The sequence below is a fragment of the Thiocapsa rosea genome, from assembly GCF_003634315.1.
GTDB lineage: Bacteria > Pseudomonadota > Gammaproteobacteria > Chromatiales > Chromatiaceae > Thiocapsa > Thiocapsa rosea.
This window is the reverse complement of the sequence record NZ_RBXL01000001.1, coordinates 171,769-227,532: the sequence shown is the minus strand read 5'-3', so window position 1 is coordinate 227,532 and position 55,764 is coordinate 171,769. Positions and strand designations below refer to the sequence as shown.

Here is a 55,764-nt window from a genome sequence, read left to right as displayed (position 1 = left end):
GATTCCGGACGCGGTTTAGCGGAGTTTGACAAATCGCAATCCCGAGCCGAGTATTCCGCTTGATCTCCGTGATCGCCGCGTGTCTCGGCCCTTTCCGCACAAGTGCCTCACCGCGCCTTCCGAAAATATCCCGTCGAATGATGCCGTATTCGGGATCGGGCAATCGCTCGCACTGAATCCGAAGTCCTCCGACCGGTCGGTGGGCGAGGTCGTCTCCGCGGTCTTCAATGACGGCACAACTCCGCATTCGACCATCCGTCGATCCCGGTTTTGGCGCGCCCGTCGAACGGGGCTCGACCCTCTCAACGACAAAATTAGCCGTTCAAGCGGCATGACGACTGGAGGACTTTTCGCACATGAACAGAACAGTGAAGTGGCCGTTGACGGCCGCGGTGATTGCGTGCGCATCCATGCCGACACTGGCATTGGCCACCAACGGATATTTCTCGCACGGCTGGGGCACCAAATCCAAGGCGATGGCGGGTGTCGCCACGGCGTTGCCGCAGGACACGCTTGTCACGGCCACGAACCCTGCCGGAATGGCATTCGTCGGGACCTCGCTCGATGTGGGATTGGCGTTCTTCAGTCCATCGCCACGGGGCTACCAAGCCAACAACGACTTCTCCGTCGATGCCGCCTCTGGATTTCCGAGCGGTCCTTTTATTACGCCTGGACGATACGACAGCGAAGGGGATTGGTTCCTGATCCCGAGCTTCGGTTTCAATTACGAGCTGGATGAAAGAAGTACGATTGGCTTTGCCGTCTTCGGCAACGGCGGCATGAACACCGATTATCGGGATCGTCCGGTTTGGGAGAACTTCGCCGCGGCACCCAATCAGCTTGCGATCGGGTCTGGCATGACGCCTCCTCCCGGCACCATCGCCAGCCCGGGCGGTCTTCTGTTCACACAGACCAATCCGCCGATGCCCGTGACGGATCCGAACATGCCCCCGCCGCCGAACGGCAACAACGCCAACCCCGGTGGATTTCTGACCGCGACCGGCTCGACCGGCGTCAATCTCGAGCAATTGTTCATCGAGATCCCCTACACCTATAAATTCGCCGGCGGCAAGCAATCGCTCGGCATCGCTCCCGTTTTTGCGATGCAAAGTATCGAGGTCAAAGGGCTTCAGCCGTTCCGTGCGGCCTCCTTGTACCCGGACAAGGTCTCCAACAACGGGACCGACTGGTCATACGGCGCCGGTCTGCACCTCGGATGGTATGGCGAGATCAATGACCAGCTGGCGTTCGGGATGTCGTATCGAACCAAGATGTGGATGTCGGAGTTCGACGACTATAAGGGTCTGTTCGCCAATGCGGGCGAGTTCGATATCCCTGCAATGTTGAACATCGGCGTCGCGTTCAAGGCGCGGCCGGACCTGACGCTTGCGTTCGACTACGAACGCATCTTCTACGGCGAAGTCCCGTCGATTTCCAATTCGAACGACAACGACATCTCGCCCTGTTTCACCTCGAACCCTAAACCCGCGTTCTGTCTGGGCGGAAATGACGGACTCGGGTTTGGATGGGACAGCATGGACGTCTTCAAGGTGGGCGTGCGCTACGACCACGACGAGAAGCTGAGTCTAATGGGCGGCGTGAGTTACAACAGCGAGTTCGCCTCCGGTCGGCAGGCCCTTCTAAACGTCATGGCGCCCGCGACCATTCGTTGGCACCTGACCCTGGGAGCGTCCTATCGCTTTACGGAAAAGGATGAGTTTGCAATCGCCTTTTCCTACATGCCCGAGGAAGAGTTGAGCGGCACGAGCCCCAGCATCACTCAAGCGCAAACGGGATCCATTTACATGGAGCAGATGGATATCCAGATCGGTTGGAATCACCGTTTTTAAACCGCGCCCGGTGCGGTATGTCTCGTTTGTTGGATTGGATTGACCGCGCCGGCTCCGACAACTGTCGGAGCCGGCGCGGTTTAAAGTGAGTCGGCGAAGGGCGTCCGGCGTGCAGGGGGAGCCTCGTTTCGGGCGAGCGGGGCTCGGCTCGAAGCCGATGACCCGCAGGCCCTACGCGTCCAATCGGGGTGTGGTGCTACTGAGCCGTCATCGGCAAGCGGCCGATCGAGATATAGGTGAGTCCGGTTGCGGTCGCGAGATGTCCGTCGAGGATGTTGCGACCGTCGAAGATCACGCCGGCCTTGAGTGTGTCCTTGATCTTCCGGAAATCCGGGCTCCGAAACTGCGCCCACTCGGTCAGAACGGCAAGTGCGTCCGCACCCTCCAATGCCGATACGGCATCCTCGACCAGCGCCAAGTCGGCCCGCTCGCCGTAGATGCGCTGTGTCTCCGGCATGGAAACCGGGTCGAATGCCTGAACCTTCGCCCCTGCCTCCCAAAGCGATTCCATCAAGACGCGACTCGATGCCTCGCGCATGTCGTCGGTATTGGGCTTGAACGAAAGACCCCAAACGGCGATGGTGCGGCCCTGCAGGTCGCCGTTGAAGTGCGCATGGATCTTTTTGAACAGCAGATCCTTCTGCCGGAAGTTCACGGCCTCGACGGCATGCAGCAGCTGAGGGTCGTATCCCAAGCTGCGCGCGGTGCGCTCGAGCGCGCGCACGTCCTTCGGAAAACAGGAGCCGCCGTAGCCGCAGCCGGGGTAGATGAACTGATAGCCGATACGCGGATCCGAGCCGATGCCGACGCGGACCTTTTCGATGTCGGCGCCGACCGCTTCGGCGATGTTCGACAGCTCGTTCATGAAGCTGATCTTGGTCGCCAGCATGGCGTTGGCCGCATATTTGGTCAGCTCGGCCGAGCGCACGTCCATCAGCATGACGCGGTCGTGGCTGCGATTGAAGGGGGCGTAGAGCGCGCGCAGCAGTTCGCCGGTGCGCGGGTTGTCCGTGCCGACGATGATGCGATCCGGGCGCATGAAGTCCTCGATCGCTGCGCCTTCCTTCAGGAACTCGGGATTGGACACCACGTCGAACTCCACCGCCGCGCCGCGCGCGGCCTGTGCATCGCGAACGGCGGCAGCCACCTTGTCGGCGGTCCCGACGGGCACGGTCGACTTGTTCACCAGGATTCGGTACGCGTCCATGTGCTCGCCGATGCTGCGTGCGACCGCGAGGACGTACTGAAGATCGGCCGAGCCGTCCTCGTCCGGCGGCGTGCCGACCGCGATAAACTGAAACAGTCCATGCCGCACCCCTTCCTCGGCATCGGTCGAGAAGGTCAGTCGGCCGGCCTCGCGGTTCTGCTTGATCAGCTCGTCGAGTCCGGGCTCGTAGATGGGCACGCCGCCGCTGTTGAGGAGCGCGATCTTGGCGGGATCCACATCAATGCAGAGAACGCGATTGCCGACCTCCGCCAAGCAGACGCCAGTAACCAGTCCAACGTAACCGCTGCCAAAAATCGTAACGTCCATTCTTTGTTGTCTCCGGGCGTTTTCAGTCGGGTCTACAGGAATCGGGGTGGCCGTCCGGGTATGTGTGGCGCCGTTGCGTTCAGTGAGGCGCGCCGCTCCCGGCTCGTTCGCCGATTGTATACCGAGCGCGCGTGCGCGCGGTTCATGCCGAGCGCGGCCCGGCCGCCCTGCGCGCAATCGTCCCAGCAGTTCTAAATTTAAGACCATTATGTTATGAGGGACTCCTAAGAAGCTACTGGAGAGTCCTTTGGTCCTCAAGCCTGCCGTTGCCCAGAGTGATCCTGCGCCGGACGTGTTCTCGGTCACCGGCTTGGTGAAGCGGATTCGCGAGGCCTTGTTTGATTTGCCTGATCACCGTAAGGGCGGCAACAACCAGTCTTATGCCATCGGCGACGCTGCGCTGAGTGCCTTCTCGGCGTTTTTCCTGCAGAGTCCGTCGTTTCTGGATTACCAGCGGCGCATGCAGAAAGAGCACGGGGAGAACAACGCCAGCTCGCTGTTCGGAGTGCATCAGATCCCGAGCACGCAGCAGATCGGCAATCTGCTCGACCCGGTCTCGGCGGATCATCTCGCGCCGGTGTTCTTCGAACTCATCGAGGCGCTGCATCGGCACGGCGCCTTGGCATCGCACCGCGGCGTCGACGCACGCCTGCTGATTGCGCTCGACGGGACTCAGTACCACTGTTCCGAGTCGATCCACTGCGAGCACTGCTCTACGCGCACGCTGAGTAACGGCAAGACTCAGTATTACCATGTTGCCGTCACACCGGTGATCGTCGCCCCGGGGCAAGCGCAGGTCTTTGCCTTGCCACCGGCATTCGTGCGCCCGCAAGACGGGCAGGCCAAGCAGGACTGCGAGCTCAATGCTGCAACGCGGTGGCTGCTGCAGTGGGGTGCACGTATCGCGCCGTGGCGCACCACAATGCTGGGCGACGATCTGTACTGTCATCAGCCGTTCTGCGAGCAGGTGCTCGCGCTGGGCTGTGCGTTTTTGTTCGTCTGCCTGCCACCGTCGCACACGCTGCTGTATGAATGGGTTGCGGACTTCGAGCGCATCGGCGCGGTGCCGACCCTGGTGAACACATGCTGGACGGGCAAGCAGCGCCTCACCGAGACCTATCGCTGGCTCAATGATCTGCCGCTGCGCGACGGTGATGATGCCCTGAAGGTCGGTTGGTGCGAGCTGACGACCACCGATGCCGCGGGCAATGTGCTCTACCGCAACGCCTGGGCCAGCTCCGTGCCGGTCACCCGGGAGAACGTCGTCGAACTCGTCGCCGACGGGCGCAGCCGCTGGAAGATCGAGAACGAGAACAACAATACCCTCAAGACCAAGGGCTACAACTTCGAGCACAACTACAGCCACGGCAAACAGCACCTGTCCTCGCTGCTGGCAAGCCTGATGCTGCTGGCCTTCCTCACCCACAGCGTGCTCGATCTGCTCGACCAACGCTATCGCGCAATCCGCCGGAACCTACCCTCGCGGCGCACCTTCTTCGAACATCTGCGCGCGCTCACCTTGTACATGCCCTTTACCTCCTGGGATCACCTCTTCGACTTCATGCTGGAGGCCCTGCAGCCCGCGAGGCCGCCACCCAAGCGTCGATCGCCCGGACAACGGCGGCAAATTTAGAATTGCTGGCAATCGTCCACGCCGGCTTGACGCAGGCGTTTCAGCCCCATATACTGCGTCGCTCTTTAAGGAGGGGTTCCCGAGCGGTCAAAGGGATCAGACTGTAAATCTGACGGCTCAGCCTTCGGAGGTTCGAATCCTCCCCCCTCCACCAGATTGAAGGCCGCAGAGGCGTCTTTGCGGTACGTCTTTCCGGGCTTGGCGCGCGCAGAGAGCATGCTCCCAAGGCGCGATGGGACATCGTCCGCCGGCTCGGCTGCGATCGCCCTATAGCCCCGTGGTTCGGCGTGAAAACGCTGCGGGTGTAGTTCAATGGTAGAACCTCAGCCTTCCAAGCTGATGGTGTGGGTTCGATTCCCATCACCCGCTCCATTGATAACGTGTACTTTGCGATCGCCCATGTAGCTCAGTTGGTAGAGCACACCCTTGGTAAGGGTGAGGTCACCGGTTCGACTCCGGTCATGGGCTCCATTTTCGTTTTTCGAGATTCAGTCGTCGATCTTGGATCGTCGTAGCAGTAGCGTCCAGCGCGACTTGTCGATTTGAACCATGCGGGGAGCCGTTCATGTCCAAAGCAAAATTCGAGCGCAGCAAGCCACACGTGAACGTCGGCACGATCGGCCACGTCGACCACGGCAAGACGACCTTGACGGCGGCGATCACGACGCACCAGGCGAAGCAATTCGGCGGTGAGGCGCGCGCCTACGACCAGATCGACAATGCCCCGGAAGAGCGCGAGCGCGGGATCACGATCGCCACGGCGCACGTGGAGTACGAGACGAAGAACCGTCATTACGCCCACGTGGACTGCCCCGGCCACGCCGACTACGTGAAGAACATGATCACGGGTGCGGCGCAGATGGACGGTGCGATCCTGGTGGTGAGCGCGGCGGACGGCCCGATGCCGCAGACCCGCGAGCACATCCTGCTGTCGCGTCAAGTCGGCGTGCCCTACATCGTGGTGTACCTGAACAAGGCCGACATGGTCGACGACGCCGAGCTGCTCGAGCTGGTGGAGATGGAAGTGCGCGAGCTGCTCTCGAGCTACGACTTCCCCGGCGACGACACCCCGATCGTGACCGGTTCGGCGAAGCTCGCACTGGAAGGCGACGCCTCCGAGATCGGCACCCTGTCGATCGACCGTTTGATGGAAGCGCTCGACACCTACATTCCGCAGCCCGAGCGTGCGGTGGACGGTGCCTTCCTGATGCCGATCGAGGACGTCTTCTCGATCTCCGGGCGCGGTACCGTGGTGACCGGACGCATCGAGCGCGGCATCGTGAAGGTCGGCGAAGAGGTCGAGATCGTCGGCATCAAGGACACCGTGAAGACCACCTGCACGGGTGTGGAGATGTTCCGCAAGCTGCTCGATCAGGGTCAGGCGGGAGACAACGTCGGGGTGCTGCTGCGCGGCACCAAGCGTGAAGACGTGGAGCGCGGGCAGGTGCTGGCCAAGCCCAAGTCGATCAATCCGCACACCCATTTCGAAGCCGAAGTGTACGTGCTGAGCAAGGAAGAGGGCGGCCGTCACACCCCGTTCTTCAACGGCTACCGTCCGCAGTTCTACTTCCGCACCACCGACGTGACCGGCGCCTGCGAGCTGCCCGAGGGCATCGAGATGGTGATGCCCGGGGACAACGTGAAGATGACGATCAAGCTGATTGCGCCGATCGCCATGGAAGAAGGGTTGCGCTTTGCAGTGCGCGAAGGCGGCCGCACCGTCGGTGCCGGCGTCGTCGCGAAGATCATCGAGTAGTACGGGTCATCGCGGCTCGAAGGGCAGTGCTGATGGGCCTGCCCGACAACATCCGCGATCGGTCCTGATTGTTTTAGGCCAGTAGCTCAATTGGCAGAGCAGCGGTCTCCAAAACCGCAGGTTGGGGGTTCGAGTCCCTCCTGGCCTGCCATACAACCCATCGCTCCGTTTAATTTATCGCTCAGGCGACACCCGATCTCATGAATTCACGTGCAGAGCCCCGAGGGGCCGGCTTGGATACCGCCAAGCTGGCAATCGCCGCGTTGTTGTTGGTCGCCGGCATTTTCGCCTTCTATTTCTTCGAGGGCTACTCGGTCCTGCTCCGTGTCATCGGGCTGCTGGTGATCAGCGGTGCTGCGGCAGCGATTGCATTGCAGACCGAGCGCGGTCGGACCTTATGGCAGTTTGTGTCGGATGCGCGCATGGAGGTTCGCAAGGTCGTCTGGCCGTCACGTCAGGAGACCCTGCAGACGACGCTGATCGTCATCGTGATGGTGCTGATCGTGGGCATCATCCTGTGGCTTTTCGATATGGTGCTGATGGCGATTCTCAGATTCCTCACCGGCCAGGGGGGCTGAGTATGACCATGCGTTGGTACGTCATCCATGCCTACTCGGGCTTCGAGGGGCAGGTCAAGCGTTCGCTCGAAGACCGTGTGAAGCGCGCGGGACTCGAGGAGTTGTTCGGCCTGATTTTGGTGCCGACCGAAGAAGTGGTCGAGATGCGTGCAGGCCAGCAACGCAAGAGCGAGCGCAAATTCTTCCCTGGTTATGTCCTGGTCCAGATGGAGATGACGGACGAGACCTGGCATCTCGTCAAAAGTGTTCCCAAGGTCATGGGCTTCATCGGCGGCACGGGAGATCGTCCGGCACCGATCCCGGACTCTCAGGCCGATGCGATCCTCGTCCGTTTGCAGGAAGGCGGCGAAAAGCCGCGGCCGAAGGTGCTCTACGAGCCAGGCGAGGTTGTTCGCGTCGTCGACGGCCCCTTCACCGACTTCAACGGAGTCGTCGAGGATGTCGATTACGACAAGAGCCGCGTGAAGGTTTCGGTTCTGATCTTCGGGCGTTCGACACCGGTTGATCTTGAGTTCGCGCAGGTCGAGAAGGCCTGACACGCCCTCAGCGGATTGTTGCGGGTGTCTTGAGGCCAAGCCCCGTTCACTGCCGTCGCCGTTCGTGCGGCGACGATACCGAGTCCCCGTGAGGGACCTTTGTCGGGGGAGCCGAGACTCGATCTGCGGCGTCAGCACCCCACTGGAGAAAAACCATGGCGAAAAAGATCAACGCCTATATCAAGCTGCAGGTCAAGGCAGGCGAGGCGACTCCAAGCCCGCCCGTCGGTCCTGCGCTTGGTCAGCACGGCGTCAATATCATGGAGTTCTGCAAGACGTTCAACGCGCGTACGCAGGAACTCGAGAAGGGGATGCCGATCCCGGTTGTGATCACGGTCTATTCGGACCGCAGCTTCACCTTCATCACCAAGACCCCGCCGGCCTCCATTCTCCTGAAAAAGGTGATGGGAATCCAGAAGGGTAGCCCGAATCCGAACACCAATAAGATCGGTGTGGTGACGCGCGAGCAGCTTGAGCAGGTCGCCACCGCGAAGATGCCCGATCTGACCGCAGCGGATATGGATGCGGCCGTTCGCACCATCGCGGGCAGTGCGCGTGCGATGGGGCTTGATGTCGAGGGGGTGAACTGATGGCTCGTCCATCCAAGCGCATGCGTGCGATTCAAGAGCGCGTGGAGCGCGGAAGACTCTATCCGGCCGAAGAGGCGTTCTCGCTTCTGAAGGAGCTTTCGCAGATCAAGTTTTCCGAAAGCGTCGATGTCGCCGTCAATCTCGGCGTCGACCCGCGTAAATCCGATCAGGTCGTGCGCGGCTCGACCGTTCTGCCTCACGGCATCGGCAAGACCGTCCGGGTGGCGGTGTTCGCCCAGGGCGCGTCCGCGGATGCGGCGACCGAGGCCGGTGCCGATCGCGTGGGCTTCGATGATCTCGCAGAGGACATCAAGGCCGGCAAGCTCGATTTCGACGTCGTGATTGCCTCCCCGGATGCCATGCGTCTGGTCGGACAGCTCGGCAAGATCCTTGGCCCTCGTGGGTTGATGCCGAATCCCAAGGTCGGCACGGTCACACCCGATGTCGCCGAGGCGGTTCGCAACGCGAAGGCCGGACAGGTGCGCTATCGCACCGACAAGGCCGGCATCATCCATTGCCCGCTCGGCAAGGCCGATTTCGAGCCCGTCAAGCTGCGGGAGAATCTCGAAGCCTTGCTCGCGAACCTGATCAGATCCAAGCCGAGCAGCTCCAAGGGCGTTTACATGCGCAAGGTCACGGTCTCGACCACCATGGGCCCGGGCCTGACCGTCGATCACGCGGGATTGAATTTCTAAGTTGGACTCGAGGGGTGTCCGCCCCTCGATTCCAGGTCTTCTTTGGGGCCCCGGCCGGTGCCGGGGACCGTCAAAGACCGCAGGTGTCGGTCGCCCGATAAGGATTCGGCGCGGTCGACTTAATGGCTTGCCTGCCTGCGCAGACGGTGCCCCCGAATCAGTCGTTTTGCTGGTGACGGTGCACATGACCGCCCGAGAGTACGTGCCGGATGCACGCATTCGAACGGCACCGGCTCAGGCCGGGTTTACCGACAAGAGGTGACGAACATGGCGCTCAGTTTTGCGCAAAAAGAAATCATCGTCGCCGAAGTCGCGGAAGTCGCCAAAGGTGCCCATTCGGCCGTCGGGGCCGAGTATCGGGGCTTGACCGTGGAACAGATGACACGGCTTCGCGTGGAAGCGCGCAAGGCCGGGGTCTATGTCCGCGTCGTCAAGAACACCTTGGCACGACGTGCGTTGCAGGATACGGATTTCGCGTGCATGAGCGAGGGGCTGAAAGGCCCGTTGGTTCTCGCCTTCTCGCAGGAAGATCCCGGTTCGGCCGCGCGCGTCATGGAAGCCTTTGCAAAGGACCACAACAAGGTCGAGGTGCGCCTTGTCGCCCTCGGAGGCAAGCTGCTTGATCCGTCGGAACTCGGCAATCTCGCCAAGATGCCGACCCGCGATCAGGCGATCAGCTTGCTCATGGCCGTGATGAAGGCGCCCGTGCAAAAGCTTGCAGCGACGATCAACGAGGTGCCGGGCAAGTTGGTCCGCACCATCGCCGCGATTCGCGATGCGAAAGAGGCCGCTTAGGCGGCTTCGTCCACCAGCAATTCTATTTTAGAGACATCTCAGGAGCTCACCATGGCCGTCTCCAAAGACGAGATCCTTGAAGCAATCGGCAACATGACCGTGCTGGAGGTCGTCGACCTCATCAGCGCGATGGAAGAGAAGTTCGGCGTGACTGCGGCTGCCGCCGTAGCCGCCCCGGCGGCCGGCGCCGGCGTGGAAGCCGCACCGGTCGAGGAGCAGACCGAGTTCGACGTCATCCTGGCGTCGTTCGGTGCCAACAAGGTTGCGGTCATCAAGGCCGTTCGGTCCCTGACCGGGCTCGGCCTGAAGGAAGCGAAGGACGCCGTCGAAGGCGCACCGACGACCCTGAAGGAAGCCGTTTCCAAGGGCGAGGCCGACGAGGCCAAGAAGCTCCTCGAAGAGGCTGGTGCCACGGTCGAAGTGAAGTAACGGCGCATTGCGTCGAATCTTCTTTCGGTGGGACCTTCGGGCTGGCGGCGAGTAGCCGCCGGCCTTTCGCCGTTGGGTTTTGACGACCCGTTTGGACGACACCGGCATGCCGGACGCTTCGTAAACGGGGCGACGTCGTCGATGAGGACCTGACCGCAGAGGTCCGACCCCGACGCCCGCGATTCGCCGCGGCGTCGGCCCCCGTCCTGGACACAAGCACGTATTTCGAGGGAAAGGCATCATGGCCTATTCGTTCACCGAAAAAAAGCGCATTCGTAAAGACTTCGGCAAGCGTCCGAGCATCCTGGACGTGCCTTTCTTGTTGGCGACGCAGATCGATTCCTATCGCGAGTTCCTGCAGGCCGATCGGCCGATCGGGGACCGGCGCGACGTGGGTCTTCATGCGGCCTTCAAGACCGTCTTTCCGATCGAGAGCTACTCGGGCAACGCTGTTCTCGAATACGTGAAATATCGGCTGGGCGATCCGGTGTTCGACGAGCGCGAGTGCCATTTGCGCGGTGCGACCTTCGCCGCGCCCTTGCGCGTGCTGCTGCGCCTGGTGATCTACGACCGTGATGCCCCGGCGGGCTCGAAGGTCATCAAGGACGTGCGCGAGCAAGAGGTCTACATGGGCGAGTTGCCGCTCATGACCGGCACCGGCACCTTCATCATCAACGGCACCGAGCGCGTCATCGTCTCGCAGCTGCACCGCTCGCCCGGTGTCTTCTTCGATCACGACAAGGGCAAGACCCACTCCTCGGGCAAGCTGCTCTTCTCGGCGCGGGTCATCCCGTACCGCGGATCCTGGCTCGATTTCGAGTTCGATCCCAAGGACAACGTCTTCGTGCGCATCGACCGTCGCCGCAAGCTGCCGGCGACCATCCTGCTGCGCGCGCTGGGCTACGGCGTGGAGGATATCCTCGAGCGCTTCTTCGTGACCGATACCTTCCGGATTCGCGATCGCTCGGTCACGCTCGACCTGGTTCCCGAGCGCCTGCGCGGCGAGACGGTCGGATTCGACGTCATGCTCGGAGAGGAGCTGCTCGTGGAATCGGGGCGTCGCGTCACCGCGCGGCATATCCGCGAGCTGCAGAAGGCCGGCATCGAGCGCCTCGATGTCCCGTCCGACTTCCTGGTCGGCCGCGTCCTGGCCCATCCGCAGATCGATACCGAGACCGGCGAGGTGATCGCCGAGGCAAACGCCGAGATCACGCCTGAACTCCTCGACACCATCTTCGAGAAGGGCATCGAGACGCTCGAGACGCTCTTCGTCAACGACCTGGATCACGGCCCCTACATCTCCGAAACCCTGCGGATCGATCCCACCACGAGCGATCTCGAGGCGCAGGTCGAGATCTATCGCATGATGCGTCCGGGCGAGCCGCCGACCAAAGAGGCGGCTCAGAACCTGTTCCACAACCTCTTCTTCACGCCGGATCGGTACGATCTCTCCGCCGTGGGTCGGATGAAGTTCAATCGGCGTCTCGGGCGTACCTCGGAGGAAGGTCCGGGCGTCATCTACGACGGGCGCTACTTCAGCAATCGCAACGACGAGCTCTCCAAGCGGCTCTACCAAGAGCAGGGCGAGACCTCCGACATCATCGAGGCACTCAAGGTCTTGGTGGAGCTGCGCAACGGCCGCGGCAGCGTCGACGACATCGATCACCTCGGCAATCGCCGCATCCGTTGTGTCGGCGAGATGGCGGAGAACCAGTTCCGCGTCGGTCTGGTGCGGGTGGAGCGCGCGGTCAAGGAGCGTCTGTCGCTCGCCGAGTCCGAGGGGCTCATGCCGCAGGAGCTGATCAACGCCAAGCCCGTCTCGGCCGCGATCAAGGAGTTCTTCGGCTCCAGCCAGCTCTCCCAGTTCATGGACCAGAACAACCCGCTCTCCGAGGTCACCCACAAGCGCCGTGTGTCGGCACTCGGCCCGGGCGGTCTGGCCCGCGAGCGCGCCGGATTCGAGGTGCGCGACGTGCACCCGACGCATTACGGTCGCGTCTGTCCGATCGAGACCCCTGAAGGTCCGAACATCGGCCTGATCAACTCCTTGGCCGTCTATGCCCGTACCAACTCCTACGGCTTCCTGGAAACCCCCTACCGCAAGGTGGAAGGTGGCCTGGTGACCATGGATATCCAGTATCTGTCGGCGATCGAGGAAGGCAACTTCGTGATCGCGCAGGCCAACGCCACGCTCGACGACGAAGGTCACCTGACCGACGCGCTGGTGTCCTGCCGCCATGCCAACGAGTTCACGATGCGTGCGCCCGAGGAGGTCCAGTTCATGGACGTCTCGCCGCGCCAGATCGTCTCGGTGGCCGCGTCCCTGATTCCCTTCCTGGAGCACGACGACGCCAACCGCGCACTCATGGGCTCGAACATGCAGCGCCAGGCGGTGCCGACCCTGCGGGCCGAGAAGCCGCTGATCGGCACCGGCATGGAGCGCGTAGTTGCCAAGGACTCGGGTGTCTGCGTAGTGGCGCGTCGCGGCGGTGTCATCGAATCGGTCGATGCCGCGCGCATCGTGGTGCGGGTCAACGACGACGAGGCCGTCCCCGGCATCCCCGGCGTGGACATCTACAACCTCACCAAGTACACGCGCTCCAACCAGAATACCTGCATCAATCAGCGTCCTCTGGTCAAGCCGGGCGATGTCGTTGCAGTGGACGACGTCATGGCCGACGGGCCTTCCACGGACATGGGCGAGTTGGCCCTTGGGCAGAACCTGCGGGTCGCCTTCATGCCCTGGAACGGCTACAACTTCGAGGACTCGATCCTGCTCTCCGAGCGCCTGGTGCAGGAAGATCGTTTCACCAGCATCCACATCGAGGAGCTCGCCTGTCTGGCGCGCGATACCAAGCTGGGGCCGGAGGAGATCACGAGCGATATCCCCAACGTCGGCGAGTCGGCCTTGGCCAAGCTCGACGAGTCGGGCGTCGTCTATGTCGGCGCGGAGGTGCGCGACGGCGACATCCTCGTCGGCAAGGTCACGCCCAAGGGCGAAACCCAGTTGACGCCCGAGGAGAAGCTGCTGCGGGCCATCTTCGGCGAGAAGGCGTCCGACGTGAAGGATACCTCGCTGCGCCTGCCCTCCGGGATGAGTGGAACGGTGGTCGACGTGCAGGTCTTTACCCGCGACGGCGTGGACAAGGACAAGCGTGCGCTTCAGATCGAGGAGATGGAGCTCGACCGCGTTCGCAAGGACTTCGCCGACCAGCAACGGATCATGGAGAACGACACCTTCCAGCGTGTCGAGCGACTGCTGGTGGGCAAGGTCGCCGACGGCGGTCCGCGCAATCTGGCCCCGGGTGCGAAGATCACCAAAGCCTATCTGCAGGAGCTTGCCGCCAACGGCTCGCGCGATCAGTGGCTCGAGATCCGGATGCGTGCCGAAGACGTCGCGACCCAGCTCGAGGCCGTTGCCGCACAGATCAAGCAGCAGCGCGAGGAATTCCGCGATCGTTACGAGGTCAAGAAACGCAAGATCTCGAGCGGCGACGATCTGGCCCCGGGCGTGCTCAAGATGGTCAAGGTGTACGTGGCCGTCAAACGCCGCGTCCAACCCGGCGACAAGATGGCCGGGCGCCACGGCAACAAGGGCGTCATTTCCAAGGTGGTGCCGATCGAGGACATGCCCTTCTCGGCGGATGGCGAACCTGTGGATATCGTCCTGAACCCGCTCGGCGTGCCCTCGCGCATGAACGTCGGACAGGTGCTCGAGACCCATCTGGGCTGGGCGGCCAACGGGCTCGGCGTGAAGATCGAGAAGATGCTGCGGGCGCACACCGCGGTTGCCGAGCTGCGTGGCTTCCTCGAGAAGATCTACAACACGAGCGGCAAGCGCGAGGATCTCGACAGCTTCACCGACGAGGAAATCCTGGAGCTGGCGCGTCACCTGACGCGAGGCGTGCCTCTGGCGACGCCGGTGTTCGACGGCGCGACCGAGGAGGAGATCCGGGCGATGCTCAAGCTCGCGGATCGGGACAACTCGGAGTTCGGTATCCCGAGCGGCCAGACCCAGCTCTACGACGGGCGCACCGGCGATCCGTTCGAGCGCCCGGTCACGGTCGGCTACATGTACATCATCAAGCTGAACCACTTGGTCGACGACAAGATGCATGCCCGCTCCACCGGGCCTTACAGCTTGGTCACCCAGCAGCCTTTGGGCGGCAAGGCGCAGTTCGGCGGGCAGCGGTTCGGCGAGATGGAGGTCTGGGCGCTGGAGGCGTACGGCGCCGCCTACACTCTGCAGGAGATGCTCACCGTGAAGTCCGACGACGTGAACGGCCGTACCAAGATGTACAAGAACATCGTGGACGGCGACCATCGGATGGAAGCCGGTATGCCCGAGTCGTTCAACGTGCTCGTGAAGGAGATTCGGTCGTTGGCGATCAACATCGAGCTGCAGCAGGACTGAACCGCGTTCGGAGGGGTTCGTGAGGATTGAACCCCTGCGTGGTCGAATCGCAATCAACGCGCGTTGGCGCGACGCGGTTCAGGAGCTTTTTTTTATTGTTCTGAACCGCGTCGACTGCGTCGTTTGTGGAGACTCTCGAGGCCGAGTCACGACGACGATCTTGCATGTCGTACCGGACGCGGTTCAGTTTTTAGCCCTTGGCCTCGAGCGCCGGGTTCCGTTCTCGAACGAACCCTCGGCGGTCGGCCGATTGCTGATCATCGTCATTGTAGGCAGGAGATAAGATCTTGAAAGATCTACTGAAAATCATCAAGCAGCAGGGTCAGGCACTGGAATTCGACGCGATCAAGATCGGACTCGCCTCTCCCGAGATGATCCGTTCCTGGTCCTACGGCGAGGTCAAGAAGCCGGAAACGATCAACTACCGCACTTTCAAGCCGGAGCGCGACGGGCTGTTTTGCGCCAAGATCTTCGGCCCGATCACGGACTACGAGTGCATCTGCGGCAAATACAAGCGCCTGAAGCATCGTGGCGTCGTCTGCGAGAAGTGCGGTGTGGAGGTCACGCTGGCCAAGGTTCGGCGCGAGCGCATGGGTCATATCGATCTGGCGAGCCCGGTGGCGCACATCTGGTTCTTGAAGTCCCTGCCGTCGCGAATCGGTCTGCTGCTCGATATGACCCTGCGCGACATCGAGCGCATCCTCTATTTCGAGTCCTTCGTGGTGGTGGACCCGGGCCTCGTGGTCGATCTGGAGCGTGGCCAGCTGCTCAACGACGAGCAGTATCTCGAAGCCCTGGAGGCGAACGGCGACGAGTTCGACGCGCGCATGGGTGCGGAGGCCGTCTACGAGCTACTGCGCACCATCAAGATGGAGGACGAGGTCCGGCGCATGCGCGAGGAGATCGAGACCACCAACTCCGAGACCAAGATCAAGAAGCTCTCCAAGCGCTTGAAGCTCATGGAATCGCTGATGGCCTCGGGCAATCGCCCGGAGTGGATGATCCTCACCGTCCTGCCGGTCCTGCCCCCGGAGCTGCGCCCCTTGGTGCCGCTGGACGGCGGTCGTTTCGCGACCTCGGATCTGAACGATCTCTATCGTCGGGTCATCAACCGCAACAACCGTCTCAAGCGCCTCCTCGATCTGGTCGCGCCCGACATCATCGTGCGCAACGAAAAGCGCATGCTGCAGGAGTCGGTCGACGCCTTGCTCGACAACGGCCGGCGCGGTCGTGCGATTACGGGCACCAACAAGCGCCCGCTCAAGTCGCTCGCCGACATGATCAAGGGCAAGCAGGGCCGGTTCCGCCAGAACCTGCTCGGCAAGCGTGTCGACTACTCGGGCCGCTCGGTCATCGTGGTCGGTCCGACCCTGATGCTGCATCAGTGCGGTTTGCCCAAGCGCATGGCGCTCGAGCTCTTCAAGCCCTTCATCTTCAGCAAGCTGCAACTGCGCGGCCTGGCGGCGACCATCAAGGCCGCCAAGAAGATGGTCGAGCGCGGCACGCCCGAGGTGTGGGACATCCTCGACGAGGTCATCCGCGAGCATCCGGTGATGTTGAACCGTGCGCCGACCTTGCATCGACTCGGCATCCAGGCGTTCGAGCCGGTGCTGATCGAGGGCAAGGCGATCCAACTCCATCCGCTGGTCTGTACCGCCTTCAACGCGGACTTCGACGGCGACCAGATGGCGGTGCACGTGCCGCTGTCGCTCGAGGCGCAGCTCGAAGCGCGTGCGCTCATGATGGCCTCCAACAACATCCTCTCTCCGGCCAACGGCGAGCCCATCATCGTGCCCTCGCAGGACGTGGTGCTCGGGCTCTATTACATGACCCGCGAGCGCGTGAACGCGAAGGGCGAGGGCAGCGTCTTCTCCGATATCGACGAGGCGCGCCGCGCCTACGAGACCGGTCATGCCGATCTGCATGCGCGCTGCAAGGTGCGTATCCGCGAGGTGATCAAGCACAAGGACGGCTCGCTGCACGAGAACACGGCGATCCGGGAGACCACCCTGGGTCGTGCCTTGGTGTTCGCCATCGTTCCCGACGGACTGCCGTTCGATCTGGTCGACCGTGCGCTCGGCAAGAAGCAGATCTCGCGCTTGATCAATATCTGCTATCGCCAGCTCGGTCTGAAGGAGACCGTGGTCTTCGCCGACCAGGTCATGTACATGGGCTTCCGCATGGCGACGCGTTCCGGCGTCTCGATCGGTCTGGAAGACATGGCCGTCCCGGAAGAGAAAGCGGGGATCCTCGCCGCCGCCGAGAAGGAGGTCAAGGAGATCCAGGACCAATACGCGTCCGGTCTCGTGACCAACGGCGAGCGCTACAACAAGGTCGTCGACATCTGGTCGCACACCAACGATCGCGTCGCCAAGTCCATGATGAGCAAGCTCGGCAAGGACAGCGTCATCGATCGCGACGGCAACGAGGTGACTCAGGATTCGTTCAATTCCATCTACATGATGGCCGACTCCGGCGCGCGTGGCTCGGCGGCACAGATCCGGCAGCTCGCCGGTATGCGCGGTCTCATGGCCAAGCCGGACGGCTCCATCATCGAGACGCCGATCACCGCGAACTTCCGCGAGGGTCTGAACGTTATCCAGTACTTCATCTCGACGCACGGTGCACGTAAGGGTCTGGCCGACACGGCGCTCAAGACCGCCAACTCGGGTTATCTGACTCGTCGTCTGGTCGACGTCGCGCAGGACATGGTGGTGCTCGAGGTGGATTGCGGCACCGAGGGTGGGTTGATCATGACCCCCATCATCGAGGGCGGCGACGTGGTCGAGCCCTTGCGCGAGCGCATCCTCGGACGCGTGGCGGCCGTCGATGTCTATCAGCCCGGCACCGAGGAGCTGGTCTGCGAGGCAGGTACTCTGCTCGACGAGTCCTGGGTTGAGCGCTTCGAGACCTTCGGCATCGATCAAGTCCGCGTGCGCTCGCCGATCACCTGCGAGTCGCGTCTCGGTGTCTGCGCCCAGTGCTACGGACGCGATCTGGCGCGGGGCCATCGCGTCAACCTCGGCGAGGCGGTCGGTGTCATCGCGGCACAGTCGATCGGCGAGCCTGGCACGCAGTTGACCATGCGGACCTTCCACATCGGCGGTGCGGCATCGCGGGCCGCGGCGGTCAACAGCATCGACATCAAGAACGCCGGCTCGGTACGTCTTCACAACATCAAGGTGGTCGAGCATCACTCGGGCAAGAACCTGGTTGCGGTCTCGCGCTCCGGCGAGCTGACGGTCGTCGACGATCGCGGGCTCGAGAAGGAGCGCTACAAGGTGCCCTACGGTGCCAGCCTGCGTGCCGCAGACGGCGACCCCGTAAAACCCGGCGACGTCGTGGCCAACTGGGATCCGCATACCCATCCGGTCGTCACCGAGGTGGCCGGTAAGCTCGCCTTCGAGGACTTCATCGAGGGCGTGACGGTCCAGGGCCAGGTCGACGACGTGACGGGTCTGACCTCGCGCGTGGTGATCGATCCCAAGCAGCGGCCTTCCTCGGGCAAGGATCTGCGCCCGATGGTCAAGCTGCTTGACGAGGACGGCAACGAGCTCAAGATCGCGGGCACCGACCTCCCGGCGCGTTACTTCCTGCCCGCGGGTGCGATTGTCGGCGTCGAGGACGGGGCCAACGTGGGCGTGGGCGATATCCTGGCGCGTATCCCGCAGGAGTCGAGTAAGACACGCGACATCACCGGCGGTCTGCCGCGTGTTGCCGACCTGTTCGAGGCCCGCAAGCCCAAAGAAGCGGCCTTGCTCGCGGAGGCCAGCGGTACGATCGGCTTCGGCAAGGACACCAAGGGCAAGCAGCGCCTCGTCATCACCATGGACGACGGCGAGACGGTCGAAGAGCTGATTCCGAAGTGGCGCAACGTCAACGTCTTCGAAGGAGAGCGCGTGGAGCGCGGCGAGATCATCGCCGACGGCGAGCTGGCCTCCCACGACATCCTGCGCTTGAAGGGTGTCACCGCCTTGGCCGAATACCTCGTCAAGGAGATCCAGGACGTCTATCGGCTGCAGGGCGTGAAGATCAACGACAAGCACATCGAGGTCATCGTTCGCCAGATGCTGCGCAAGGTCGAGGTCACCTCCGCGGGCGACACCCGCTTGCTGCGCGGCGAGCAGGTCGAGCATGCGCACCTGATGGACGAGAACAAGCGGGTCATGGCCGAAGGTAAGCAGCCGGCGCTCTACGAGCCTCTGCTGCTCGGGATCACCAAGGCGTCGCTGGCGACCGAGTCGTTTATCTCGGCTGCGTCCTTCCAGGAGACGACTCGCGTCTTGACCGAGGCCGCGGTGCGCGGCTCCACGGACCGCTTGGCCGGTCTGAAAGAGAACGTCATCGTCGGTCGTCTGATCCCCGCGGGATCCGGTCTTGCGCATCACCAGGAGCGGCGCCGGCAGCGGCAAATGGAGATGCCGGCCTCCGGTAAGGTCGAGATGGCGACCGAGGAGCTTGAAGAGGCATTGAAGAAGGCGCTCAATACCTCCGACGCAGGGTGACTTCGGTTCACGCGTTGCTGCGGGGCGCCGCCTCGGCGTACCCGCATCTTTCGCGTCGCACGCGACCGGAGCGACACACCGCTTCGGAGCGCAGGGTATGGCTAACCGGTTGACACCACCGGTCCTCCTCCCTATACTGCTCGGTCTCAGCTAGACGGCTCCGCGCCGTCTAGCCTCTTTTTTTCTAGGTCTGGTTCCTTGGTCTGGGCATCCATCCGCCCGGTCCCCGAGTCGATCGATCGCATACGTGCGGCTGTGCCGTCTTATTCAGTCGGCCCGCGGTCGCGCAAGAGTGATTTTTACGCTTGTGTTTTCGGCGCCGTTGCGCCTTTGGAGACTGATTGCATGGCAACGATCAACCAACTCGTGCGCAAGCCCCGCAAGCGTGTCGTGGCGAAGAGCACCGTTCCTGCGCTCGAAGCCTGTCCTCAGCGGCGTGGCGTCTGTACGCGGGTTTATACCACGACCCCGAAGAAGCCGAACTCCGCTTTGCGTAAGGTTGCTCGCGTTCGGTTGACCAATGGCTACGAGGTTGCCTCCTACATTGGTGGCGAAGGTCACAACCTCCAAGAGCATTCGGTGGTGCTGATTCGCGGCGGACGTGTCAAGGATCTTCCCGGTGTGCGCTATCACACGGTGCGCGGCACGCTGGACACCTCGGGTGTCGAGAAGCGGCGTCAGGGCCGTTCCAAGTACGGCGCCAAGCGTCCCAAGAAGTGATCCGGTCGCCGGATCGGTCAGCCCAATTGAGTGAAATCGGAGTCTAAAACAACATGCCGAGAAGACGCGTTGCCGCCCGTCGCCAGATCCTTCCCGATCCGAAGCACGGAAGCGAGCTCCTGACCAAGTTCATCAACATGATGATGGAAGACGGTAAGAAGTCCGTCGCCGAGCGCATTATCTACACGGCGCTGGATCAGGTCACCGAGAAGAAAGGTGGGCGTCCGGTCGAGCTGCTCGAGCAGGCGATGGACAACGTGCGTCCGGCGGTCGAGGTGAAATCCCGGCGTGTCGGCGGCGCGACCTATCAGGTTCCGGTCGAAGTCCGTTCGACGCGGCGCAACTCGCTGGCGATGCGCTGGATCATCGACGCGGCGCGCAAGCGCTCCGAGAAGTCGATGGCGTTGCGTTTGGCCGGCGAGCTGATGGATGCCGCGGATTCGCGCGGCTCCGCCGTGAAGAAAAAAGAAGACACGCATCGGATGGCCGAAGCTAACAAGGCCTTCTCGCATTACCGCTGGTAGTCAGCAGCGTAGACCGAGTTTCATTCAATCAGGGCGGATACAGTCGTGGCACGTAGCACCCCAATCGAGCGGTATCGCAATCTCGGCATCATGGCGCACATCGATGCCGGGAAGACAACGACCACCGAGCGCGTTCTCTTCTATACGGGTGTCTCGCACAAGCTCGGCGAGGTGCACGACGGCGCCGCCACCATGGACTGGATGGAGCAGGAGCAGGAGCGCGGAATCACCATTACCTCCGCTGCGACAACCTGTTTCTGGAAGGGAATGAGCCGGGAGCGTCCCGAGCATCGGATCAACATCATCGATACGCCCGGCCACGTCGATTTCACGATCGAGGTCGAGCGCTCGCTGCGGGTGCTCGACGGTGCCTGTGCGGTGTTCTGCGCCGTGGGTGGTGTTGAGCCGCAGTCGGAGACCGTCTGGCGCCAAGCCGATAAGTACGGTGTGCCGCGAATCGCGTTTGTGAACAAGATGGACCGCATGGGCGCGAATTTCTTTCGTGTCGTGCAGCAGGTCAAGGACCGGCTCGGCGGCAATGCCGTGCCGATCCAGGTGCCGATCGGTGCCGAAGAGGACTTCAAGGGCGTCGTCGATCTCGTGCAGATGAAGGCGGTCTACTGGGACGAAGCGTCCCGCGGCATGGAATACGAGCTGCGCGACATCCCCGAGGATCTTCAGGATCTTTGCGAGGAATGGCGCGAGCACATGGTCGAGGCGGCAGCCGAGGCCAACGAAGAACTGATGGAGAAGTATCTCGAAGGTCAACCGCTGACCGAAGCCGAGATCATGTTTGGTCTGCGTGCGCGCACTCTAAGGAGCGAAGTCGTTCCGATGATGTGCGGCTCGGCCTTTAAGAACAAGGGCGTGCAGGCCATGCTGGATGCCGTCATCGACTACATGCCGTCGCCGGTCGACGTGCCGGCCATCAAGGGCATTCTCGACGACAAGGACGAATCCGAAGGCGAGCGCCCGGCATCCGACGATGCGCCCTTTGCCGCACTGGCGTTCAAGATCGCGACCGACCCCTTTGTCGGTACGCTGACCTTCTTCCGTGCCTATTCGGGAGTGCTCAAGTCCGGGGATACCATCTACAACCCGGTCAAGCACAAGAAGGAGCGCATCGGCCGCATCCTGCAGATGCACGCCAACGAGCGTCAGGAGATCAAGGAGGTCCACGCCGGCGATATCGCTGCAGCGGTCGGGCTGAAGGATGTCACCACGGGTGACACCCTGTGCGATCTCAACAAGGTGATTACGCTCGAGCGTATGGAGTTCCCGGAGCCGGTCATCTCGGTTGCGGTGGAGCCCAAGACGAAGAGCGACCAGGAGAAGATGGGCGTCGCCCTCTCGAAGCTGGCGCAGGAGGATCCGTCCTTCCGCGTGCACACCGACGAGGAATCTGGCCAGACCATCATCTCCGGGATGGGCGAGCTGCATCTGGAGATCATCGTCGATCGGATGCGTCGCGAGTTCAAGGTCGAGGCCAACGTCGGTGCGCCGCAGGTCAGCTACCGCGAGACGATCCGCAAGAGCGTCGAGCAGGAAACCAAGTTTGCGCGTCAGTCCGGTGGACGCGGTCAGTACGGTCATGTCTATCTGAGGATCGAGCCGCAAGAGGCGGGTGTCGGATACGAGTTCGTCAACGCGATCGTCGGCGGTACCGTTCCGAAGGAATACATTCCGGCTGTCGACAAAGGCATCCAGGAGGCCATGAAGAACGGTATTTTGGCCGGCTTTCCGATGGTGGATATCAAGGTCACGCTCTACGACGGCTCCTACCATGAGGTCGACTCGAGCGAAATGGCCTTCAAGATCGCCGGCTCGATGGGCATCAAGGAAGGGGCGGCCAAGGCCAAGCCGGTCTTGCTCGAGCCCATCATGAAGGTCGAGGTCGTGACGCCCGAAGAGAACATGGGCGATGTCATGGGCGATCTGAATAGTCGTCGCGGCATGATCCAGGGGATGGACGATGCGCCATCCGGGAAGATCATCCGTGCAGAGGTCCCCTTGTCCGAGATGTTCGGCTATGCGACGGACCTCCGGTCGGCCACCCAAGGGCGGGCGACCTACAGCATGGAGTTCTGTAAGTACAACGAAGTGCCCGCCAGCATTGCCGAAGCGGTCTCCAAGAAACAGTAACGAGCGACAGGGGTAGAGTGGGATGTCCAAAGCAAAATTCGAGCGCAGCAAGCCACACGTGAACGTCGGCACGATCGGCCACGTCGACCACGGCAAGACGACCTTGACGGCGGCGATCACGACGCACCAGGCGAAGCAATTCGGCGGTGAGGCGCGCGCCTACGACCAGATCGACAATGCCCCGGAAGAGCGCGAGCGCGGGATCACGATCGCCACGGCGCACGTGGAGTACGAGACGAAGAACCGTCACTACGCCCATGTGGACTGCCCCGGCCACGCCGACTACGTGAAGAACATGATCACGGGTGCGGCGCAGATGGACGGTGCGATCCTGGTGGTGAGCGCGGCGGACGGCCCGATGCCGCAGACCCGCGAGCACATCCTGCTGTCGCGTCAGGTCGGCGTGCCCTACATCGTGGTGTACCTGAACAAGGCCGACATGGTCGACGACGCCGAGCTGCTCGAGCTGGTGGAGATGGAAGTGCGCGAGCTGCTCTCGAGCTACGACTTCCCCGGCGACGACACCCCGATCGTGACCGGTTCGGCGAAGCTCGCACTGGAAGGCGACGCCTCCGAGATCGGCACCCTGTCGATCGACCGTTTGATGGAAGCGCTCGACACCTACATTCCGCAGCCCGAGCGTGCGGTGGACGGTGCCTTCCTGATGCCGATCGAGGACGTCTTCTCGATCTCCGGGCGTGGCACCGTGGTGACCGGACGCATCGAGCGCGGCATCGTGAAGGTCGGTGAAGAGGTCGAGATCGTCGGCATCAAGGACACCGTGAAGACCACCTGCACGGGTGTGGAGATGTTCCGCAAGCTGCTTGACCAGGGGCAGGCCGGAGACAACGTCGGCGTGCTGCTGCGCGGCACCAAGCGTGAAGACGTGGAGCGCGGCCAGGTGTTGGCCAAGCCCAAGTCGATCAATCCGCACACCCATTTCGAAGCCGAAGTGTACGTGCTGAGCAAGGAAGAGGGCGGCCGTCACACCCCGTTCTTCAACGGCTACCGTCCGCAGTTCTACTTCCGCACCACCGACGTGACCGGCGCCTGCGAGCTGCCCGAGGGCATCGAGATGGTGATGCCCGGGGACAACGTGAAGATGACGATCAAGCTGATTGCGCCGATCGCCATGGAAGAAGGGTTGCGCTTTGCAGTGCGCGAAGGCGGCCGCACCGTCGGTGCCGGCGTCGTCGCGAAGATCATCGAGTAAAGGCATGAACAACCAGAGAATTCGTATTCGCCTGAAGGCGTTCGACCATCGCTTGATCGATCAATCAGCTCGCGAGATCGTCGATACGGCCAAGCGTACAGGCGCACAGGTGCGTGGTCCGGTTCCGCTTCCTTCCAAGAAGGAACGCTTCACCATCCTCGTCTCGCCGCACGTCAACAAGGACGCGCGCGACCAATACGAGCTGCGGACACACAAGCGCCTGATGGATATCGTCGACCCGACCGACAAGACGGTCGACGCACTGATGAAATTGGATCTGGCCGCGGGCGTCGACGTCCAGATTAAGTTGAGCTGAGGACGAACCCATGGCGATCGGATTGATTGGGCGTAAGGCCGGCATGACCCGGCTGTTCAGCGAAGACGGCGACAGCATTCCTGTCACTGTCATCGAGGTGCAGCCGAACCGGGTCAGCCAGGTCAAGTCTGCCGAGACTGACGGCTATAGCGCGATTCAGGTCGCCTTCGGGAATCGGAGGGCCTCGCGCGTCACCAAGCCGATGGCCGGCCACTATGCCAAGGCGGGTGTCGAGGCGGGCGAGTGCCTGCGCGAATTCCGTCTGGAGAGCGGCGAGGGTGCCGATCTCGCCGTCGGCTCCGAGATTTCGGTCGACATCTTTGCGCCCGGCCAAAAGGTCGACGTGCGGGGAGTGACCAAGGGCCGCGGTTTCGCAGGTGCAATCAAGCGGCATCATTTTGCCGGTCAGGATGCAACCCACGGCAACTCGCTGTCGCATCGTGCCCCGGGCTCGATCGGTCAGAACCAGTCGCCGGGTCGCGTCTTCAAAGGCAAAAAGATGGCGGGTCACCTCGGCGCGGCCAATCGCTGCACGCAGAACCTCGAGGTCGTGCGTGTCGACGCCGATCGGCAGCTTCTGTTGGTGCGCGGCGGCGTTCCCGGTCCGACCGGCGGCCGGCTGGTCGTGTTGCCGTCCGTGAAGCACAAGAACAAGGGTTAAGCACTCATGGAGCTCACGATACGAAACGATGCCGGCGGGTCCAGTCTGCAGGTTGCAGACGCCGTCTTCGGGGTCGACTACAAGCCGGGTCTGATTCACCAGGTCGTCAACGCCTACATGGCCGGCGCGCGCGCCGGAACCCGGGCGCAAAAGACGCGTGCCGAGGTCTCGGGCGGCGGCGCGAAGCCGTGGCGGCAGAAAGGCACCGGTCGGGCACGTGCGGGTAGCTCGCGCAGTCCGATCTGGCGCTCGGGCGGCGTGACCTTCGCCGCGAAGCCGCAGGATTACAGCCAAAAAGTCAACCGCAAGATGTATCGCGGCGCAGTGCGCTCGATTCTGTCCGAGCTGGTCCGCCAAGGGCGTCTGGTCGTCGTCGACGATCTGCATGTCGAGGCACCCAAGACCAAGGAGCTGCTGGCGCTTCTGAAGCGCCACGAGCTGACGGACGTGCTCATGTTGACCGACGGCTTCAACGACAACCTTTACTTGGCCTCGCGCAACATCCCGAAGGTCGATGTGATGGCGGTTCAAGACGTCGACCCGGTCAGTATGGTTGCCTTCGACACCGTGCTCGTCACCGAGGCGGCAGTGAAGTACCTGGAGGAGCGGCTGGCATGAACAACGAGCGTCTCATGAACGTCCTGTTGGCGCCGCTCGTCTCCGAGAAGACGACTCGGGCCGGCGACCTTGCCGGTCAATACGGTTTCCGTGTTGCGACCGATGCAACCAAGCGAGAGATCGCACGCGCTGTCGAGCTGATGTTCAACGTCAAGGTCGATGGGGTACAGGTGCTGAACGTCAAGGGTAAAAACAAGCGGCACGGCCAACGCCTCGGCAAGCGCAACGACTGGCGCAAAGCGTATGTGCGTCTCGAAGCCGGCCAAGACATCGACTTCGGCGGCGGCGCCTGAACGGGCCGGCCCACAGCAGCGGATAGACCAAGATGGCAATCGTAAAGACCAAACCGACTTCGGCCGGGCGGCGTTTCGTCGTCAAGGTGCAGTCGCCCGAGCTGCATAAAGGCGCGCCCTACGGGCCGCTCGTCGAGAAGAAGGCGAAGCATGGCGGGCGCAACAACCTCGGACGCATCACCGTGCGTCATCAGGGTGGCGGACATAAGCAGCACTATCGTCTTGTTGACTTCAAGCGCAACAAGGAAGGTGTTCCGGCGGTTGTCGAGCGGCTCGAGTACGACCCGAACCGTACGGCCCATTTGGCCCTTTTGAAATATGCCGACGGTGAGCGAGCGTACATCATCGCGCCCAAAGGTTTGGCTGTCGGTGGCCGTGTCGAGGCCGGCGAGGCCGCGCCCATCAGCGCGGGCAATTGCATGCCGTTGCGCAACGTTCCCGTGGGCACCCAGGTGCATTGTATCGAGATGCGCCCCGGTAAGGGTGCACAGATCGCGCGGGCCGCGGGCAGCTCGGCGCAGCTCGTTGCACGCGACGGCAAGAGTGCGACTCTGCGGTTGCGTTCCGGGGAGATGCGCAAGATTCATGTCGACTGCCGTGCCGTGATCGGCGAGGTCGGCAACAGCGAAAACTCTCTGCGCAAGCTCGGCAAAGCCGGTGCATCGCGCTGGCGGGGTGTACGGCCGACCGTCCGCGGTGTGGTCATGAACCCGGTTGATCATCCGCATGGCGGCGGCGAAGGCCGGACCTCCGGCGGGCGTCACCCGGTGACACCTTGGGGCGTGCCGACCAAGGGTCACAAGACACGCAAGAATAAGCGGACCGACGCGATGATCGTCCGACGTCGCGGACGCAAGTAAACAAGGCGAGGTTGAGCAAGTGCCACGTTCGATTCGAAAAGGACCCTTTGTCGACCACCATCTGATCAAGAAGGTCGAAGAGGCGGTCGCGCAAAACAGCAAGCGCCCCATCAAGACTTGGTCACGCCGTTCCATGGTGCTGCCCGAGATGGTTGGGTTGACCATTGCGGTCCACAACGGGCGTCTGCACGTGCCGGTGCTCGTCAACGAAAACATGATCGGCCACAAGCTCGGTGAGTTTGCATTGACCCGGACCTACCGGGGACATGCCGCCGACCGCAAGGCGAAGAAGCGCTAGCCGGAGATGGGGATGCGAGCCGAAGCAACACTGAAATATGCACGGGTCTCGGCCCAAAAGGCCCGGCTGATCGCGGACATGATCCGCGGGCGCGACGTCGAAGAGGCCCTGAACACCTTGACCTTCAGCACGCAAAAGAGCGCGCTGATCATCAAGAAGGTTCTGGAGTCGGCGGTCGCCAATGCCGAGCACAACGAAGGCGCCGACATCGACGAACTGAAGGTCGCGTCGATCCAGGTCGACGAGGGCCCGACTATGAAGCGGATCCGCCCGCGTGCTAAAGGTCGTGCGAATCGGATCATGAAACGCACCAGCCACATCCGGCTGACCGTGGCGGAAGGCTAAGGGGACCAGCATGGGACAGAAAGTTCATCCAACCGGCATCCGCCTTGGCATCGTCAAGGACTGGACCTCGAAGTGGTACGCAACGTCGAAGGACTATGCGAATTTCCTCAATACCGACATCGAGGTGAGGTCCTTCCTGCGCAAGGAATTGGCCAAGGCGTCGGTGAGTCGAATTCAGATCGATCGCCCGGCCAAGAATGCCCACATCACCATCCACACGGCACGTCCGGGTGTGGTGATCGGCAAGAAGGGCGAGGATATCGATAAGCTGCGTGCCAAGGTCTCCAAGATGATGGGGATCCCGGTTCACATCAGCATCGAGGAGATCCGTAAGCCCGAGCTGGATGCGCAGCTCGTCGCCGAAGGGATCGCGCAGCAGCTCGAGCGCCGCATCATGTTCCGACGCGCAATGAAGCGCGCGATTCAGAACACCATGCGGCTCGGCGCCGAAGGCGTTCGGGTCAACGTTGCCGGTCGTCTGAACGGTGCCGAGATTGCACGGACCGAGTGGGCGCGCGAGGGCCGAGTCCCGCTGCATACGCTGCGTGCCGACATCGATTACGGCTTCGCCGAGGCGCGGACCACCTACGGTGTGATCGGCGTGAAGGTCTGGATCTTCAAAGGCGAGGTATTCGGTGATCAGATCCCCGAGGAACCGGCGCCGAAGGCGTCCGCAAGAAGGGGTTAAGTCATGCTGCAACCAAAACGCACAAAATTTCGCAAGCAACACAAAGGCCGCAACCGTGGTCTTGCGCAGAGCGGCAACAAGGTCAGCTTCGGCGATTTCGGGTTGAAGGCGGTCGGCCGCGGTCGACTCACGGCGCGCCAGATCGAGGCCGCGCGACGTGCCATCACGAGAAAGGTCAAGCGTGGCGGAAAGCTCTGGATCCGCGTATTTCCGGACAAGCCGGTGTCCAAGAAGCCACTCGAAGTCCGTATGGGTAAGGGCAAGGGTAACGTGGAGTATTGGGTGGCTCTGATTCAGCCGGGCCGCGTGCTCTACGAGATCGAGGGCGTGACCGAAGAGCTGGCCCGCGAGGCGTTCGAGCTGGCTGCGGCCAAGCTCCCGGTGCAGACCACCTTTGAGAGACGGATGATCCTGTGATGAAGGCGAACGAGCTTAGAACGCGCAGCCCCGAGGACCTCCAGAAGGAGCTGATGAACCTGTTGCGCGAGCAATTCAACCTGCGGATGCAGAGGGGCACCGGACAATTGTCCAAGCCCTCGCAAATGAAGGCCGTGCGTCGGGAGATCGCTCGTGTGAAAACGATTATGGGCGAGCAGAAGGCGGGTACGACATCATGAGCGAAGAGACGACCAGCAATCCGAGCAGCAACCGGACACTCGACGGACGGGTGACCAGCAGCGCGATGGACAAGACCGTCACGGTGCTCATCGAGCGCAAGGTCAAGCATCCCTTGTACGGCAAGTTCATGCGTCGCTCGACCAAGATCCATGCTCACGACGAAGAGAACGCCTGCTCCGAAGGCGATCTGGTTCGGGTCGAGCAGTGCCGTCCGTTGTCCAAGACCAAGACGTGGCGCTTGATCGAGATCATCGAAAAGGCTCGTTGAGACCGGTCGTGGAGGCCCCGCTTCCGAGAGGATCGCGGTGGACGCCGAGAAAACAGGTCATCCGAGCAGCACAACAGGTTTTAGGTAAACAACAATGATTCAGATGCAGACCGATCTCAGCGTCGCCGACAACAGCGGCGCACGGCGGGTGCAGTGCATCAAGGTGCTCGGCGGATCGCATCGGCGTTACGCGGGCATCGGCGATGTCATCAAGGTCACCGTCAAGGACGCCATTCCGCGTGGCAAGGTCAAGAAGGGCGATGTCTACAACGCGGTCGTGGTGCGTACGCGCAAAGGCGTGCGCCGTCCGGATGGCTCGACCGTGCGTTTCGACGGCAACGCTGCCGTCCTCTTGAACAACCAGCTTCAGCCGATCGGGACCCGTATCTTCGGGCCGGTGACGCGCGAGCTCCGCGGCGAGCGGTTCATGAAGATCATCTCGCTCGCGCCTGAAGTTTTGTAGGGGGCCGGGAGAGATGCAGAAGATCAAGAAGGGTGACGACGTCATGGTCATCACCGGCAAAGACAAAGGCAAGCGAGGCACGGTGTTGAAGGTGCTCGACAAGGATCATGTGGTTGTCGAGAACATCAACATTGCCCGGAAGCATCAGAAGGCGAATCCGCAGGCCGGCGAGCCGGGCGGGATCGTCGACAAGGTGATGCCGATCCAGGTGTCCAACGTCGCGCTCTACAACCCGCAGAAAGGCGGCCCGGATCGAGTCGGTTTCAAGATTCTCGAAGACGGCCGAAAGGTGCGCGTATTCAAGTCGGACGGCGAAGTCGTCGACGTCTGACCGAAGGAAACGAGATGACCAGACTACAGAAAGATTACCAGGATCGTATCGTCGGCCAGTTGCGCGAGCGGTTCGGCTTCAAGAGCGTCATGCAGGTTCCGCGCATCGAGAAGATCACCCTCAATATGGGTGTCGGCGAGGCGATCGCGGACAAGAAGGTCATGGATAACGCCGTGGCCGATCTGCGTCTCATCGCCGGGCAGCAGCCCATCGTGACCTTCGCACGCAAATCCGTCGCGGGCTTCAAGATCCGCGAAGGTTGGCCGATCGGCTGTAAGGTGACGCTGCGCCGCGAGCGGATGTACGAGTTCCTGGACCGTCTGGTCAGCGTCGCCATCCCGCGTATCCGCGACTTTCGCGGCCTGAGCGCGAAGGCGTTCGACGGACGCGGCAACTACTCGATGGGCGTGCGCGAGCAGATCATTTTCCCCGAGATCGATTACGACAAGATCGATACCTTGCGGGGTCTGGATATCACCATCACGACGACGGCGCGGACGGACGAAGAAGGGCGTGCGCTGCTCGAGGCGTTCCACTTCCCATTCCGCACCTGAGGTCGAGACGATGGCGAAAAAGAGTATGATCGCGCGCGATCACAAGCGCACCCTGATTGCAGCCCGTTTTGCCGGGAAGCGTGCGGCCTTGAAGGCCGTGATCAACGACCGCGGCGCAAGCGGCGAGCAGGTCGAAGAGGCGCTGGCGAAGCTGCAGCAGCTTCCGCGCGATGCCGGTCCGACGCGTCAGCAACGGCGCTGCCGGGTCAGCGGGCGTCCGCATGCGGTCTACCGCAAGTTCGGACTCTCGCGCAACAAGATCCGCGAGGCGGTGATGCGCGGCGATGCGCCCGGCGTCGTCAAGGCGAGTTGGTAAGATAGACATCTAGACCCCTACCGATGCGGTCAACCAGGCCGTGTCGGTTCATTGAAACCTGACGGGTATCGCACCGATGAGGTGGCCTGACCCCCGGAGAAGCTCATGAGTATGTCGGATCCGATTGCGGATATGCTGACGCGTATCCGCAACGGCCAGCAGCGCGGCAAGATCACGATCGCGATGCCTTCGTCCAAGCAAAAGGTCGCGATCGCGAACCTGCTGAAGGCCGAGGGTTACATCGCCGACGCGACCGTCGAGGCGAATGGCAACAAACCCGAGTTGGTGGTCAAGCTCAAGTATTTCCGGGGCAAACCCGTGATTGAGCAGCTTACCCGTGTCTCGCGTCCCGGCCTGCGGATCTACCGCGGCAAGGACGACCTGCCCAAGGTCTGGGCGGGACTCGGGATCGCGATCGTCTCCACGTCCCAAGGCTTGATGACCGACCGTGCTGCCCGCCAAGCGGGCCACGGTGGCGAGATCATCGCCTACGTCGCTTAAGAGGATCCGATCATGTCACGAGTCGCAAAGGCGCCGATTGTCCTGCCGAAAGGTGTGACGGTCGAGATCTCGGGCCAGGACGTCAAGGTCAAGGGCTCGAAGGGAACCCTGGAGTGGTCCGTCCACCCCGCGGTGAATCTGTCGCAGGTCGACGGAGAGCTCCGGTTCGCTCCTGCCGAAGGGCACGAGAATGCCTGGGCCATGGCGGGGACCACACGCGCTCTGCTGAACAACATGGTGGTGGGTTGCAGCACGGGTTTCGTGCGCAAGCTTTCGCTGGTTGGTGTCGGCTACCGCGCGCAGTCGAAGGGCGATGTGCTCAACCTGAGCCTGGGTTTCTCCCATCCGATCGATTATCCGGTTCCCGCGGGCATCACGATCGAGACCCCGAGCCAGACGGAGATCGTCGTCACGGGTGCCGACAAACAGCGCGTCGGTCAGGTTGCCTCGGAGATCCGAGGATTCCGGCCGCCGGAGCCCTACAAGGGTAAAGGCGTGCGTTACGCGGACGAAGACGTCCTGCGTAAGGAAGCCAAGAAGAAATAGGGGTCTCAGATACAATGGACAAGAAACAAGCTCGCTTGCGTCGCGCGACGCGGGCACGGGCGAAGATTCGCGAATTGGGTGTGTTTCGGTTGTGCGTTCATCGCACCCCGCGCCACATCTACGCCCAAGTCATCGCGCCCGAAGGCAACCGCGTCGTGGCCAGCGCCTCGACGGTGGAGCCGACGCTTCGCGAAGCCATTCCGGGTCACAAGGGCAACATCGGCGCAGCGGCGACCATCGGCAAGGCGATTGCCGAGCGCGCTCTTTCCGCCGGCGTCGAGACCGTAGCCTTCGACCGCTCCGGGTTTCGCTATCATGGCCGTCTCAAGGCGCTGGCGGATGCCGCGCGTGAGAGCGGGCTGAAATTCTAGGGGTAAGAGTATGGCGAACTTCAATCCGAAGAACGAGGGAGACGATCTCCTCGAGAAGCTGGTCGCGGTCAACCGCGTTGCCAAGGTCGTCAAGGGCGGGCGCCAATTCGGTTTCGCCGCCTTGACGGTGGTGGGCGACGGCAAGGGTCGCGTCGGTTTCGGTCGCGGCAAGGCCCGCGAGGTGCCGGTGGCGATCCAGAAGGCGATGGAAAACGCACGCAAGAACATGATCGAGGTGAAGCTCAACGGCAGCACCCTGCAGTACCCGCTCAACGGGCGGCACGGTGCGGCGAAGGTCTTCATGCAGCCGGCATCCGAAGGTACCGGGATCATCGCCGGCGGCGCCATGCGCGCTGTCTTCGAGGTTCTGGGCGTCCAGAACGTGCTGGCCAAGTGCATCGGGACGAACAACCCGATCAACGTGGTTCGCGCGACGGTTCAGGGGCTACGGACCATGAACGATCCCGAGACCATTGCCGCAAAGCGCGGTAAGACGGTCGCCGAGATCCTGGGGTAGACGATGGCCGACAAAAAGATGATGAAGGTGAAGCTCGTGCGCAGCGTTCACGGACGCCTCGCCAACCACAAGGCATGCGTGCGCGGTCTCGGCCTGCGTCGCATGAACCATGTGGTCGAGGTCGAGGACACCCCCTGCACGCGCGGCATGGTGAACACCGTGTCTTACATGGTTTCGATCGTGGAGGAGTCTCGCGATGCGGCTCAATGATCTCAAGCCCGATCCGGGCAGTCGCCCCGGCGCCAAGCGCGTCGGTCGCGGCATCGGCAGCGGCCTGGGCAAGACCTGCGGTCGCGGCCATAAGGGGCAGAAGTCCCGCAAAGGCGGCTTCCACAAGGTCGGCTTCGAAGGCGGTCAGATGCCGTTGCAGCGTCGTCTGCCGAAGGTCGGCTTCCGGTCCCGCACGGCGGCGACACGTGCCGAGGTTCGCCTGAGCGAGCTTGCACGCGTGGAAGGCGACACGATCGACCTGCTCGCCCTGGTCCAGGCCCGCGTTGTGAGCCAGTCGATCAAGAGCGCGAAGATCATTGCTTCGGGTGAGGTCGGACGGGCCTTCACGGTTCGCGGCGTGGGTGTCACCAAGGGTGCCCGTGCCGCGATCGAAGCAGCCGGCGGCACGATCGAAGACTAGCTTAAAGGCGCGAATCGGATGGCTAAGAATGTCGGATCGATGGGGCAGACGCTCGGCGGTATGGGGCGTCTGACCGAGCTGCGGGCGCGACTGCTGTTCGTGGTCGGTGCCCTCCTGGTCTATCGCATCGGGACCTTCATTCCGGTTCCGGGCGTGAATCCCGAGGCGCTGGCCATCCTGTTCGACCAAAACCAAGGCTCCATCCTGGACATGTTCAACATGTTCTCGGGCGGCGCCTTGGAGCGTGCGAGTCTGTTTGCGCTCGGGATCATGCCCTACATCTCGGCCTCGATCATCATGCAGTTGATGACGGCCGTGGTCCCGAAGCTTGAGCAGCTGAAAAAGGAAGGCGAATCGGGGCGTCGCAAGATTACCCAATATACGCGCTACGGCACCGTGGTCTTGGCGACCTTCCAGGCCGTGGGGATCTCGATGGCGCTGCAGGGACAGACCGCCGGGGGCTCGGCTCTGGTCAGCCATGCGGGCATGGGCTTCGTCTTTACGGCGACGGTCTCGTTGGTCACCGGAACGATGTTCCTCATGTGGCTCGGCGAGCAGATCACCGAGCGGGGCATCGGCAACGGCATCTCGCTGATCATCTTCGCAGGCATCGTCGCCGGACTGCCGTCCGCGCTGGGCGGGACCTTGGAGTTGGCTCGGACCGGTGAGATGAACTCTCTGGCGGTGTTGGCGCTGTTCGCCATGGCGCTTGCGGTGACGGCCTTCGTCGTGTTCGTCGAGCGAGGTCAACGTCGGATTACCGTGAACTATGCGCGGCGCCAGCAGGGGCGGAAGATGATGCAGGCCCAGAGTACGCATCTGCCTCTGAAGCTGAACATGGCCGGTGTGATTCCGCCGATCTTCGCCTCGAGCATCATCCTGTTCCCCGGCACATTGGGCCAGTGGTTCGGGAGCAGCGAGGACATGCGTTGGTTGGCCGACCTCACCTCGAAGCTGTCGCCCGGCGAGCCCGTCTATGTCCTTTTGTACGCGGCCGCGATCATCTTCTTTTGCTTTTTTTATACCGCCTTGGTCTTCAACGCCAAGGATACGGCCGACAATCTGAAACGCTCCGGGGCCTTCATTCCGGGGATCAGACCCGGCGAGCAGACGGCACGCTACATCGACACCGTGATGACGCGGTTGACCGCGGCAGGTGCGATCTACATCACCGCCGTTTGCCTACTGCCCGAGTTTCTGATCGTCGGTTACAACGTGCCTTTCTACTTCGGCGGCACCTCTTTGCTGATCGTCGTCGTCGTGGTGATGGATTTCATGGCCCAGGTTCAAGCTCACTTGATGTCACATCAATACGAAGGCTTGATGCGGAAGGCAAACCTAAAGTCGCCGGGCGCCGGCATGCTGCGCTGAGTGGCGCTCGAGTCTGAAGGAGAGAACAAATGAAAGTGCGAGCATCCGTTAAGAAGTTGTGCCGGAACTGCAAGATCATCCGTCGCAACGGCACCGTTCGGGTCATCTGCAAGGACCCGCGCCACAAACAACGCCAGGGATAGGATCTCGGGCTTGATTGAAGGCTAAGGTTTGATATACTACGCGGTTTACCCGCTTGGCAATTTGGATTTCAGGGGTTTCTAAGCTATGGCCCGTATCGCCGGCGTCAACATCCCGGACAAGAAGCACGCGGTCATCGCGCTGACTTCGATTTATGGCATCGGCCGCGTGCGTGCCGCTGTGATCTGCGACGCCGCCGGTGTACCGCGCGATGCCAAGGTTCAGAGCCTCACGGAAGAAGAGGTCGACAAGCTCCGCAACGAGGTCGGCAAGTTCTCCGTGGAAGGTGACCTGCGGCGTGAAGTGTCGATGAACATCAAGCGCTTGATGGACCTCGGCTGCAACCGCGGTATTCGCCACCGTCGCGGCTTGCCGTTGCGTGGTCAGCGGACCCGCACGAACGCACGTACCCGTAAGGGTCCGCGTCGTCCCATCAAACGATAAGGGCGCTTGGGCGCAGCGAAAGGGCTGGATAACCTCGAATGGCTAAACCGACTCGTACTGTCAAGAAAAAGATCAAGAAACAGGTGGCGGATGGGATTGCTCACGTCCACGCCTCGTTCAACAATACCATCATCACCATCACGGACCGCCAAGGCAACGTGTTGTCGTGGGCGACCGCAGGCGGCTCCGGGTTCCGGGGATCGCGCAAGAGCACGCCCTTCGCTGCGCAGGTCGCGGCTGATAAGGCCGGCCAAGCGGTCAAGGACTACGGTCTGCGCAACCTCGACGTCAACGTGAAGGGGCCCGGTCCGGGTCGCGAATCCGCGGTGCGTGCACTCAACAACGCCGGATTCAAGATCACGAGCATTACCGACGTGACGCCGATCCCGCACAACGGCTGCCGCCCGCCCAAAAAGCGGCGCGTCTGATACAGGAACAGGTAGAGACATGGCACGTTATACAGGCCCAACCTGCAAACTCGCACGGCGCGAGGGGACCGATCTCGCCCTGAAGAGTCGCGCGCGTTCGCTGGACACCAAGTGCAACCTCGAGAAGCAGCCTGGTCAAACCACGGACCGTCGGCGTCGGCTTTCCGATTACGGTGTGCAGCTTCGCGAGAAGCAGAAGGTTCGCCGGATCTACGGACTGATGGAGCGTCAGTTCCGTAACTACTACAAGAAGGCGGCTCAAGCCAAGGGCGCGACCGGTGAAAACCTGTTGCAGCTCCTTGAGCGGCGCCTCGACAACGTCGTCTACCGGATGGGTTTCGGCGCCACGCGTTCCGAGGCTCGACAGCTGGTCAGCCACAAGGCCATTTTGGTCAACGGCCGGGTCGTCAATATCGCCTCCTACCAAGTCGGCGCCGATGACCATGTCGAGGTCCGAGAGGACGCGAAGAAGCAGGTGCGTGTCCAAAACGCGGTGGCGCTCGCCGAGCAGTATGGCTTCCCCGATTGGGTCGACGTCGATACCAAAGGTTTCAAGGGCGTCTTCAAGCGTATTCCGGATCGCTCGGACCTGCCGGCCGACATCAACGAATCGCTGATCGTCGAGTTGTACTCCAAGTAAGGAGCTTCGTGAGGGGCACTGAATGACTGACGCTATTGGCGAATTTCTCAAACCGCGCATCGTACGTGTCGAGGCGGTCGACGGCAGCTCGACGCATGCGCGGGTTTCCCTGGAGCCGCTCGAACGCGGCTTCGGGCATACCCTCGGCAACGCGTTGCGCCGTATTCTCTTATCCTCGATGGACGGCTGGGCGGTGACGGAGGTCGAGATCCAGGGCGTCTTGCATGAGTACACCACGATTCCGGGCGTTCAGGAGGATGTCCTCGAGATTCTGTTGAATCTCAAGCAGCTCGCCATCTCGCTCAAAGGCAAGGACGAGGCGACCTTTACGGTGAGCAAGACCGGCCCGGGTGTCGTGACCGCCGCGGACATCGCGATCGATCACACCGCCGAGATCGCCAACCCCCATCTGGTCATTGCGAATATGACCGAGGGCGAGTTGAGCATGTCGATGACGATTCGGCGCGGGCGCGGTTACGAGCCGGCGACGCAGCGCGAGCTCGACGAGGGTGAGGATCGCCCGATCGGCAAGCTTCCGCTCGATGCGTCCTACAGCCCGGTTCGGCGGGTCGCGATCGAGGTGCAATCCGCGCGCGTCGAGCAGCGTACCGATTTGGATCGGCTGGTGATCGACTTGGAGACCAACGGAACGATCGACCCGCGCGAAGCGATTCAGCGGGCGGCGACGATTCTCCGGGATCAGTTGTCCAGCTTCGTGGCGTTGGAAGGGTCGGGTCCGTCGGACACGCAAGTCCTCGAGGCGCGCGACGAGTCTCCATACGATCCGATTCTGCTGCGTCCGGTCGACGATCTCGAGCTCACCGTTCGCTCTGCGAATTGTTTGAAGGCCGAGAATATCTATCTGATCGGCGATTTGATCCAGCGGACCGAGGTCGAGCTTCTCAAGACCCCGAATCTCGGCAAGAAGTCGTTGACCGAGATCAAGGACGTGCTCGCCACGCGCGGACTCTCGCTCGGGATGCGTCTCGAGAACTGGCCGCCGGACAATATCGCCGAGCTCGGCATTCGTTAACGCTATACGATTCAAGAACTATTCGGGATTAGGACCATGCGTCATCGCAATGCCGGAAGGCACCTCAATCGCACCGGCTCGCACCGCGAGGCCATGTTTCGCAACATGGCGTCGTCGTTGTTTCGCCATGAGCTGATCAAAACCACGCTGCCGAAGGCCAAGGAGCTGCGTCGGGTTGCCGAGCCTCTGATCACCCTGGCGAAGAACGATTCCGTTCACACCCGTCGCCTTGCCTTCGCGCGCCTGCGCGACAAGGAAGCGGTCGGCAAGCTCTTCGTCGAGCTGGGGCCTCGCTATCAGGAACGTCCGGGCGGCTACCTGCGTATCCTCAAGTGCGGCTATCGAGCCGGTGATGCCGCGCCGATGGCTTACGTCGAGCTGGTCGACCGTCCCGCGAGCGCAGTGGCCGTTGAAGACGACGAGGATTGAGTTGCGCTTTGATGCACTCGTTTCGGAAAGCCGGGCTCATGCCCGGCTTTTTTGTTGAGTGATGGCGTCGATCCGGCGTCTTGTGCTGGTCACCGATTTCGGTGACGGCATCTATGTCGGCCAGATGCGCGCTCGGCTCGGTGATCTCCTGCCTGCGGTGCCGGTCCTGGATCTCGTTCACGATCTCCCGCCATTTCGCGTCGATTTGGCCGCCTATCTCTTGCCGGCACTCGTGCGCGACATGCCTCCCGGCGCGATCTATGTCTGTGTTGTGGATCCGGGTGTCGGGGGCGCGCGTGACGGGCTTCTGGTCCAAATCCGTGACTCCTGGTTCATCGGCCCCGACAATGGTCTACTGGCTCCGCTCGTGCATCGCGCCGAAGGCGCCACCGTGGATCGGATCGGCTGGTGTCCGTCCGTGCTCTCGGCGAGCTTCCACGGACGCGACTGGTTCGCTCCCGCTGCAGCACGCTTGGCGGTCGGCGCGGATCTTCAGCTGTGTCCGATGGATCCGGCCGACATGATCGGGTCGGACTGGCCAAGGGAGCGCGCAGCGGTCGTTTACGTCGATCGTTTCGGGAATCTGATGACCGGGCTTCAGGCGACGGGTCGACCGAGGACGCACGCCCTGCGCGTCGGGGAACATCGACTCCGCCATGCCCGGACCTTCTGCGAGGTCGCATCCGGCGAGGCGTTTTGGTACGAGAACGCATTTGGTCTCGTCGAGATCGCGGTCAATCTCGGTCGAGCGGACCGCGACTTGGGCCTGTGTTGCGGCGATCCCATCGGTCCATTCCTGCCCCTCGGATGAAGTCATTCACGCACACCCAGATACGGCCCTCGGGGCCGCCGTCTCGGCCCCGATTGCCCCGAAATTTGTCGCGTTTCCCGTGGTTTCGATGACGTATAGTATGGCGTCGGCATGGAGTTCGAGTGTCCGTCGGACACCTGATGCCGTCGTTATGTTGCGTGCTTCGAGCGTTGAATAGACCCCTGCACCGTTCGCCGCACTCTGATTCCGGGCTCTCCCGGAATTCAGGGAAAGCGCTAAAATATTTAAAAACATGACGTTGTAGTCATTTTGACCGAACACGTTGGTTGAAAATATCGCTGGACGCACCCCGTCCAAGCCATTTTTAAGCGGTTGTTTTTCATTGATCAGCGCGCGAAAACCCGATAACCGCACAGATCGAGGTACACCCTCTGGTAGAGCCGGCGCAGGTTGCTCAAGCCATAGCACCGCCGTTTTAATACTTTGATCTTGTTGTTGAGACCTTCGACGAAACCGCTCGTGTGTCGTTCGGTAAAATAATTGGTGATCTCGTCCCAATGACGGCGCAACGTTTTCAGGAAGGATTGAAAACACGTCATCTCGGCGTTCTTGACCCGTCGCATCCAGCCACTGAGTTTGCGCTTGGCCTGACCTTTGGACAGGGGCATGTCGTAGACCTCGGTGAGGGCTTGGCTGAGGGCATGAGCTTGCGCGAGTTGCGGGGAATAGGCGAACAACCGGGCGCGGATCCGCCGTTCCTCGGCGCTCAAGTCGGATTCGCGCTTGCGCAGGATCCAATGGACGTTCTTGAGCCCGCCGTACTCGGTTTTCGACAGGTCGCGCTTGAGCCGGCGCAGTTCTGTCTTGCGCAACGTCTCCACGGCGTCGCGATACAAACGCGCGACATGGAAGCGATCGGCGCAGATGGCGACGTGCGTGCCGAAGACGGCCTTGGCCGCACCGATGAAGCCGCTGTACAGGTCGGTGCACACGACGCGAACGGTGCGCCGCAAGGATTTTGGGATCGTGCGCAAAAACGCCTCGATGGTCGCGCGCTTACGGTCCTTGAGCACGGCGAGGATGCTCAGGGTGTCCTCGACCCTGGCGCTGACGATCACCACGAAATTGCCGTGGCCTTTGGTCAAGGCGATCTCGTCGAGCCCGAGCACGGGCAGCGCCGTGAGCGTCGTCCAGTCGATCTGGCTCGGGACGCACCGATCGAGAATACCGTCGAGGTGCTCCGGGGTGACGGCCTCCTTGTGCGCGACGTCTTCCAGGGTGCTGTTGATCAGGGCGCGCATCAGGCTGTGTTCGAACGCACGGGTGAAGCCGCTGCGCGGGTCGTACCAGTCCACCCGTTGGGTGGTGGTGGGATGATCCCGGCAATCGGGGCAGCGATACCGTTTGGGACGAATGAGAATTTCGGTGCGATGCTCGAAGATCGACAGATGGCGCAACCGCCGTTCTTCACCGAGTCCATGCGGCTCAGTGATGCGTCGGCCGCAGCTCCGGCACTGCGTGCCCTCCTCGGTGCTGTGCACATGAATTTCCAGCACAGCGGCGTCCGTGATCTCGACGCGGTCGATGGCGATCTGCGGCAGTCCGAGCAGGCGCAGGAGTTGGCTCTGGTCAATCATCGGTTTTCCATTGAGTTAAAAGCGTTCGAATGGAAGTTTACCAAGATTGGCTGCGTAGAACACTGATTTTACTAAACTTGGCGTTCCCTGAGATCCGGGAGAGCCTGATTCCGGCCCGCGTGGATTCGCGGGAGAGAAATCCGTGCGAGCGATGACCGATCGATCCATCCCTATCGGAGAACGACATGGCCAACTTCGGCGATCTACTCGGCAGCTTCATTCAGAGCAACATGGCGCAGTCCGGCTCAGGCCGGATGGGGAACGCGCTGCAGGACCTTCAGGCAAATCTCGGCCGGATGGTCGGCGGCCAAGGTGGCCAAGGTGGCCAAGGCGGCCAGGGCGGTCAAGGCGATATGCTCGGAAGCCTCCTCGAGATGGCCAAGGGCACTCTGGGGAACGCCTCGCAGAGTCCCATGCAGGCCGGCGGGCTCGGTGCCGTACTCGGCTCGGTCTTGGGCGGCGGCGGCAAGTCCGTGAAAGGCGCGATGACGGGGGGTGCGCTGGCGATGTTGGCCGGGATCGCCTACAAGGCATTCACCGAAGCGGGTCAAGCGCCTCATGCCTCCGGGGCACCCACCGCGAGCGGAGCGTCGGAGTTGCCGTTGGGCCTCAGAGCCCCGCAAACCGCGGCGGAGGAGCAGGCCATGGAGAACACCGCGCAGTTGGTCATCAAGGGTATGATCAACATTGCCAAGTCGGATGGTCAGGTGAGCGTGGAGGAGATCCAGCGAATCGTCGGAAAGATCGAGGCCGCCGGCATGGGCGCGGACGCACAGGAGTGGTTGATGACGGAGTTGCGTCAGCCGCTGAATCTCGACGCCTTCGTGGCCGAGATCCCGAGCCAGGAGGTGGCCGCCGAGGTCTACGCGGCATCACTGCTTGCGGTCGAGGTCGACACCCCGCAGGAGCAGGACTACCTGCGCCGGTTTGCCGAGAAGGCCGGACTGCATCCGCTGGTCGTGCAGCACATCCACCAGTCGTTGGGCGTCGCGGTCTGAGAACGCCGAATCGGACCTTGCCGCGGACGTGCGGGACACGGCGCGAAACCTCGGATCTCCTGCCGTGTCGTTCCCGACCTTCGTGGCTAAGAGTGCTCGCTACCCGCGCCCGAGACCGACTCGGATGCGCACGGGTCAGGCGGTTTCTCGAGAGTTGTCATCCCGTCCGCCCATGCCAGGAAGACCTGTAGTAGTCACTGTAGGGGCGAATGAATTCGCCCTGACACGCCGGTAGATCCTTTCCTGGAAATTAGATCCTTTCCTGGAAATCACCTCAGTCCTTCGCGCCGTCGCCTTGTTCGGGTTTGGGTTGCGATTGAGCGGTCCGTCTCTTCCCGAGCGGTGCATGACCGGCCTCGACCCCGATCTCGCTTGCTGCAGGTGACTTGGGCAGGCGCCGTTTGCCGATGTTCTTGCGATCGCGCAGACGGTCTTTCGGTTTGGGCGCGACGGCCTTCGCGGTGACTGCCTTCGCACCGGTCTTTTTCGCCCCCTTCTTCGCTCCCGAGCGTTTGGTCGTCCCCCCCTTGTACGACGCCTTGAGTCCTTCGATGCTGCGACGCTCAATGCCGAGGTTCAGATACCGCTCGATGCTCTCCAGCCGATTCCATTCGGCAGCTGCGACCAGCGAGATGGCCACGCCTTGCTCCCCGGCCCGGCCGGTCCGCCCGGTGCGGTGTAGATAATCGTCCCCGCTGCGCGGCAGATCGAAGTTGATCACCCGATCAACGCCCGGGATGTCGAGCCCACGTGCGGCGACGTCGGTGGCGATCAAGACGTTGACACGACCGCTGTGCAGGAGTCCGACGACGCGGTTGCGCTCGCGCTGCTCCAGTTCGCCATGGAGCACGGCGACGCGTTGCCCTTCGCCCATCAGGACGTTGCCGAGCGCCGTTGCGCCGTCGCGGGTATTGGTGAAGACCAGCGCCTTGTCGTAGGTCTCGTTGCGGAGCAGCCAAAGGATCTGCTGCTGCTTGTGCTCCGGGCCGTCGCTCAAGATGACCTGATTCGTGATGTCGGGGTGCTGCTCGCGCACCGGATTGATGGTCAGTACGCGCGGCTCGCGCAGCAAAGGCTCGGTGATGCGGCTCAGACCCCGATGGTGCAGGGTCGCGGAGAACAACATGGACTGACGCGCCGGGTTGGTCCGAGCGATGATCGTCAGGACATCGTCGACGAAGCCCATGTCGAGCATGCGGTCGGCCTCGTCGAGAACCAGGATCTCAAGGTCGCTCAGGTCGGCCTCGCCCTTTTCCAGAAGCTCGAGCATGCGACCGGGCGTCGCCACCAGGATCTCCGGGTTCTTGCGCAAGGTCGCGATCTGGTGCGCCTTTGAATCGCCGCCCGTAATGACGCCGTTGTTCAGACGCGTATAGCTGCCCAGGCGCGTGAAATGCACATGGATCTGGCGGGCCAGCTCGCGGGTCGGTACCAATACAAGGGCGCGTGTCCCGCTGTCGGAGCGCGGCGCGCCGACCAGGCGCTCCATGATCGGCAGCAGAAAGGCGGCGGTCTTCCCCGAGCCCGTCGCGGCCGAGACCAAGAGATCCAGACCTTCCATCGCAGCCGGGATCACCTGCGCCTGGACCTCGGTCGGGGTCTCGAAACCTTCTTTTTCCAGTCCGCGCATGAGTGCGTCCGGAAGCAAAAATTCAGCAAAGTTCCTGTTCATGGGCGCAACGATACACCAAATAGTGGCCTTCGCGGCGGCGAAAAACCCAGGTGCGCTCGGTCTATACTGGATTGAACGCGTTCCGGAGACATCCATGCTTCACCTTGACCCAGGGCTTCCATCGGTTCCACGTCGCGCCGCCGACAGCTTCGATGCCAACACGGCGGCCATGGCCGGTCGCGTCTCGCAGTTGATGGCCGGCCATTCGAGATTGGACGCCTTTCTCAACGGGCTTCCCTTTCGGCTGATCGAGTCAAACCATCGCAATCACGCCGCCTTCATGTCCGAGGTCTTGAGGACCAACAACCTCAAGCTTCTCGCCGACACGCTACCCTGGGCCTATTTCGCTTATACGAATCAAGGCGTCTCGGTCGACTACTTTGCCGCCGAGCTGGAGATCTGGAGCCAGGTGATCACCGAACTCCTGCCCGGCGAGGATGCCGAGGCGATCCTGCCGATCTATCGCTGGATGTTGCGGGTGCATCCCGAGACCGTCGACGCGGCCGCGCACTACGCATCCGAAGCGGCGCCGGTGCCCGCCGATCACGCGGCGATCTATGTCGAGATCCTGGAGCGCCTGATCGCGGGCGATCATCCGGCCGTTATCGAGCGTTGTCGCGCCCTCCTGCGTGAGGGGATGTCCTTTTCCCGCCTGCTCCAATCGATCTTCTACCCGGCGATGGTGGAGATCGGCGTCCGTTGGGAGCAAGGCCGTCTTTCGGTCCTGATGGAGCACCAAGCGACCGCGATGGTGTACCGCATCCTGTCCGCCCTCTATTACGAGCAGCCCTTTCCGTCCGAAAGGCGAGGACGGGTCCTCGTGGCCTCGGTGACGGACGAATTCCATGAGCTCGGCGCATGGATGGTGACGACCTGTCTGGATCTGGACGGCTGGAATGTGACCTATCTACCGCGTGACTGTCCGCTTGAGCAGGTGGTCACGGCGGCCGTAGAGCGCACCCCGGCCTTCGTCGCACTGTCCGTCGGTATGCCCGGTCACGTGCAATCTGCACGCGAGACGGTCAGCGCCCTGCGGGAGGCCCTCGGTCCCGGATCTCCAACCAAGATCCTGGTCGGCGGGCGTGCCTTTAACAAGGCGCCTTCACTGGTCGAATCCGTCGGCGCCGACCTTTTTCTGACCGATTGCGAGGCGGCCGTGGCTTGGGCCAGAACGCTGGAGGCCACATGACAGAGCAAGCAACAACGCCATCGACGACGCTCGATCGCACGCCCGACCCGGAGTTCCTTTGGGCTTTGCAAAGCTACGTCATGGAATCGGGTCGGTTGCTCGTCGTCGAGGTCGACCGAGACGGCCGCATCATCGATTCGAACCTGACCTTTCGCTCGCGCTTCGCCGGGTTCGCAAGCGTTCGCGGCGAGCCGCTGTCACGATTTCTCAGCAGCGGGAGCGGGGAGCTGTTGGACATCGAGCCGGGTCTGCCCCGTCGCACGCCCGTTGCACGGGTCTTCCAGACCCCGCTTGGCGGCGAAACCTATCTCTTTCATGCCTACCCGAGCGGTCGGGGCATCGTGCTGATCGGCGAGCTGGCGAACGTCGCAGAAAGCGATATCGTCGAGCGGATGGGCAACCTTGCGATGGAGATGTCGCGCTTGGTTCGCGACCTGCGCAACACCAACCGCGAGCTCGTCCTCGCCAACGAAACCAATCAAGCCTTGGCGCGCACCGATCCCCTGACGAGTCTCGCCAATCGGCGTTACTTCATGGATCGTTTGGAGAACGGGATTGCGCGGGCGCGCATCGGGGGTGCGCCGCTGTCGCTGATCATGGTGGATCTGGATCACTTCAAGCAGGTCAACGACCGTTTCGGTCACGCCGGCGGCGATCTCGTCCTGGTCGCCTTCGCGGGTCTTCTGGAATCTCAGGTCAGAGGTGTGGACCTGGCCGCACGGCTCGGAGGAGAGGAGTTTGCCGTCGTCATGGCGGAAGCGGATCTGCGCGTCGCCGGGGACGTCGCCGACCGTCTGCGCATGCGTCTGGCCGACCTACGTCCGCTCGACGCGAGCTATCGGGTCACGGCGAGCTTCGGTGTTGCGGAGCGTCGTCCCGAGGAAGATGCGGATGCGCTCTTGGGGCGGGCCGACGATCTGCTGTATCTGGCGAAGCGCAGCGGACGCAATCAGGTCGTCCTCGAACCGGCCGCCGCGGTCTCCGATCGCCCCTGAAATAGGGCGCATCGGCGACAAAGTGACCGTTATGGATGGGGAAGGGTTGCCCCGCGTGGTAAACTTCACAGGCTAACCATCAGTACAATCGCGGCCCGTTACGGTGCTCCGCGCGGCACGCCTCAACGTCGGTTCACCACGCCCATGGCAGATTTCGCGAGAGAAGTTATACCCATCAATCTCGAGGACGAGATGCGTCAGTCCTACCTCGATTACGCCATGAGCGTGATCGTGGGACGCGCGCTTCCCGATGTTCGCGACGGACTCAAGCCGGTCCACCGGCGCGTCCTCTTCTCGATGAGCGAGCAGGGCAACGTCTGGAACCGTGCCTATCGTAAATCCGCCCGTGTGGTCGGCGATGTCATGGGTAAGTACCACCCTCACGGCGACTCGGCCATCTACGACACCATGGTCCGCATGGCGCAGCGCTTCTCGATGCGCTACCTGCTGGTGGATGGGCAAGGCAACTTCGGCTGTTTCACCGGCGACACCCTCATCAAGCTGGCCGACGGCACCGAAAAAACCTTCGCCGAGTTGGCGCAGCGACCGTCCGACGAGATCTTTTACGTCTACGCGGTGGACGAGACCGGCAAGATCGTGATCGCCGAGGGGCGCCATGCGCGGATGACCCGCCCCAACGCCGAGCTGCTGGCGCTCACCCTGGACACCGGCGATGTCGTCCGCTGTACGCCCGATCATCGCTTCATGCTGCGTGATGGTTCCTACAAGGAAGCTCGGGACTTGACGCCGGACGATAGTCTCATGCCGGGGGTCTTCGACACCGCGCCGGTCAAGCCTGGACTGAATGACTATCTGCGCATCCTCCAGCCGAATCTCGGACGCTATCAATTCGTTCATCACCTGGCCGACGAGTTTAATGTCGAATCGCTGCACGTCAGCTGGAGCAAGCCCGAGTATCGGCAGAAGGTGATGCAGCGCAAGATCGCAGGCTATGTCTACGATCTGACGAGACGATTCCCTGATTGTGACATCACCCCTGAATTATATGAGTCGAATCGTTACCGGAACTGGATTCCGCGACTCAATAAGGCTGTCGAGTATTTTGGCGACTTCGAGGCGCTCGTCACGGCAGGAAGGCATTACAACCATCGCGTCGTCAGCATGCGTCGACTCACCGTGCGGGCGGATACCTACGACATCACTGTCGATCACCATCACAATTTTCTACTCGCGTGCGGCGTCTTCGTTCACAACTCTGTAGACGGCGACCCGCCCGCGGCCATGCGCTACACCGAGGTGCGGATGACCCGCATCGCCGATGCGCTGCTCGATGATCTGGACAAGGACACGGTCGACTTCATCCCCAACTACGACAACACCGAGCACGAGCCGGTCGTCCTCCCGGCGCGCTTCCCGAATCTGCTGGTCAACGGCTCCTCGGGCATCGCGGTCGGCATGGCCACCAACATCCCGCCGCACAACCTACGCGAGGTCATCGACGCCTGTCTGGCACTCATCGACAATCCGGCGATCACGATCGAAGAGCTGATGGTGCTGGTGCCCGGCCCGGACTTCCCGACCGCGGCGCTCATCAACGGCGTACGCGGCATCCGGGAAGCCTACCGGACCGGACGCGGCCGCGCGGTCATCCGTGCCCGCACGATGGTCGAGGTCCAGAAGCGTAGCGGACGCGAGGCGATCGTCGTCACCGAGCTGCCCTACCAGGTCAACAAGGCGCGGTTGCTCGAGCGCATCGCCGAGCTGGTGAAGGAAAAGAAGATCGAAGGGATCGCCCCGGACGGGCTGCGCGACGAGTCCGACAAAGACGGCATGCGCGTCGTCATCGAGCTCAAGCGCGACGCCTATGCCGAGGTGCTGCTGGCCAACCTCTACCAGCACACCCAGATGCAGCAGGTCTTCGGCATCAACATGGTCGCCCTGGTCGACGGTCAGCCGCGGACGCTCAACCTCAAGCAGATCCTCGAATACTTCATCCGTCATCGCCGCGATGTGGTGACACGCCGCACCCTCTTCGAGCTGCGCAAGGCCCGCGACCGCGCCCACGTCTTGGAAGGCTATGCGATTGCGCTGGCGAATATCGACGAGATCATCGCCCTGATCAAGGCGTCGGCCAACCCGGCCGAGGCACGCGAACGCCTGATGGAGCGCACCTGGACGCCCGGCTCGGTCACCGGCATGCTCGAGCGCGCGGGTGCGGAGCACACCCGTCCCGAGGAGCTCGAAGCCGCCTTCGGTCTGGTCGACGGGGGCTATCGATTGAGCGAGCGTCAGGCCAAGGCCATCCTGGACCTGCAGCTCCAGCGCCTGACCGGTCTGGAGCAGGACAAGATCCTTGATGAGTTCAAGGAGATCCTCGACAAGATCGCCGCCCTGTTGATGATCCTCTCCGACTCGGATCGTCTGATGGACGTCATCCGCGAAGAGCTCGCGGCGATCCGCGATCAGTTCGGCGATGAGCGCCGCACCGAGATCCAAGTCGACCACACCGACCTCACCCTGGAGGACATGATCGCGCCCGAAGAGGTCGTGGTGACCATGTCCCATCAGGGCTACGTGAAGGCCCAGCCGATCAGCGATTATCAGGCGCAGCGGCGCGGCGGCAAGGGCAAGAGCGCGACCTCCTTTAAGGAAGAAGACTTCATCGACCGCATCTTCGTCGCCAATTCGCGCGACACCGTGCTCTGCTTCTCCAGTCGCGGCCGGGTCTACTGGCTCAAGGTCTACGAGCTGCCGCAGGCCGGACGCGGTGCGCGCGGTCGGCCGATGGTCAACCTGCTGCCGCTCGAGCCGGGCGAGCGCATCAATGCCGTACTGCCGGTGCGCGACTACGAGACCGGCTATTTCGTCTTCATGGCGACCAGCGCCGGCACCGTCAAGAAGACCCCGCTCGACGACTTCTCGCGGCCCCTCTCGCGCGGCATCATCGCGATCGACCTGCGCGAGGACGAGGTCCTGATCGGCGTGGCCATTACCGACGGCAAGCAGGATCTCATGCTCTTCACCTCCGCCGGCAAGGCGGTGCGTTTCAGCGAGGGAGCGGTGCGCGCGATGGGCCGGACAGCGCATGGTGTGCGCGGCGTCCAGCTCGCGCCCGGCCAAAAGGTGATCTCGCTCCTGGTCGCCGAGCCCGGTACCGTACTCAGCGTCACCGAGAACGGTTACGGCAAACGCACGCGCGTCGAGGATTTCCCCACCAAGGGGCGCGGCACCAAGGGCGTGATCGGCATCAGCACCTCCGAGCGCAACGGCGCCCAGGTCGGTGCCGTGCTGGTGCGCCCCGACGACGAGATCATGCTGATCACCGAAGGCGGTACCCTGATCCGCACCCCGATCGATCAGATTCCGGTCGTGGGTCGCAGCGCTCAGGGCGTGAAACTGATCAATCTCGGCGAGGGCGAGCGCCTTGTCTATCTCGAGCGGATCGTTGCGCTGGATGGCGAGAAGGAGGGCAACGGAGACCTCGCCGAGGACCGAGATCCGGACGAGCCGACCGGTGACCCGATCGATGATGAGCAGGCTCCCGAGGCCGATCCCGACAGCGATCCGGAGGCATAACACGCGTTGTCGACGGTTTTTGGCGTGCGCAAGGCAACGGACGCGCGTCTTCTAAACCGCGCCGGCTCCGACAGTCGTCGGAGCCGGCGCGGCCAAGCCATCCCAACACATGACGCATGACGCATACCGCACCGGGCACGGTTTAAGGTGCTCACGCACGACTCCGGAAAATCGACAACCGCGCCATCCATCGGCATGATGACGCAACAGATCGGAACCTGGATCGCGTCGCACCCATTGAGCCTTCGCGGTTTGAAGCTCGAATGTGTTATCAAGACCAAACCGCGTCCGGAGCGAGATGCAGATTTTCGAGTGAGTTTGCCGTTTGGTGCATCCACGGCCCTAAGCGGGGGCGCGATTTAAAATGATCTGTCTTTTCGAATCTTAAACCGCGCCGGCTCCAACGGTCGTCAAGGCTGCCGGGGCCGATCCCATCCAAAAACATCGCATACCGCGCCGGGCGCGGATTAACGGAGATCACAGAATGGCTCGGGTTTACAACTTCAGCGCAGGCCCTGCAATGCTTCCTGAGCCTGTCCTGAGCAGGGCGCGCGACGAGATGCTCGAGTGGCGCGGCAGCGGCATGTGTGTCGCCGAGATGAGTCATCGCGGCAAGGAGTTCATGTCGATCGCGGCCCAAGCCGAGGCCGATCTGCGCGAACTCCTGGCGGTCCCGACCAACTACAAGGTCCTGTTCCTGCAGGGCGGCGCATCCACCCAGTTTGCCGCCATCCCGATGAATCTGCTGCGCGGCGCGGCCAGTGCGGACTATCTCAACACCGGCTCCTGGTCGAAGAAGGCGATCGCCGAGGCACGCCGCTACGGTCAGGTCCATGTCGCCGCCAGTACCGAGGCCGAACGCTTTACCCGCGCGCCGCGTCAGGATGAGCTGACCCTGAGTGCCGATGCCGCCTACGTCCACTACACCCCGAACGAGACCATCGAGGGCGTCGAATTTCCTTATGTCCCGGATGTCGGCGACAAGCCCCTCGTTGCCGACTTGTCCTCGACCATCCTGTCGCGCCCGATCGATGTCTCGCGCTTCGGACTCATCTACGCCGGTGCTCAGAAGAATATCGGCCCGGCCGGCCTCGTCATCGTGATCGTCCGTGAAGACCTGCTCGGCCAGACCCTGCCCGGGACGCCGACCATGCTGGACTACAAGGTCCAGGCCGAGAACGACTCCATGTACAACACCCCGCCGACCTACGCATGGTATCTCGCCGGACTGGTGTTCGAGTGGTTGAAGGGCATCGGCGGGCTGCAGGCAATGGGCGAGATCAACGCGCGCAAGGCCGAGCTCCTCTACAAAACGATCGATGACTCGGGCTTCTTCAAGAACCCGGTCGAGCCGGCGTCGCGCTCCTGGATGAACGTGCCCTTCACGCTCGCCAACCCGGAGCTGGACGACACCTTCATCAAGGAGGCCAAGGCCGCCAATCTGACCACGCTCAAGGGCCATCGCTCGGTCGGCGGCATGCGCGCCAGCATCTACAATGCAATGCCGCAGGAAGGCGTCGAGGCGCTGGTCGGCTTCATGCAGGAGTTCGAGCGCAAACACGGCTGAACCGCGTCTGCGGTGTGACATGCGCGGTTCGAGTTTTGGATTGGCCTCGCATGTCACCTCGGGCCACGGCGCGGACGCGGTTCAGGATTGAATCTTTTTTTCTGTTTTCTGAATCGCGTCGACTCAAAGGCCAGTTGACGCGCGCGACGCTCGATCCTCCAATTAACATCCGTTTATCACTCAGGACGCGATTCAGTGTTCAAGATTCTAACGCTCAACAACATCGCGGTTGCCGGGCTCGATCGGTTGCCGCGTGACCGCTACGAGGTCGCCTCGGAGATCGCACATCCGGATGCCATTCTGGTGCGCTCGGCCAAGATGCAGGCGGCGGATATCCCGCCGAGTGTGCAGGCGATCGGGCGGGCCGGCGCGGGGACCAACAATGTCCCCGTCGAGGCTATGACGGCGCGCGGCGTGGCGGTCTTCAACGCGCCCGGCGCGAATGCCAATGCCGTCAAGGAGCTGGTGATCGCAGGCATGTTGATCGCGGCACGCAACATCGGCCAGGCGTGGCGCTTCGCGCGTGAGCTCGAGGGCGACGATCTGTCCATCCATCAGGCGGTCGAGGCGGGCAAGAAGCAATTCGTGGGCTTCGAGCTGCCGGGCCGTACCCTGGGTGTCATCGGTCTCGGTGCGATCGGCGTGAAGGTCGCCAATGCGGCACGCTCGCTCGGGATGCATGTCGTCGGCTACGACCCGACCATCACGGTCCAGCGCGCCTGGCAGCTCGCGAGCGACGTGCAGCCGGCACTCAGTATCGACGATCTGCTTTCGCGCTCGGACTTCGTCACCTTCCATGTCCCGCTCACCGACGACACCCGGCGCATGATCAACGCCGAGCGGCTGCGCACCCTGCGCAAAGGCGCCGTCCTGCTGAACTTCTCGCGCGACGGGATCATCGACGACGACGCCGTCGTCACCGCACTGGACCAAGGGCACCTCTACGCCTATTGTTGCGATTTTCCGAGCAACCTGTTGAAGGACCATCCGCGGGTGATCACCCTGCCGCATCTCGGCGCCTCGACCAAGGAGGCGGAGGAGAACTGTGCCGTCATGGTCGCGGAGCAGGTTCGGGATTATCTGGAGAACGGCAACGTGACCAACTCGGTGAACTTCCCCGAGATCAATCTCCCGCGCAACGGCGGCTATCGCATGGCGATCGTCAACAGCAACGTGCCCAATATGGTCGGCCAGATCTCGACCGACTTGGCCGCTGCCGGACTGAATATCCTGGATATGCTCAACCGCTCGCGCGGCAATTTCGCGGTCACGCTGATCGATATCGATCAGCGCTGTCCGGAAGACACGGTGAAAGAGTTGCGCTCCATCGACGGCGTCCTCTCGGTGCGTTGTCTCGGGACGCGGGAACGGATCGACTGATGGAGCAAAACAGCGCCAAGGGCGACGCCCTGGAGGACGTGCGCAGCCGGATCGATGCCATCGATTCGGAGCTGCTCGGTCTGATCAGCGAGCGTGCCCGTTGCGCCCAACAGGTCGCTCATATCAAGACGGCCGCCGACGGCAGTCAGGTGCAATTCTACCGGCCCGAGCGCGAGGTCGCCGTCCTGCGTCGCATCAAGGCCGCCAACCCCGGTCCGCTCGACGGCGAAGAGGTTGCCCGACTGTTCCGCGAGATCATGTCCGCCTGTCTTGCGCTCGAACGTCCCCTTAATGTCGCCTATCTCGGCCCGGCCGGAACCTTCACGCAGGCCGCGGCCATCAAGCACTTCGGGCATTCGGTCAACACCTTCGCCTTAGCCACGATCGGCGAGATCTTCAGAGAGGTCGAGGCCGGCTCCTGCGACTTCGGCGTGGTCCCGGTCGAGAACTCGACCGAGGGCGTGGTGAGCCACACCCTGGACATGTTCATGACCTCGCCGCTCATGATCACGGGCGAGGTGAGTCTGCGGATCCATCATCACCTGATGAGTGTCACGGATGATCTTTGCGCCATCCGCACCCTCTATTCGCATCAACAATCGCTGGCGCAGTGCCGCGGCTGGCTCGACCGCCATCTCCCGAACGCCGAGCGCGTCGCTGTCGGCAGCAACGCCGAGGCCGCTCGCACCGCTGCAACCGAAGAGGATGCCGCCGCTGTCGCCGGTCTCCAGGCCGCCGAGATCTACGGGCTCAAGGTGCTCGCCGAGCGCATCGAGGACGAGCCCGGCAACACCACCCGCTTCCTCGTCATCGGCCAACAGGACGCCCGACCCAGCGGTCAAGGGCAGGACAAGAGCAGCCTGCTGCTGTCCTGCCGCAACCAGGCCGGCGGTCTCCACAACCTGCTGACCCCTCTGGCTGCTCACGGCATCAGTATGACCCGCATCGAGTCGCGCCCTTCGCGTCGCGGCATCTGGGACTATGTCTTCTTCATCGACATCATGGGCCACCGAGACGACCCGAAGGTCGCGCTCGCGCTGGAGAACCTGAGACAGTCGTCTCTGCTGTTCAAGGTGCTTGGGTCTTATCCGCTGGCGGTGCTCTGAGCCTTCGGGGCTGCGTCCGGTATGACAGGATTCTCCATGTTGGACGGGTTCGATTCGATGTGCGGCCTGGATCTGCGCGAGATCCTGTCTGCTACAGGTACCCGGAAGTCAGTTCAAGCCACTCTGCTATACTTCAGATACCCCTATTACGGAGTATCCGGTTGATGGAAACCATCGGTATCAAAGCGCTCCAAACCAATCCGAGCGTGCTCGGACAGGCCCTCGACCGCGGCGAATATCTGCTCATTACGCGGCGCGGCAAGCCGATCGGAATTGCCGCGGCCTTTGATGACGAGCTGCTCGATCTGGGTTTCCGAAAGTGGATTGCCATCCGATCGTTCCAGTCGGGTGATCTGAGCTTGGGCCAAGTGGCGCGCGTGTTCGAAAAATCGCGCGAAGAGATGATGGGATTGCTCGGCGAGCTTGGTGTCCCGATCGCCGATTACGATCTTGCGGAAGAGCTTGAGACCCTGGGTCGGCTTGGTCTTGAATGACGACCGTTGTCAGCGATACGACCGCGCTGATCGTGCTCGAGGCTCAACAGCGACTCGATCTCTTCGCCGGCTGTTTCGAGCGGGTGTTGCTTCCGGATGCCGTCTACCGAGAATGGCTCGCCGGCGATCCCGATGTCGAGGGGATCGTACAACAGCGGTCATGGCTTGAGGTGGTGTCGGTGGATGAGGTGCCGCTGCTCGCCGAGCTTCGGACCCTGCTCGATCCCGGAGAAGCCGAAGCCCTCGCGTTGGCGCGTCAACGACATCTGCCGCTGATCGTGGACGAGAAGAAAGGGCGGCGGGTCGCGCGGATGATGGGCATCCCGGTGCTCGGATTGGTCGGCGTCCTGTTGCTTGCGCTCCAGCGCGAGATCTTGGATTCGGACTCCGCGAAGCAGATTCTCGTGAACGCGAAAGAACGGGGATTTCACCTGTCCAACGGCCTCTACGAGGCGTTTATCATGAGATTGGAAACTCAATGACTGTCCACGACAATCCCTTCCTGCCCCTGACCGCCCCCGGAATCGCCGGGCTCACCCCTTACGTCCCCGGCAAGCCGGTCTCGGAGCTGGAGCGCGAGCTCGGTATTCGCGACTCGGTGAAGCTGGCCTCGAACGAGAATCCCTTGGGTCCCGGCCCCCGGGCGCGCGAGGCGATCGCCGGCCTGATGGGCGAGATCGGTCGCTATCCCGATGGCGGCGGCTTCGAGCTGCGACGCGTGCTTGCCGCGTTCCACGGCGTCTCGCAGAGTGCGGTCACCATCGGGAACGGATCGAACGACGTGCTCGATCTGATCGCCCGGACCTTCCTGCACCCGGGTGCGGAGTCGGTCTTCTCCGAACATGCCTTCGCGGTCTACCCGATCTCGACCCAGGCCGTCGGTGCGACCGCGCGTGTCGCCAAGGCACGCGACTACGGTAACGATCTCGACGCCATGGCCCGTCTCGTCACGGACAAGACCCGCGTGGTCTGGATCGCCAACCCGAACAATCCGACCGGGACCTGGTTGGCGGCCGCGCCGCTGAAATCATTCATCGAGTCCATACCCAGGACCTGCATCGTCGTGATCGACGAGGCCTATACGGAGTACGTCGGCGAGCCGGACTTCCCGGATGCCACGCACTGGCTCGATCACTTTCCGAATCTTATCGTGACCCGGACCTTCGCCAAGGCCCACGGGTTGGCGGCCCTGCGGGTCGGTTACGGACTGAGCGATCCGCAGGTGGCGGATCTGCTCAATCGGGTGCGTCAGCCCTTCAACGTCAACGCGTTCGCTCAGGCCGCCGCGGCTGCGGCCATCGGCGATCGCGAGCATGTGCGCGCCTCGGTTGAGCTCAACCGCGCCGGGATGCGGCAGTATCTCGATGCCTTCAAACGGATGGGGCTCGCGTCCATCCCGTCGGTCGGCAACTTCATCACGGTCGATGTCGGCCGCCCCGCAGGTCCGGTGAATCATGACCTGTTGAAACGCGGCGTCATCGTGCGACCGGTCGGCAACTATGGTCTACCCAATCACCTGCGGATCAGCATCGGTCTCGAGGTCGAGAACGCCCGCTGCATTGCTGCGCTCGAGGACGTGCTTACGTCATGATCGAGCGGCTGGCGATCATCGGGGTTGGACTCATCGGCGGATCCCTCGCCCGGGCCCTGCGCGAGGCCGGGGCCGTGCGACAGGTCATCGGCTGCGGGCGCGGGCTCGCCAACCTCGAGCGGGCACGTGAGCTGGGTGTCGTGGACCTGTTGACGCAGGATCCCGCCGAGGCGGTCGCGGGCGCGGACATGGTCTTCGTCTCCGTACCGCTCGGTGCCATGCGTGGGATCTTCGAGGCGATTCGCGATCGGCTCGACCCTGCGGCGGTGGTCACCGACGGGGGCAGTGTCAAAGGGAGCGTGGTGGCGGACGCGCTCGGCGTCTTCGGCCATGTTCCGCCGTACTTGGTCCCGGGTCATCCGATCGCCGGCACGGAGCACAGCGGCGTGGAGGCATCCCTGGCCGATTTGTACCGTGGGCGCCGCGTCATCTTGACCCCGTTGCCCGAGACCGACGCCGATGCACTCGCACGCGTCACCGCGATGTGGGAGGCCTGCGGGGCCGAGGTCACCTGTATGTCGGTCGCCCATCACGACGAGGTGCTCGCCGCCACCAGCCATCTGCCCCATATGCTCGCTTTCGGGCTGGTCGATGCGCTGGCGCGCATGCGCGAGAACGACGAGATCTTCCGCTATGCCGCCGGTGGGTTCCGGGACTTCACGCGCATTGCATCGAGTCATCCGGTCATGTGGCGCGACATCTGTCTCGCCAATCGCGAGGCACTGAGCGCGATGCTGGCCCGCTTCGGCATCGAGATGACCGATCTCGCCGAGAGTATCCGCAGCGCCGACGGCGACCGCCTGCTGGCCATCTTCGAACGGGCCAAGGCGGCGCGCGATCGCTATGTGGACGCGCCACGGGTTGATTGATCGCACGTCCGCGTGCGCCCGAGCATCTGGAAGGAGTCGGCGTCCCAAGGCACTGCAGTCGTGCGGCAACCGAGGGTTGGCGCGCCGCGCGGCTACATTCACACTGAATTCCGTGCGTTTTCACACTGGATTCAAAGGTGTCCGTCGGTCGCCGGATCTCGACCTCGTCACGCCGGCGCGCTATTCTTCCGGTGTCGTCGGCCAGTGTGGGCTCTCCGAGTTGCGCACGCGAGCCTTCATGCCTGGAGCGATTCTTTCCGGTCGGTCGGTCGGTCGGGCGGGCGATCCCAACCCGCACGAGACGTCTCCGTTCGTTTTGATGCTTCGGATGCGGGGCCGATTCCGAAGGCCATATCATTGCG

57 protein-coding genes, 4 tRNA genes and 1 pseudogene are annotated in these 55,764 nt (G+C 62.6%); 59 read left to right on the top strand and 3 right to left on the bottom strand.

The annotated features are described in order from the left end of the window. Window positions 1-356 precede the first annotated feature (356 nt). Window positions 357-1,850, top strand: coding sequence for an OmpP1/FadL family transporter (locus BDD21_RS01035; protein WP_120795565.1), 1,494 nt, complete (start codon window positions 357-359; stop codon window positions 1,848-1,850). Between the two features lie 196 nt (window positions 1,851-2,046). On the opposite strand, the gene BDD21_RS01030 is transcribed toward BDD21_RS01035, so the two are convergent. After that, window positions 2,047-3,384, bottom strand: a complete 1,338-nt coding sequence (locus tag BDD21_RS01030) for a UDP-glucose dehydrogenase family protein (protein WP_120795564.1) — start codon at window positions 3,382-3,384, stop codon at window positions 2,047-2,049. A gap of 310 nt (window positions 3,385-3,694) precedes the next feature. Here BDD21_RS01030 and BDD21_RS01025 point away from each other — a divergent pair. The 47 genes and pseudogenes from BDD21_RS01025 to BDD21_RS00790 form a co-directional block, all read left to right on the top strand. After that, a pseudogene (locus BDD21_RS01025) lies at window positions 3,695-4,903 on the top strand (ISNCY family transposase); the annotation flags it as partial. A 183-nt stretch (window positions 4,904-5,086) separates the two neighbouring features. Continuing rightward, window positions 5,087-5,171, top strand: a tRNA-Tyr gene (locus BDD21_RS01020). A 144-nt stretch (window positions 5,172-5,315) separates the two neighbouring features. Beyond that, a tRNA-Gly gene (locus BDD21_RS01015) sits at window positions 5,316-5,389 on the top strand. A 23-nt stretch (window positions 5,390-5,412) separates the two neighbouring features. Further along, window positions 5,413-5,488: transfer RNA gene (locus BDD21_RS01010), tRNA-Thr, on the top strand. 94 nt (window positions 5,489-5,582) lie between these two features. Then, window positions 5,583-6,773: an elongation factor Tu gene (gene tuf / locus BDD21_RS01005; protein WP_120795555.1), complete on the top strand. Its 1,191-nt coding sequence runs from the start codon at window positions 5,583-5,585 to the stop codon at window positions 6,771-6,773. Between the two features lie 75 nt (window positions 6,774-6,848). Further along, a tRNA-Trp gene (locus tag BDD21_RS01000) sits at window positions 6,849-6,924 on the top strand. A 49-nt stretch (window positions 6,925-6,973) separates the two neighbouring features. Then, window positions 6,974-7,351, top strand: coding sequence for a preprotein translocase subunit SecE (secE, locus tag BDD21_RS00995; protein ID WP_120795563.1), 378 nt, complete (start codon window positions 6,974-6,976; stop codon window positions 7,349-7,351). A gap of 2 nt (window positions 7,352-7,353) precedes the next feature. Continuing rightward, window positions 7,354-7,887, top strand: coding sequence for a transcription termination/antitermination protein NusG (nusG, locus tag BDD21_RS00990; protein ID WP_120795562.1), 534 nt, complete (start codon window positions 7,354-7,356; stop codon window positions 7,885-7,887). A 155-nt stretch (window positions 7,888-8,042) separates the two neighbouring features. Further along, complete coding sequence (gene rplK / locus BDD21_RS00985) at window positions 8,043-8,477, top strand: 50S ribosomal protein L11 (RefSeq protein ID WP_007195676.1); 435 nt, start codon at window positions 8,043-8,045, stop codon at window positions 8,475-8,477. Further along, window positions 8,477-9,172: a 50S ribosomal protein L1 gene (rplA, locus tag BDD21_RS00980; RefSeq protein ID WP_120795561.1), complete on the top strand. Its 696-nt coding sequence runs from the start codon at window positions 8,477-8,479 to the stop codon at window positions 9,170-9,172. The genes rplK and rplA overlap by 1 nt, the downstream gene beginning before the upstream one ends. A gap of 267 nt (window positions 9,173-9,439) precedes the next feature. Continuing rightward, the gene (rplJ, locus tag BDD21_RS00975; protein ID WP_007195678.1) at window positions 9,440-9,967 is read left to right on the top strand and encodes a 50S ribosomal protein L10; all 528 of its coding nucleotides are present in this window, start codon (window positions 9,440-9,442) and stop codon (window positions 9,965-9,967) included. A gap of 51 nt (window positions 9,968-10,018) precedes the next feature. Beyond that, window positions 10,019-10,396: a 50S ribosomal protein L7/L12 gene (gene rplL, locus BDD21_RS00970; RefSeq protein WP_120795560.1), complete on the top strand. Its 378-nt coding sequence runs from the start codon at window positions 10,019-10,021 to the stop codon at window positions 10,394-10,396. 241 nt (window positions 10,397-10,637) lie between these two features. Continuing rightward, a complete protein-coding gene (gene rpoB / locus BDD21_RS00965; RefSeq protein WP_120795559.1) occupies window positions 10,638-14,810 on the top strand; it encodes a DNA-directed RNA polymerase subunit beta in 4,173 nt (1,390 codons plus the stop codon). A 287-nt stretch (window positions 14,811-15,097) separates the two neighbouring features. Next, window positions 15,098-19,315, top strand: coding sequence for a DNA-directed RNA polymerase subunit beta' (rpoC, locus tag BDD21_RS00955; protein ID WP_120795557.1), 4,218 nt, complete (start codon window positions 15,098-15,100; stop codon window positions 19,313-19,315). Between the two features lie 345 nt (window positions 19,316-19,660). Next, a complete protein-coding gene (rpsL, locus tag BDD21_RS00950) occupies window positions 19,661-20,035 on the top strand; it encodes a 30S ribosomal protein S12 (protein WP_007195682.1) in 375 nt (124 codons plus the stop codon). Between the two features lie 53 nt (window positions 20,036-20,088). Further along, on the top strand, window positions 20,089-20,559 hold the full coding sequence (gene rpsG, locus BDD21_RS00945; RefSeq protein ID WP_007195683.1) for a 30S ribosomal protein S7: 471 nt from the start codon (window positions 20,089-20,091) through the stop codon (window positions 20,557-20,559). A gap of 45 nt (window positions 20,560-20,604) precedes the next feature. Next, the gene (gene fusA / locus BDD21_RS00940) at window positions 20,605-22,701 is read left to right on the top strand and encodes an elongation factor G (RefSeq protein ID WP_120795556.1); all 2,097 of its coding nucleotides are present in this window, start codon (window positions 20,605-20,607) and stop codon (window positions 22,699-22,701) included. 22 nt (window positions 22,702-22,723) lie between these two features. Further along, a complete protein-coding gene (gene tuf / locus BDD21_RS00935) occupies window positions 22,724-23,914 on the top strand; it encodes an elongation factor Tu (RefSeq protein WP_120795555.1) in 1,191 nt (396 codons plus the stop codon). Window positions 23,915-23,918: 4 nt separating this feature from the next. Next, the gene (rpsJ, locus tag BDD21_RS00930) at window positions 23,919-24,230 is read left to right on the top strand and encodes a 30S ribosomal protein S10 (protein ID WP_007191159.1); all 312 of its coding nucleotides are present in this window, start codon (window positions 23,919-23,921) and stop codon (window positions 24,228-24,230) included. Between the two features lie 10 nt (window positions 24,231-24,240). Beyond that, window positions 24,241-24,891 (top strand): 50S ribosomal protein L3, encoded by a 651-nt coding sequence (rplC, locus tag BDD21_RS00925; RefSeq protein ID WP_093027478.1) that lies wholly within the window; start codon window positions 24,241-24,243, stop codon window positions 24,889-24,891. A 6-nt stretch (window positions 24,892-24,897) separates the two neighbouring features. Continuing rightward, window positions 24,898-25,509, top strand: a complete 612-nt coding sequence (gene rplD, locus BDD21_RS00920) for a 50S ribosomal protein L4 (RefSeq protein WP_120795554.1) — start codon at window positions 24,898-24,900, stop codon at window positions 25,507-25,509. After that, window positions 25,506-25,802, top strand: coding sequence for a 50S ribosomal protein L23 (rplW, locus tag BDD21_RS00915; protein ID WP_120795553.1), 297 nt, complete (start codon window positions 25,506-25,508; stop codon window positions 25,800-25,802). The genes rplD and rplW overlap by 4 nt, the downstream gene beginning before the upstream one ends. 32 nt (window positions 25,803-25,834) lie before the next feature. Next, window positions 25,835-26,662 carry a 50S ribosomal protein L2 gene (gene rplB, locus BDD21_RS00910; RefSeq protein WP_120795552.1) on the top strand — a complete coding sequence of 276 codons (828 nt, stop codon included), beginning with the start codon at window positions 25,835-25,837 and terminating at the stop codon, window positions 26,660-26,662. Window positions 26,663-26,681: 19 nt separating this feature from the next. Further along, window positions 26,682-26,960 carry a 30S ribosomal protein S19 gene (rpsS, locus tag BDD21_RS00905; RefSeq protein ID WP_007191154.1) on the top strand — a complete coding sequence of 93 codons (279 nt, stop codon included), beginning with the start codon at window positions 26,682-26,684 and terminating at the stop codon, window positions 26,958-26,960. A gap of 12 nt (window positions 26,961-26,972) precedes the next feature. After that, the gene (gene rplV, locus BDD21_RS00900; protein ID WP_093027486.1) at window positions 26,973-27,305 is read left to right on the top strand and encodes a 50S ribosomal protein L22; all 333 of its coding nucleotides are present in this window, start codon (window positions 26,973-26,975) and stop codon (window positions 27,303-27,305) included. A gap of 10 nt (window positions 27,306-27,315) precedes the next feature. Beyond that, a complete protein-coding gene (rpsC, locus tag BDD21_RS00895; RefSeq protein ID WP_120795551.1) occupies window positions 27,316-27,993 on the top strand; it encodes a 30S ribosomal protein S3 in 678 nt (225 codons plus the stop codon). Between the two features lie 3 nt (window positions 27,994-27,996). After that, the gene (gene rplP, locus BDD21_RS00890; protein ID WP_007191151.1) at window positions 27,997-28,410 is read left to right on the top strand and encodes a 50S ribosomal protein L16; all 414 of its coding nucleotides are present in this window, start codon (window positions 27,997-27,999) and stop codon (window positions 28,408-28,410) included. Next, window positions 28,410-28,610: a 50S ribosomal protein L29 gene (gene rpmC / locus BDD21_RS00885; RefSeq protein WP_120795550.1), complete on the top strand. Its 201-nt coding sequence runs from the start codon at window positions 28,410-28,412 to the stop codon at window positions 28,608-28,610. The genes rplP and rpmC overlap by 1 nt, the downstream gene beginning before the upstream one ends. Continuing rightward, entirely contained in the window at window positions 28,607-28,879 is a 273-nt protein-coding gene (gene rpsQ / locus BDD21_RS00880) for a 30S ribosomal protein S17 (protein ID WP_120795549.1), read from the top strand. Before rpmC ends, rpsQ begins: the two co-directional genes overlap by 4 nt. Window positions 28,880-28,973: 94 nt before the next feature. Then, the gene (gene rplN / locus BDD21_RS00875; RefSeq protein WP_007191148.1) at window positions 28,974-29,342 is read left to right on the top strand and encodes a 50S ribosomal protein L14; all 369 of its coding nucleotides are present in this window, start codon (window positions 28,974-28,976) and stop codon (window positions 29,340-29,342) included. Between the two features lie 13 nt (window positions 29,343-29,355). Beyond that, a complete protein-coding gene (gene rplX / locus BDD21_RS00870) occupies window positions 29,356-29,673 on the top strand; it encodes a 50S ribosomal protein L24 (RefSeq protein WP_120795548.1) in 318 nt (105 codons plus the stop codon). Window positions 29,674-29,687: 14 nt separating this feature from the next. Continuing rightward, complete coding sequence (gene rplE / locus BDD21_RS00865) at window positions 29,688-30,227, top strand: 50S ribosomal protein L5 (RefSeq protein WP_120795547.1); 540 nt, start codon at window positions 29,688-29,690, stop codon at window positions 30,225-30,227. Window positions 30,228-30,237: 10 nt separating this feature from the next. Next, window positions 30,238-30,543, top strand: a complete 306-nt coding sequence (gene rpsN / locus BDD21_RS00860) for a 30S ribosomal protein S14 (RefSeq protein WP_093027500.1) — start codon at window positions 30,238-30,240, stop codon at window positions 30,541-30,543. Window positions 30,544-30,648: 105 nt separating this feature from the next. Continuing rightward, the gene (gene rpsH, locus BDD21_RS00855) at window positions 30,649-31,044 is read left to right on the top strand and encodes a 30S ribosomal protein S8 (protein WP_120795546.1); all 396 of its coding nucleotides are present in this window, start codon (window positions 30,649-30,651) and stop codon (window positions 31,042-31,044) included. A gap of 12 nt (window positions 31,045-31,056) precedes the next feature. Continuing rightward, complete coding sequence (gene rplF / locus BDD21_RS00850) at window positions 31,057-31,590, top strand: 50S ribosomal protein L6 (RefSeq protein ID WP_120795545.1); 534 nt, start codon at window positions 31,057-31,059, stop codon at window positions 31,588-31,590. A 14-nt stretch (window positions 31,591-31,604) separates the two neighbouring features. Further along, window positions 31,605-31,961 carry a 50S ribosomal protein L18 gene (gene rplR / locus BDD21_RS00845; protein ID WP_120795544.1) on the top strand — a complete coding sequence of 119 codons (357 nt, stop codon included), beginning with the start codon at window positions 31,605-31,607 and terminating at the stop codon, window positions 31,959-31,961. A 10-nt stretch (window positions 31,962-31,971) separates the two neighbouring features. Continuing rightward, on the top strand, window positions 31,972-32,478 hold the full coding sequence (gene rpsE, locus BDD21_RS00840; protein ID WP_093027509.1) for a 30S ribosomal protein S5: 507 nt from the start codon (window positions 31,972-31,974) through the stop codon (window positions 32,476-32,478). Between the two features lie 3 nt (window positions 32,479-32,481). Further along, window positions 32,482-32,688 carry a 50S ribosomal protein L30 gene (gene rpmD, locus BDD21_RS00835; RefSeq protein WP_007191140.1) on the top strand — a complete coding sequence of 69 codons (207 nt, stop codon included), beginning with the start codon at window positions 32,482-32,484 and terminating at the stop codon, window positions 32,686-32,688. After that, entirely contained in the window at window positions 32,675-33,109 is a 435-nt protein-coding gene (gene rplO / locus BDD21_RS00830) for a 50S ribosomal protein L15 (RefSeq protein ID WP_120795543.1), read from the top strand. Before rpmD ends, rplO begins: the two co-directional genes overlap by 14 nt. Before the next feature lie 18 nt (window positions 33,110-33,127). Continuing rightward, a complete protein-coding gene (gene secY, locus BDD21_RS00825) occupies window positions 33,128-34,480 on the top strand; it encodes a preprotein translocase subunit SecY (RefSeq protein WP_120795542.1) in 1,353 nt (450 codons plus the stop codon). A gap of 29 nt (window positions 34,481-34,509) precedes the next feature. Beyond that, window positions 34,510-34,623, top strand: a complete 114-nt coding sequence (gene rpmJ, locus BDD21_RS00820; RefSeq protein WP_083829165.1) for a 50S ribosomal protein L36 — start codon at window positions 34,510-34,512, stop codon at window positions 34,621-34,623. A gap of 85 nt (window positions 34,624-34,708) precedes the next feature. Then, entirely contained in the window at window positions 34,709-35,065 is a 357-nt protein-coding gene (rpsM, locus tag BDD21_RS00815) for a 30S ribosomal protein S13 (RefSeq protein ID WP_093027517.1), read from the top strand. Window positions 35,066-35,103: 38 nt separating this feature from the next. Further along, the gene (rpsK, locus tag BDD21_RS00810) at window positions 35,104-35,493 is read left to right on the top strand and encodes a 30S ribosomal protein S11 (protein WP_120795541.1); all 390 of its coding nucleotides are present in this window, start codon (window positions 35,104-35,106) and stop codon (window positions 35,491-35,493) included. A 19-nt stretch (window positions 35,494-35,512) separates the two neighbouring features. After that, complete coding sequence (gene rpsD / locus BDD21_RS00805) at window positions 35,513-36,133, top strand: 30S ribosomal protein S4 (protein WP_120795540.1); 621 nt, start codon at window positions 35,513-35,515, stop codon at window positions 36,131-36,133. A gap of 22 nt (window positions 36,134-36,155) precedes the next feature. After that, entirely contained in the window at window positions 36,156-37,166 is a 1,011-nt protein-coding gene (locus BDD21_RS00800; protein WP_120795539.1) for a DNA-directed RNA polymerase subunit alpha, read from the top strand. Between the two features lie 36 nt (window positions 37,167-37,202). Beyond that, window positions 37,203-37,595, top strand: coding sequence for a 50S ribosomal protein L17 (gene rplQ / locus BDD21_RS00795; protein ID WP_120795538.1), 393 nt, complete (start codon window positions 37,203-37,205; stop codon window positions 37,593-37,595). Between the two features lie 61 nt (window positions 37,596-37,656). Continuing rightward, complete coding sequence (locus BDD21_RS00790) at window positions 37,657-38,406, top strand: SAM hydrolase/SAM-dependent halogenase family protein (protein ID WP_120795537.1); 750 nt, start codon at window positions 37,657-37,659, stop codon at window positions 38,404-38,406. Window positions 38,407-38,753: 347 nt separating this feature from the next. Here BDD21_RS00790 and BDD21_RS00785 read toward each other — a convergent pair whose 3' ends face one another. Then, on the bottom strand, window positions 38,754-40,004 hold the full coding sequence (locus BDD21_RS00785; RefSeq protein WP_120795416.1) for an ISL3 family transposase: 1,251 nt from the start codon (window positions 40,002-40,004) through the stop codon (window positions 38,754-38,756). Window positions 40,005-40,189: 185 nt separating this feature from the next. On the opposite strand from BDD21_RS00785, the gene BDD21_RS00780 reads away from it, so the two are divergent. Then, a complete protein-coding gene (locus BDD21_RS00780; protein WP_120795536.1) occupies window positions 40,190-41,002 on the top strand; it encodes a tellurite resistance TerB family protein in 813 nt (270 codons plus the stop codon). A gap of 274 nt (window positions 41,003-41,276) precedes the next feature. Here the strand turns inward: BDD21_RS00780 and BDD21_RS00775 are convergent, their stop codons facing one another. Continuing rightward, window positions 41,277-42,674, bottom strand: coding sequence for a DEAD/DEAH box helicase (locus BDD21_RS00775; RefSeq protein WP_120795535.1), 1,398 nt, complete (start codon window positions 42,672-42,674; stop codon window positions 41,277-41,279). 94 nt (window positions 42,675-42,768) lie between these two features. Between BDD21_RS00775 and BDD21_RS00770 the strand changes: the two genes are divergently transcribed. The 10 genes from BDD21_RS00770 to BDD21_RS00725 all read left to right on the top strand — a co-directional run bounded on the left by BDD21_RS00770 (window position 42,769) and on the right by BDD21_RS00725 (window position 55,402). Next, window positions 42,769-43,863 carry a cobalamin B12-binding domain-containing protein gene (locus tag BDD21_RS00770; RefSeq protein ID WP_245969351.1) on the top strand — a complete coding sequence of 365 codons (1,095 nt, stop codon included), beginning with the start codon at window positions 42,769-42,771 and terminating at the stop codon, window positions 43,861-43,863. Beyond that, complete coding sequence (locus tag BDD21_RS00765) at window positions 43,860-44,858, top strand: GGDEF domain-containing protein (RefSeq protein ID WP_120795534.1); 999 nt, start codon at window positions 43,860-43,862, stop codon at window positions 44,856-44,858. Before BDD21_RS00770 ends, BDD21_RS00765 begins: the two co-directional genes overlap by 4 nt. Before the next feature lie 192 nt (window positions 44,859-45,050). Further along, a complete protein-coding gene (gyrA, locus tag BDD21_RS00760; protein ID WP_342769583.1) occupies window positions 45,051-48,395 on the top strand; it encodes a DNA gyrase subunit A in 3,345 nt (1,114 codons plus the stop codon). A 484-nt stretch (window positions 48,396-48,879) separates the two neighbouring features. After that, window positions 48,880-49,962, top strand: coding sequence for a 3-phosphoserine/phosphohydroxythreonine transaminase (serC, locus tag BDD21_RS00755; RefSeq protein ID WP_120795532.1), 1,083 nt, complete (start codon window positions 48,880-48,882; stop codon window positions 49,960-49,962). 195 nt (window positions 49,963-50,157) lie between these two features. Beyond that, window positions 50,158-51,342: a phosphoglycerate dehydrogenase gene (locus BDD21_RS00750; RefSeq protein ID WP_120795531.1), complete on the top strand. Its 1,185-nt coding sequence runs from the start codon at window positions 50,158-50,160 to the stop codon at window positions 51,340-51,342. Beyond that, a complete protein-coding gene (gene pheA, locus BDD21_RS00745; RefSeq protein WP_120795530.1) occupies window positions 51,342-52,448 on the top strand; it encodes a prephenate dehydratase in 1,107 nt (368 codons plus the stop codon). Before BDD21_RS00750 ends, pheA begins: the two co-directional genes overlap by 1 nt. Before the next feature lie 164 nt (window positions 52,449-52,612). Continuing rightward, window positions 52,613-52,942: a UPF0175 family protein gene (locus BDD21_RS00740; protein WP_120795529.1), complete on the top strand. Its 330-nt coding sequence runs from the start codon at window positions 52,613-52,615 to the stop codon at window positions 52,940-52,942. Then, window positions 52,939-53,424 carry a PIN domain-containing protein gene (locus tag BDD21_RS00735; protein ID WP_120795528.1) on the top strand — a complete coding sequence of 162 codons (486 nt, stop codon included), beginning with the start codon at window positions 52,939-52,941 and terminating at the stop codon, window positions 53,422-53,424. The genes BDD21_RS00740 and BDD21_RS00735 overlap by 4 nt, the downstream gene beginning before the upstream one ends. After that, on the top strand, window positions 53,421-54,533 hold the full coding sequence (gene hisC, locus BDD21_RS00730) for a histidinol-phosphate transaminase (RefSeq protein ID WP_120795527.1): 1,113 nt from the start codon (window positions 53,421-53,423) through the stop codon (window positions 54,531-54,533). The genes BDD21_RS00735 and hisC overlap by 4 nt, the downstream gene beginning before the upstream one ends. Then, the gene (locus BDD21_RS00725; protein WP_120795526.1) at window positions 54,530-55,402 is read left to right on the top strand and encodes a prephenate dehydrogenase; all 873 of its coding nucleotides are present in this window, start codon (window positions 54,530-54,532) and stop codon (window positions 55,400-55,402) included. The genes hisC and BDD21_RS00725 overlap by 4 nt, the downstream gene beginning before the upstream one ends. The last annotated feature ends 362 nt before the right edge of the window (window positions 55,403-55,764 follow it).

What these genes read in the sequence shown, in the direction of transcription:
- BDD21_RS01035 (WP_120795565.1), top strand. Translation starts at nt 357, where the DNA reads ATGAACAGAACAGTGAAGTGGCCGTTGACGGCCGCGGTGATTGCGTGC.
- BDD21_RS01030 (WP_120795564.1), bottom strand. Translation starts at nt 3,384, where the DNA reads ATGGACGTTACGATTTTTGGCAGCGGTTACGTTGGACTGGTTACTGGC.
- tuf (WP_120795555.1), top strand. Translation starts at nt 5,583, where the DNA reads ATGTCCAAAGCAAAATTCGAGCGCAGCAAGCCACACGTGAACGTCGGC.
- secE (WP_120795563.1), top strand. Translation starts at nt 6,974, where the DNA reads ATGAATTCACGTGCAGAGCCCCGAGGGGCCGGCTTGGATACCGCCAAG.
- nusG (WP_120795562.1), top strand. Translation starts at nt 7,354, where the DNA reads ATGACCATGCGTTGGTACGTCATCCATGCCTACTCGGGCTTCGAGGGG.
- rplK (WP_007195676.1), top strand. Translation starts at nt 8,043, where the DNA reads ATGGCGAAAAAGATCAACGCCTATATCAAGCTGCAGGTCAAGGCAGGC.
- rplA (WP_120795561.1), top strand. Translation starts at nt 8,477, where the DNA reads ATGGCTCGTCCATCCAAGCGCATGCGTGCGATTCAAGAGCGCGTGGAG.
- rplJ (WP_007195678.1), top strand. Translation starts at nt 9,440, where the DNA reads ATGGCGCTCAGTTTTGCGCAAAAAGAAATCATCGTCGCCGAAGTCGCG.
- rplL (WP_120795560.1), top strand. Translation starts at nt 10,019, where the DNA reads ATGGCCGTCTCCAAAGACGAGATCCTTGAAGCAATCGGCAACATGACC.
- rpoB (WP_120795559.1), top strand. Translation starts at nt 10,638, where the DNA reads ATGGCCTATTCGTTCACCGAAAAAAAGCGCATTCGTAAAGACTTCGGC.
- rpsL (WP_007195682.1), top strand. Translation starts at nt 19,661, where the DNA reads ATGGCAACGATCAACCAACTCGTGCGCAAGCCCCGCAAGCGTGTCGTG.
- rpsG (WP_007195683.1), top strand. Translation starts at nt 20,089, where the DNA reads ATGCCGAGAAGACGCGTTGCCGCCCGTCGCCAGATCCTTCCCGATCCG.
- tuf (WP_120795555.1), top strand. Translation starts at nt 22,724, where the DNA reads ATGTCCAAAGCAAAATTCGAGCGCAGCAAGCCACACGTGAACGTCGGC.
- rpsJ (WP_007191159.1), top strand. Translation starts at nt 23,919, where the DNA reads ATGAACAACCAGAGAATTCGTATTCGCCTGAAGGCGTTCGACCATCGC.
- rplC (WP_093027478.1), top strand. Translation starts at nt 24,241, where the DNA reads ATGGCGATCGGATTGATTGGGCGTAAGGCCGGCATGACCCGGCTGTTC.
- rplD (WP_120795554.1), top strand. Translation starts at nt 24,898, where the DNA reads ATGGAGCTCACGATACGAAACGATGCCGGCGGGTCCAGTCTGCAGGTT.
- rplW (WP_120795553.1), top strand. Translation starts at nt 25,506, where the DNA reads ATGAACAACGAGCGTCTCATGAACGTCCTGTTGGCGCCGCTCGTCTCC.
- rplB (WP_120795552.1), top strand. Translation starts at nt 25,835, where the DNA reads ATGGCAATCGTAAAGACCAAACCGACTTCGGCCGGGCGGCGTTTCGTC.
- rplV (WP_093027486.1), top strand. Translation starts at nt 26,973, where the DNA reads ATGCGAGCCGAAGCAACACTGAAATATGCACGGGTCTCGGCCCAAAAG.
- rpsC (WP_120795551.1), top strand. Translation starts at nt 27,316, where the DNA reads ATGGGACAGAAAGTTCATCCAACCGGCATCCGCCTTGGCATCGTCAAG.
- rplP (WP_007191151.1), top strand. Translation starts at nt 27,997, where the DNA reads ATGCTGCAACCAAAACGCACAAAATTTCGCAAGCAACACAAAGGCCGC.
- rpmC (WP_120795550.1), top strand. Translation starts at nt 28,410, where the DNA reads ATGAAGGCGAACGAGCTTAGAACGCGCAGCCCCGAGGACCTCCAGAAG.
- rpsQ (WP_120795549.1), top strand. Translation starts at nt 28,607, where the DNA reads ATGAGCGAAGAGACGACCAGCAATCCGAGCAGCAACCGGACACTCGAC.
- rplN (WP_007191148.1), top strand. Translation starts at nt 28,974, where the DNA reads ATGATTCAGATGCAGACCGATCTCAGCGTCGCCGACAACAGCGGCGCA.
- rplX (WP_120795548.1), top strand. Translation starts at nt 29,356, where the DNA reads ATGCAGAAGATCAAGAAGGGTGACGACGTCATGGTCATCACCGGCAAA.
- rplE (WP_120795547.1), top strand. Translation starts at nt 29,688, where the DNA reads ATGACCAGACTACAGAAAGATTACCAGGATCGTATCGTCGGCCAGTTG.
- rpsN (WP_093027500.1), top strand. Translation starts at nt 30,238, where the DNA reads ATGGCGAAAAAGAGTATGATCGCGCGCGATCACAAGCGCACCCTGATT.
- rpsH (WP_120795546.1), top strand. Translation starts at nt 30,649, where the DNA reads ATGAGTATGTCGGATCCGATTGCGGATATGCTGACGCGTATCCGCAAC.
- rplF (WP_120795545.1), top strand. Translation starts at nt 31,057, where the DNA reads ATGTCACGAGTCGCAAAGGCGCCGATTGTCCTGCCGAAAGGTGTGACG.
- rplR (WP_120795544.1), top strand. Translation starts at nt 31,605, where the DNA reads ATGGACAAGAAACAAGCTCGCTTGCGTCGCGCGACGCGGGCACGGGCG.
- rpsE (WP_093027509.1), top strand. Translation starts at nt 31,972, where the DNA reads ATGGCGAACTTCAATCCGAAGAACGAGGGAGACGATCTCCTCGAGAAG.
- rpmD (WP_007191140.1), top strand. Translation starts at nt 32,482, where the DNA reads ATGGCCGACAAAAAGATGATGAAGGTGAAGCTCGTGCGCAGCGTTCAC.
- rplO (WP_120795543.1), top strand. Translation starts at nt 32,675, where the DNA reads ATGCGGCTCAATGATCTCAAGCCCGATCCGGGCAGTCGCCCCGGCGCC.
- secY (WP_120795542.1), top strand. Translation starts at nt 33,128, where the DNA reads ATGGCTAAGAATGTCGGATCGATGGGGCAGACGCTCGGCGGTATGGGG.
- rpmJ (WP_083829165.1), top strand. Translation starts at nt 34,510, where the DNA reads ATGAAAGTGCGAGCATCCGTTAAGAAGTTGTGCCGGAACTGCAAGATC.
- rpsM (WP_093027517.1), top strand. Translation starts at nt 34,709, where the DNA reads ATGGCCCGTATCGCCGGCGTCAACATCCCGGACAAGAAGCACGCGGTC.
- rpsK (WP_120795541.1), top strand. Translation starts at nt 35,104, where the DNA reads ATGGCTAAACCGACTCGTACTGTCAAGAAAAAGATCAAGAAACAGGTG.
- rpsD (WP_120795540.1), top strand. Translation starts at nt 35,513, where the DNA reads ATGGCACGTTATACAGGCCCAACCTGCAAACTCGCACGGCGCGAGGGG.
- BDD21_RS00800 (WP_120795539.1), top strand. Translation starts at nt 36,156, where the DNA reads ATGACTGACGCTATTGGCGAATTTCTCAAACCGCGCATCGTACGTGTC.
- rplQ (WP_120795538.1), top strand. Translation starts at nt 37,203, where the DNA reads ATGCGTCATCGCAATGCCGGAAGGCACCTCAATCGCACCGGCTCGCAC.
- BDD21_RS00790 (WP_120795537.1), top strand. Translation starts at nt 37,657, where the DNA reads ATGGCGTCGATCCGGCGTCTTGTGCTGGTCACCGATTTCGGTGACGGC.
- BDD21_RS00785 (WP_120795416.1), bottom strand. Translation starts at nt 40,004, where the DNA reads ATGATTGACCAGAGCCAACTCCTGCGCCTGCTCGGACTGCCGCAGATC.
- BDD21_RS00780 (WP_120795536.1), top strand. Translation starts at nt 40,190, where the DNA reads ATGGCCAACTTCGGCGATCTACTCGGCAGCTTCATTCAGAGCAACATG.
- BDD21_RS00775 (WP_120795535.1), bottom strand. Translation starts at nt 42,674, where the DNA reads ATGAACAGGAACTTTGCTGAATTTTTGCTTCCGGACGCACTCATGCGC.
- BDD21_RS00770 (WP_245969351.1), top strand. Translation starts at nt 42,769, where the DNA reads ATGCTTCACCTTGACCCAGGGCTTCCATCGGTTCCACGTCGCGCCGCC.
- BDD21_RS00765 (WP_120795534.1), top strand. Translation starts at nt 43,860, where the DNA reads ATGACAGAGCAAGCAACAACGCCATCGACGACGCTCGATCGCACGCCC.
- gyrA (WP_342769583.1), top strand. Translation starts at nt 45,051, where the DNA reads ATGCGTCAGTCCTACCTCGATTACGCCATGAGCGTGATCGTGGGACGC.
- serC (WP_120795532.1), top strand. Translation starts at nt 48,880, where the DNA reads ATGGCTCGGGTTTACAACTTCAGCGCAGGCCCTGCAATGCTTCCTGAG.
- pheA (WP_120795530.1), top strand. Translation starts at nt 51,342, where the DNA reads ATGGAGCAAAACAGCGCCAAGGGCGACGCCCTGGAGGACGTGCGCAGC.
- BDD21_RS00740 (WP_120795529.1), top strand. Translation starts at nt 52,613, where the DNA reads ATGGAAACCATCGGTATCAAAGCGCTCCAAACCAATCCGAGCGTGCTC.
- BDD21_RS00735 (WP_120795528.1), top strand. Translation starts at nt 52,939, where the DNA reads ATGACGACCGTTGTCAGCGATACGACCGCGCTGATCGTGCTCGAGGCT.
- hisC (WP_120795527.1), top strand. Translation starts at nt 53,421, where the DNA reads ATGACTGTCCACGACAATCCCTTCCTGCCCCTGACCGCCCCCGGAATC.
- BDD21_RS00725 (WP_120795526.1), top strand. Translation starts at nt 54,530, where the DNA reads ATGATCGAGCGGCTGGCGATCATCGGGGTTGGACTCATCGGCGGATCC.